Source organism: Nocardia colli (genome assembly GCF_008704205.1).
GTDB lineage: Bacteria > Actinomycetota > Actinomycetes > Mycobacteriales > Mycobacteriaceae > Nocardia > Nocardia colli.
In genome coordinates this window covers 1-55,472 of record NZ_VXLC01000010.1, presented here as the reverse complement: position 1 = coordinate 55,472, position 55,472 = coordinate 1, and the positions used below count along the sequence as shown (strand labels likewise).

61 protein-coding genes (1 of these 61 running past the window's edge) are annotated in these 55,472 nt (G+C 68.7%); 24 read left to right on the top strand and 37 right to left on the bottom strand.

Features of this window, described 5'->3' with window-relative positions; genetic code table 11:
* Positions 1-304, top strand: partial view of an iron-dependent extradiol dioxygenase HsaC gene (hsaC, locus tag F3087_RS21170; RefSeq protein WP_150403760.1) — the 3' portion only. It extends 602 nt beyond the left edge of the window; only the last 304 of its 906 coding nucleotides appear in the window; its start codon lies off the left edge, out of view; it ends in the stop codon at positions 302-304.
* A gap of 20 nt (positions 305-324) precedes the next feature.
* Entirely contained in the window at positions 325-891 is a 567-nt protein-coding gene (hsaB, locus tag F3087_RS21165) for a 3-hydroxy-9,10-secoandrosta-1,3,5(10)-triene-9,17-dione monooxygenase reductase subunit (protein WP_150403759.1), read from the top strand.
* Between the two features lie 100 nt (positions 892-991).
* On the opposite strand, the gene dmpG is transcribed toward hsaB, so the two are convergent.
* Genes dmpG through F3087_RS21145 form a run of 4 tightly spaced genes read right to left on the bottom strand, consistent with a single transcriptional unit; the run spans position 992 to position 5,386 of the window.
* Positions 992-2,032 (bottom strand): 4-hydroxy-2-oxovalerate aldolase, encoded by a 1,041-nt coding sequence (gene dmpG / locus F3087_RS21160; protein WP_150403758.1) that lies wholly within the window; start codon positions 2,030-2,032, stop codon positions 992-994.
* Between the two features lie 11 nt (positions 2,033-2,043).
* A complete protein-coding gene (locus F3087_RS21155) occupies positions 2,044-2,955 on the bottom strand; it encodes an acetaldehyde dehydrogenase (acetylating) (RefSeq protein ID WP_150403757.1) in 912 nt (303 codons plus the stop codon).
* Positions 2,956-2,965: 10 nt separating this feature from the next.
* Entirely contained in the window at positions 2,966-3,751 is a 786-nt protein-coding gene (locus tag F3087_RS21150) for a 2-keto-4-pentenoate hydratase (RefSeq protein ID WP_150403756.1), read from the bottom strand.
* Entirely contained in the window at positions 3,752-5,386 is a 1,635-nt protein-coding gene (locus tag F3087_RS21145) for an FAD-binding protein (RefSeq protein ID WP_150403755.1), read from the bottom strand.
* A gap of 104 nt (positions 5,387-5,490) precedes the next feature.
* On the opposite strand from F3087_RS21145, the gene kstD reads away from it, so the two are divergent.
* Both kstD and F3087_RS21135 read left to right on the top strand, forming a co-directional pair.
* Complete coding sequence (gene kstD, locus F3087_RS21140; protein ID WP_150403754.1) at positions 5,491-7,209, top strand: 3-oxosteroid 1-dehydrogenase; 1,719 nt, start codon at positions 5,491-5,493, stop codon at positions 7,207-7,209.
* Positions 7,209-8,075, top strand: a complete 867-nt coding sequence (locus F3087_RS21135; protein WP_150403753.1) for a MaoC/PaaZ C-terminal domain-containing protein — start codon at positions 7,209-7,211, stop codon at positions 8,073-8,075. Before kstD ends, F3087_RS21135 begins: the two co-directional genes overlap by 1 nt.
* Positions 8,076-8,110: 35 nt before the next feature.
* On the opposite strand, the gene F3087_RS21130 is transcribed toward F3087_RS21135, so the two are convergent.
* The 10 genes from F3087_RS21130 to F3087_RS21085 all read right to left on the bottom strand — a co-directional run bounded on the left by F3087_RS21130 (position 8,111) and on the right by F3087_RS21085 (position 15,349).
* Complete coding sequence (locus F3087_RS21130) at positions 8,111-8,593, bottom strand: hypothetical protein (RefSeq protein WP_150403752.1); 483 nt, start codon at positions 8,591-8,593, stop codon at positions 8,111-8,113.
* Positions 8,590-9,864, bottom strand: a complete 1,275-nt coding sequence (locus F3087_RS21125; RefSeq protein WP_150403751.1) for a DUF58 domain-containing protein — start codon at positions 9,862-9,864, stop codon at positions 8,590-8,592. The genes F3087_RS21130 and F3087_RS21125 overlap by 4 nt, the downstream gene beginning before the upstream one ends.
* Positions 9,861-10,823 (bottom strand): AAA family ATPase, encoded by a 963-nt coding sequence (locus F3087_RS21120; protein ID WP_150403750.1) that lies wholly within the window; start codon positions 10,821-10,823, stop codon positions 9,861-9,863. Before F3087_RS21120 ends, F3087_RS21125 begins: the two co-directional genes overlap by 4 nt.
* Before the next feature lie 29 nt (positions 10,824-10,852).
* Positions 10,853-11,350, bottom strand: coding sequence for a hypothetical protein (locus F3087_RS21115; protein WP_150403749.1), 498 nt, complete (start codon positions 11,348-11,350; stop codon positions 10,853-10,855).
* Complete coding sequence (locus F3087_RS47155; protein WP_191094082.1) at positions 11,347-12,267, bottom strand: DUF4129 domain-containing protein; 921 nt, start codon at positions 12,265-12,267, stop codon at positions 11,347-11,349. The genes F3087_RS21115 and F3087_RS47155 overlap by 4 nt, the downstream gene beginning before the upstream one ends.
* A 173-nt stretch (positions 12,268-12,440) precedes the next feature.
* Positions 12,441-13,430, bottom strand: coding sequence for a cell division protein ZapE (gene zapE, locus F3087_RS21105; protein WP_150403747.1), 990 nt, complete (start codon positions 13,428-13,430; stop codon positions 12,441-12,443).
* A gap of 88 nt (positions 13,431-13,518) precedes the next feature.
* Positions 13,519-13,950 (bottom strand): type II toxin-antitoxin system VapC family toxin, encoded by a 432-nt coding sequence (locus F3087_RS21100; RefSeq protein ID WP_150403746.1) that lies wholly within the window; start codon positions 13,948-13,950, stop codon positions 13,519-13,521.
* On the bottom strand, positions 13,950-14,207 hold the full coding sequence (locus F3087_RS21095; RefSeq protein ID WP_150403745.1) for a type II toxin-antitoxin system Phd/YefM family antitoxin: 258 nt from the start codon (positions 14,205-14,207) through the stop codon (positions 13,950-13,952). Before F3087_RS21095 ends, F3087_RS21100 begins: the two co-directional genes overlap by 1 nt.
* Before the next feature lie 53 nt (positions 14,208-14,260).
* Complete coding sequence (locus F3087_RS21090) at positions 14,261-14,725, bottom strand: NUDIX hydrolase (protein ID WP_150403744.1); 465 nt, start codon at positions 14,723-14,725, stop codon at positions 14,261-14,263.
* A gap of 48 nt (positions 14,726-14,773) precedes the next feature.
* Positions 14,774-15,349, bottom strand: a complete 576-nt coding sequence (locus tag F3087_RS21085; RefSeq protein ID WP_150403743.1) for a TetR/AcrR family transcriptional regulator — start codon at positions 15,347-15,349, stop codon at positions 14,774-14,776.
* 92 nt (positions 15,350-15,441) lie between these two features.
* On the opposite strand from F3087_RS21085, the gene F3087_RS21080 reads away from it, so the two are divergent.
* Positions 15,442-16,581, top strand: a complete 1,140-nt coding sequence (locus tag F3087_RS21080; protein ID WP_223885245.1) for an agmatine deiminase family protein — start codon at positions 15,442-15,444, stop codon at positions 16,579-16,581.
* A gap of 9 nt (positions 16,582-16,590) precedes the next feature.
* On the opposite strand, the gene F3087_RS21075 is transcribed toward F3087_RS21080, so the two are convergent.
* The 6 genes from F3087_RS21075 to F3087_RS21050 are packed head-to-tail and all read right to left on the bottom strand — an operon-like array spanning position 16,591 to position 23,532.
* Entirely contained in the window at positions 16,591-17,766 is a 1,176-nt protein-coding gene (locus F3087_RS21075) for a lipid-transfer protein (protein ID WP_150403741.1), read from the bottom strand.
* On the bottom strand, positions 17,759-18,178 hold the full coding sequence (locus F3087_RS21070; protein ID WP_150403740.1) for a MaoC family dehydratase: 420 nt from the start codon (positions 18,176-18,178) through the stop codon (positions 17,759-17,761). The genes F3087_RS21075 and F3087_RS21070 overlap by 8 nt, the downstream gene beginning before the upstream one ends.
* Positions 18,175-19,110 (bottom strand): bifunctional MaoC family dehydratase N-terminal/OB-fold nucleic acid binding domain-containing protein, encoded by a 936-nt coding sequence (locus F3087_RS21065; protein WP_150403739.1) that lies wholly within the window; start codon positions 19,108-19,110, stop codon positions 18,175-18,177. Before F3087_RS21065 ends, F3087_RS21070 begins: the two co-directional genes overlap by 4 nt.
* Positions 19,111-19,144: 34 nt before the next feature.
* Positions 19,145-20,305, bottom strand: coding sequence for an acyl-CoA dehydrogenase family protein (locus F3087_RS21060; protein WP_150403738.1), 1,161 nt, complete (start codon positions 20,303-20,305; stop codon positions 19,145-19,147).
* Entirely contained in the window at positions 20,290-21,354 is a 1,065-nt protein-coding gene (locus F3087_RS21055; protein ID WP_150403737.1) for an acyl-CoA dehydrogenase family protein, read from the bottom strand. Before F3087_RS21055 ends, F3087_RS21060 begins: the two co-directional genes overlap by 16 nt.
* A 24-nt stretch (positions 21,355-21,378) precedes the next feature.
* Positions 21,379-23,532, bottom strand: a complete 2,154-nt coding sequence (locus F3087_RS21050; protein WP_150403736.1) for an acyl-CoA dehydrogenase — start codon at positions 23,530-23,532, stop codon at positions 21,379-21,381.
* 140 nt (positions 23,533-23,672) lie between these two features.
* Between F3087_RS21050 and kstR the strand changes: the two genes are divergently transcribed.
* From kstR to F3087_RS21015, 7 genes are all read left to right on the top strand, one after another.
* Positions 23,673-24,320 carry a cholesterol catabolism transcriptional regulator KstR gene (gene kstR, locus F3087_RS21045; RefSeq protein WP_150403735.1) on the top strand — a complete coding sequence of 216 codons (648 nt, stop codon included), beginning with the start codon at positions 23,673-23,675 and terminating at the stop codon, positions 24,318-24,320.
* 376 nt (positions 24,321-24,696) lie between these two features.
* Entirely contained in the window at positions 24,697-27,267 is a 2,571-nt protein-coding gene (otsB, locus tag F3087_RS21040) for a trehalose-phosphatase (protein ID WP_150403734.1), read from the top strand.
* Between the two features lie 186 nt (positions 27,268-27,453).
* Positions 27,454-28,338 (top strand): metal ABC transporter solute-binding protein, Zn/Mn family, encoded by an 885-nt coding sequence (locus F3087_RS21035; protein WP_150403733.1) that lies wholly within the window; start codon positions 27,454-27,456, stop codon positions 28,336-28,338.
* An 18-nt stretch (positions 28,339-28,356) separates the two neighbouring features.
* Complete coding sequence (locus F3087_RS21030) at positions 28,357-29,265, top strand: metal ABC transporter ATP-binding protein (protein WP_150403732.1); 909 nt, start codon at positions 28,357-28,359, stop codon at positions 29,263-29,265.
* A 29-nt stretch (positions 29,266-29,294) separates the two neighbouring features.
* Positions 29,295-30,131 (top strand): metal ABC transporter permease, encoded by an 837-nt coding sequence (locus F3087_RS21025; protein WP_150403995.1) that lies wholly within the window; start codon positions 29,295-29,297, stop codon positions 30,129-30,131.
* A 163-nt stretch (positions 30,132-30,294) separates the two neighbouring features.
* Positions 30,295-31,467, top strand: coding sequence for an acyl-CoA dehydrogenase family protein (locus tag F3087_RS21020; RefSeq protein WP_150403731.1), 1,173 nt, complete (start codon positions 30,295-30,297; stop codon positions 31,465-31,467).
* A gap of 54 nt (positions 31,468-31,521) precedes the next feature.
* Positions 31,522-32,331 carry an enoyl-CoA hydratase/isomerase family protein gene (locus tag F3087_RS21015; protein WP_150403730.1) on the top strand — a complete coding sequence of 270 codons (810 nt, stop codon included), beginning with the start codon at positions 31,522-31,524 and terminating at the stop codon, positions 32,329-32,331.
* Here the strand turns inward: F3087_RS21015 and F3087_RS21010 are convergent.
* The 6 genes from F3087_RS21010 to carD all read right to left on the bottom strand — a co-directional run bounded on the left by F3087_RS21010 (position 32,328) and on the right by carD (position 36,861).
* Positions 32,328-32,606: a DUF4190 domain-containing protein gene (locus tag F3087_RS21010; protein WP_150403729.1), complete on the bottom strand. Its 279-nt coding sequence runs from the start codon at positions 32,604-32,606 to the stop codon at positions 32,328-32,330. The two genes, F3087_RS21015 and F3087_RS21010, sit on opposite strands and share 4 nt — an antisense overlap.
* A 72-nt stretch (positions 32,607-32,678) precedes the next feature.
* Positions 32,679-33,659 (bottom strand): 23S rRNA (guanosine(2251)-2'-O)-methyltransferase RlmB, encoded by a 981-nt coding sequence (gene rlmB, locus F3087_RS21005; RefSeq protein WP_150403728.1) that lies wholly within the window; start codon positions 33,657-33,659, stop codon positions 32,679-32,681.
* On the bottom strand, positions 33,659-35,089 hold the full coding sequence (gene cysS / locus F3087_RS21000; RefSeq protein ID WP_150403727.1) for a cysteine--tRNA ligase: 1,431 nt from the start codon (positions 35,087-35,089) through the stop codon (positions 33,659-33,661). Before cysS ends, rlmB begins: the two co-directional genes overlap by 1 nt.
* Before the next feature lie 64 nt (positions 35,090-35,153).
* Positions 35,154-35,621: a 2-C-methyl-D-erythritol 2,4-cyclodiphosphate synthase gene (gene ispF / locus F3087_RS20995; RefSeq protein ID WP_150403994.1), complete on the bottom strand. Its 468-nt coding sequence runs from the start codon at positions 35,619-35,621 to the stop codon at positions 35,154-35,156.
* A 23-nt stretch (positions 35,622-35,644) separates the two neighbouring features.
* Complete coding sequence (gene ispD / locus F3087_RS20990) at positions 35,645-36,370, bottom strand: 2-C-methyl-D-erythritol 4-phosphate cytidylyltransferase (RefSeq protein WP_150403726.1); 726 nt, start codon at positions 36,368-36,370, stop codon at positions 35,645-35,647.
* A 2-nt stretch (positions 36,371-36,372) separates the two neighbouring features.
* A complete protein-coding gene (carD, locus tag F3087_RS20985; protein ID WP_011206964.1) occupies positions 36,373-36,861 on the bottom strand; it encodes an RNA polymerase-binding transcription factor CarD in 489 nt (162 codons plus the stop codon).
* 344 nt (positions 36,862-37,205) lie between these two features.
* Between carD and F3087_RS20980 the strand changes: the two genes are divergently transcribed.
* Together F3087_RS20980 and radA are read left to right on the top strand one after the other, a co-directional pair.
* On the top strand, positions 37,206-37,934 hold the full coding sequence (locus F3087_RS20980; RefSeq protein WP_223885243.1) for a hypothetical protein: 729 nt from the start codon (positions 37,206-37,208) through the stop codon (positions 37,932-37,934).
* A gap of 129 nt (positions 37,935-38,063) precedes the next feature.
* Positions 38,064-39,476 (top strand): DNA repair protein RadA, encoded by a 1,413-nt coding sequence (radA, locus tag F3087_RS20975; RefSeq protein WP_150403725.1) that lies wholly within the window; start codon positions 38,064-38,066, stop codon positions 39,474-39,476.
* 25 nt (positions 39,477-39,501) lie between these two features.
* Here radA and F3087_RS20970 read toward each other — a convergent pair whose 3' ends face one another.
* Both F3087_RS20970 and F3087_RS20965 read right to left on the bottom strand, forming a co-directional pair.
* Entirely contained in the window at positions 39,502-40,191 is a 690-nt protein-coding gene (locus tag F3087_RS20970) for a hypothetical protein (protein ID WP_150403724.1), read from the bottom strand.
* A 122-nt stretch (positions 40,192-40,313) separates the two neighbouring features.
* A complete protein-coding gene (locus F3087_RS20965; RefSeq protein ID WP_150403723.1) occupies positions 40,314-40,937 on the bottom strand; it encodes a carbonic anhydrase in 624 nt (207 codons plus the stop codon).
* 90 nt (positions 40,938-41,027) lie between these two features.
* Between F3087_RS20965 and F3087_RS20960 the strand changes: the two genes are divergently transcribed.
* On the top strand, positions 41,028-41,924 hold the full coding sequence (locus tag F3087_RS20960) for an HhH-GPD family protein (protein ID WP_150403722.1): 897 nt from the start codon (positions 41,028-41,030) through the stop codon (positions 41,922-41,924).
* Between the two features lie 82 nt (positions 41,925-42,006).
* Here F3087_RS20960 and F3087_RS20955 read toward each other — a convergent pair whose 3' ends face one another.
* The gene (locus F3087_RS20955) at positions 42,007-42,765 is read right to left on the bottom strand and encodes an alpha/beta fold hydrolase (RefSeq protein ID WP_150403721.1); all 759 of its coding nucleotides are present in this window, start codon (positions 42,763-42,765) and stop codon (positions 42,007-42,009) included.
* Between the two features lie 93 nt (positions 42,766-42,858).
* On the opposite strand from F3087_RS20955, the gene mhuD reads away from it, so the two are divergent.
* The 4 genes from mhuD (at position 42,859) to F3087_RS20935 (ending at position 44,929) form a co-directional block, all read left to right on the top strand.
* Positions 42,859-43,173 carry a mycobilin-forming heme oxygenase MhuD gene (mhuD, locus tag F3087_RS20950; protein WP_150403720.1) on the top strand — a complete coding sequence of 105 codons (315 nt, stop codon included), beginning with the start codon at positions 42,859-42,861 and terminating at the stop codon, positions 43,171-43,173.
* Positions 43,174-43,434: 261 nt separating this feature from the next.
* Entirely contained in the window at positions 43,435-43,629 is a 195-nt protein-coding gene (locus tag F3087_RS20945; RefSeq protein ID WP_150403719.1) for a CbtB domain-containing protein, read from the top strand.
* Between the two features lie 32 nt (positions 43,630-43,661).
* The gene (locus F3087_RS20940) at positions 43,662-44,438 is read left to right on the top strand and encodes a CbtA family protein (protein ID WP_396897573.1); all 777 of its coding nucleotides are present in this window, start codon (positions 43,662-43,664) and stop codon (positions 44,436-44,438) included.
* A 35-nt stretch (positions 44,439-44,473) separates the two neighbouring features.
* Positions 44,474-44,929, top strand: coding sequence for a hypothetical protein (locus F3087_RS20935; RefSeq protein WP_150403717.1), 456 nt, complete (start codon positions 44,474-44,476; stop codon positions 44,927-44,929).
* Between the two features lie 60 nt (positions 44,930-44,989).
* Here the strand turns inward: F3087_RS20935 and F3087_RS20930 are convergent, their stop codons facing one another.
* The 3 genes from F3087_RS20930 to F3087_RS20920 all read right to left on the bottom strand — a co-directional run bounded on the left by F3087_RS20930 (position 44,990) and on the right by F3087_RS20920 (position 46,557).
* A complete protein-coding gene (locus F3087_RS20930; RefSeq protein ID WP_150403716.1) occupies positions 44,990-45,430 on the bottom strand; it encodes an OsmC family peroxiredoxin in 441 nt (146 codons plus the stop codon).
* A gap of 157 nt (positions 45,431-45,587) precedes the next feature.
* Complete coding sequence (locus F3087_RS20925; protein ID WP_150403715.1) at positions 45,588-45,908, bottom strand: DMT family transporter; 321 nt, start codon at positions 45,906-45,908, stop codon at positions 45,588-45,590.
* A 1-nt stretch (position 45,909) separates the two neighbouring features.
* Positions 45,910-46,557, bottom strand: a complete 648-nt coding sequence (locus F3087_RS20920; RefSeq protein ID WP_150403714.1) for an FMN-dependent NADH-azoreductase — start codon at positions 46,555-46,557, stop codon at positions 45,910-45,912.
* 111 nt (positions 46,558-46,668) lie between these two features.
* On the opposite strand from F3087_RS20920, the gene F3087_RS20915 reads away from it, so the two are divergent.
* Positions 46,669-47,271: a TetR/AcrR family transcriptional regulator gene (locus F3087_RS20915; RefSeq protein ID WP_150403713.1), complete on the top strand. Its 603-nt coding sequence runs from the start codon at positions 46,669-46,671 to the stop codon at positions 47,269-47,271.
* A 44-nt stretch (positions 47,272-47,315) separates the two neighbouring features.
* On the opposite strand, the gene F3087_RS20910 is transcribed toward F3087_RS20915, so the two are convergent.
* Together F3087_RS20910 and F3087_RS20905 are read right to left on the bottom strand one after the other, a co-directional pair.
* Entirely contained in the window at positions 47,316-48,167 is an 852-nt protein-coding gene (locus tag F3087_RS20910; RefSeq protein ID WP_150403712.1) for an ABC transporter permease, read from the bottom strand.
* On the bottom strand, positions 48,164-49,066 hold the full coding sequence (locus F3087_RS20905; RefSeq protein WP_150403711.1) for an ABC transporter ATP-binding protein: 903 nt from the start codon (positions 49,064-49,066) through the stop codon (positions 48,164-48,166). The genes F3087_RS20910 and F3087_RS20905 overlap by 4 nt, the downstream gene beginning before the upstream one ends.
* A gap of 291 nt (positions 49,067-49,357) precedes the next feature.
* Here F3087_RS20905 and F3087_RS20900 point away from each other — a divergent pair, with 291 nt between their 5' ends.
* The gene (locus F3087_RS20900) at positions 49,358-50,806 is read left to right on the top strand and encodes a sensor histidine kinase (RefSeq protein ID WP_223885242.1); all 1,449 of its coding nucleotides are present in this window, start codon (positions 49,358-49,360) and stop codon (positions 50,804-50,806) included.
* Between the two features lie 8 nt (positions 50,807-50,814).
* On the top strand, positions 50,815-51,480 hold the full coding sequence (locus tag F3087_RS20895) for a response regulator transcription factor (protein ID WP_150403710.1): 666 nt from the start codon (positions 50,815-50,817) through the stop codon (positions 51,478-51,480).
* On the opposite strand, the gene F3087_RS20890 is transcribed toward F3087_RS20895, so the two are convergent.
* Positions 51,481-52,128, bottom strand: a complete 648-nt coding sequence (locus F3087_RS20890) for a vWA domain-containing protein (RefSeq protein ID WP_191094081.1) — start codon at positions 52,126-52,128, stop codon at positions 51,481-51,483.
* A gap of 123 nt (positions 52,129-52,251) precedes the next feature.
* On the opposite strand from F3087_RS20890, the gene F3087_RS20885 reads away from it, so the two are divergent.
* Both F3087_RS20885 and F3087_RS20880 read left to right on the top strand, forming a co-directional pair.
* A complete protein-coding gene (locus F3087_RS20885; RefSeq protein WP_150403709.1) occupies positions 52,252-52,518 on the top strand; it encodes an SHOCT domain-containing protein in 267 nt (88 codons plus the stop codon).
* Entirely contained in the window at positions 52,515-53,321 is an 807-nt protein-coding gene (locus tag F3087_RS20880) for an LLM class flavin-dependent oxidoreductase (protein WP_223885241.1), read from the top strand. The genes F3087_RS20885 and F3087_RS20880 overlap by 4 nt, the downstream gene beginning before the upstream one ends.
* 51 nt (positions 53,322-53,372) lie before the next feature.
* On the opposite strand, the gene F3087_RS20875 is transcribed toward F3087_RS20880, so the two are convergent.
* Both F3087_RS20875 and F3087_RS20870 read right to left on the bottom strand, forming a co-directional pair.
* Positions 53,373-54,305, bottom strand: a complete 933-nt coding sequence (locus tag F3087_RS20875) for a nucleotidyl transferase AbiEii/AbiGii toxin family protein (RefSeq protein WP_150403708.1) — start codon at positions 54,303-54,305, stop codon at positions 53,373-53,375.
* Positions 54,299-55,204 carry a type IV toxin-antitoxin system AbiEi family antitoxin domain-containing protein gene (locus F3087_RS20870; RefSeq protein WP_150403707.1) on the bottom strand — a complete coding sequence of 302 codons (906 nt, stop codon included), beginning with the start codon at positions 55,202-55,204 and terminating at the stop codon, positions 54,299-54,301. Before F3087_RS20870 ends, F3087_RS20875 begins: the two co-directional genes overlap by 7 nt.
* Positions 55,205-55,472: the final 268 nt, after the last annotated feature.

Sequence of the window (55,472 nt, the reverse complement as noted above, 5' to 3'; positions counted from 1 at the left end):
GCTGGCGTTCCTGCCCATGCCGACGCCCAGCGGCATCGTGCACCTGATGCTCGAGGTGGCGGACGCCGACGACGTCGGGCTGTGCCTGGACCGCGCGCTGCGCAAGAAGGTCAAGATGTCGGCGACCCTCGGCCGGCACGTCAACGACAAGATGCTCTCGTTCTACATGAAGACGCCGGGCGGTTTCGATGTCGAATTCGGCTGCGAGGGACTCGAAGTCGACGACAATGATTGGATTGCCCGCGAATCCACGGCCGTGAGCCTGTGGGGCCACGACTTCACCGTCGGGCAGCGCCAGCAGTGACAGAGAGGGCGAGCGAGACGATGACCCATCCTGAAATCGACGCACGGGCCTTCCGCAATGTGCTCGGCCAGTTCTGCACCGGTATCACCGTGATCACCACCTTCGATGACGCCGGCGCACCGATCGGTTTCGCCTGCCAGTCGTTCGCCGCCCTCTCCCTGGACCCACCGTTGGTCCTGTTCTGCCCCACCACCACGTCGCGCTCCTGGGCGGCCATCGAGCAAGCCGGCCGCTTCTGCGTCAACGTGCTGGCCGAGGAACAACGAGAACTGTGCGCCCGCTTCGGTTCCCGCGAACCCGACAAGTTCGCCGGCGCCCCCTGGCACACCTCCCCCCGCACCCTCCCCGTCCTCGACGACGCCCTGGCCACCATCGAATGCACGGTGGAAAGCGTCGTCCCGGGCGGCGACCACCACATAGTCATCGGCCGAGTCCAAGCCCTCACCGAGTCGACCGCTTCCGGCCGCCCCCTCCTCTTCTACCGCGGCCAATACACCGCCATAGAACCCGAGAAGACCACCCCCGCCCCCTGGCGCGCCGACCTCGACCACTTCCTCACCACCACCACCCTCGACACCTGGTTGTAGTCGAACGCGAAATGGCCGAGAAACCTTGGTTTCTCGGCCATTTCGCGTTCGGTCGCCCAGGCGCTGATGTCGCGGTGGGTACCGCGACATCAGCTCGAGGTCAGGCGGTGGGGACGGATTCTTTTTCGCGCTGGAGTTCCAGGGCGATATCGATGAGTTGGTCTTCCTGGCCGCCGACGAGTTTGCGCTGGCCGGCGCGGACGAGCATTTCGGCGGCGGAGACGCCGTAGCGTTCGGCTTGGCGTTCGGCGTGCTTGAGGAAGCTGGAGTAGACGCCTGCGTAGCCCATCATGAGGGAGGAGCGGTCGAGCAGGCATTCCTGAGGCATGGCGGGGCGGACCACGTCTTCGGCGGCGTCGGCGATGGCGTAGAAGTCGATGCCGGTCTTGATGTCGAGCTTGTCGCAGACGCCGACCAGGGCCTCGACGGGGGTGTTGCCCGCGCCCGCGCCGAAACGGCGGGCGCTGCCGTCGATTTGGGTGGCGCCGGCCCGGATGGCGTAGATCGAATTGGCGACGGCGAGGTCGAGGTTCTCGTGGCCGTGGAAGCCGACCTGGGCATCGCTGCCGAGTTCGGCGACCAGAGCGGCGACGCGGTCGGTGACCTGGTCGAGCACCAAGGCGCCGGCCGAGTCGACGACGTAGACGCACTGGCAGCCGGCGTCGGCCATGATGCGGGCCTGCTTGGCCAGCACCTCGGGCGGCTGGGAATGCGACATCATCAGGAAGCCGACGGTTTCCAGGCCGAGTTCGCGGGCCAGGCCGAAGTGCTGGATGGAGACGTCGGCCTCGGTGCAGTGGGTGGCGATGCGGCAGATGGAGGCGCCGTTGTCCTGGGAGATCTTGATGTCCTCCTTGACGCCGACGCCGGGCAGCATCAGGACCGCGATCTTGGCCTGGGTCGCGGTCTCCGCGGCGATCTTGATCAGTTCCTGCTCCGGGGTCTTGGAGAACCCGTAGTTGAACGAGGAACCGCCGAGACCGTCGCCGTGGGTGACCTCGACGACCGGCACCCGGGCGCCGTCGAGGGCGGCGACGATGTCGCGGACCTCGGTGGCGGTGAACTGGTGGCGCTTGTGATGGGATCCGTCGCGCAGCGAGGTGTCGGTGACGCGGATATCGAGTTCTGCTGAGTAAGCCATGTTTTCGCTCCTTACACCCGAGCCGAGACGATTTGGCCGGCGATGACCTCGCCGACCTGTGTCGCAGCGGCGGTCATGATGTCCAAGTTGCCCGCGTACGGCGGCAGGAAGTCGCCCGCGCCCTCGACCTCGACGAAGACCGAAACCTTCGCCATGCCACCGGAAATCACCGACGGCGGGTCGTACTGCGGGTCGTTGAGCAGGCGGTAGCCGGGCACGTACTGCTGGATGTCGGCGACCATCCGGTGGATGGAGTCGGTGATCGCGTCGGTGTCGGCGTCCTCGGGAATCGCGCAGAAGATGGTGTCGCGCATGATCATCGGCGGCTCGGCCGGATTGAGGATGATGATCGCCTTGCCCCGCTGTGCGCCGCCGATGGTTTCGACGCCGCGGCTGGTGGTCTTGGTGAACTCATCGATGTTGGCGCGGGTGCCCGGACCGGCCGAGACAGACGACACCGAGGCGACGATTTCCGCGTAAACCACTGGTACGACGCGGGATACGGCGGCGACGATCGGGATGGTGGCCTGGCCACCGCAGGTGATCATGTTGACGTTCGGCGCGTCCAGGTTCGCGCCGAGGTTCACCGGCGGCACCACGGCCGGGCCGACCGCGGCCGGGGTGAGGTCCACCGCCCGGATACCGGCTTCGGCGTATCGCGGCGCGGCGGCGCGATGCACATACGCCGAGGTGGCCTCGAAAATCAGGTCGGGCAGCTCGGACTGGCCGAGCAGCCAGTCCACCCCTTCGGCGGAGGTCTCCAACCCCAGCCCGCGGGCCCGCTTCAAACCCTCACTGTCGGGATCGATCCCGATCATCCACCGCGGCTCGATCGCCTCCGAACGCAGCAGTTTGTAGAGCAGATCGGTACTGATGTTGCCGGACCCGACGATCGCGGCGGTGACGGTCCCGTTGTCGGACACCACAAGCCTCCTAAATGAATTGCAAACGGACAGAACCGAGTCCAGCGAACTCGGCATGGAATGCGTCGCCCGGGCGCGCGTCGATGGCGCGGGTGCACGAGCCGGGCAGCACGATGTCGCCCGCCTTCAGCCGCACCCCGAAGCTCGCGACCTTGCGCGCGAGCCAGGCCACCGCGATCACCGGGTCACCGAGCACGGCGTCGCTGCGCCCCTCGGCCACCACCTCGCCGTTGCGGGTGAGCACCGCGTCGATCTTCTTGATGTCGATGTCCTCGGGCGCCACCCGCTCCGGGCCGAGCACGTACCCGGCCGAGGACGCGTTGTCGGAGATGGTGTCGGTCAGGCCGATCTTCCAGTCCTTGATCCGCGAGTCGATCAGCTCGATCGCGGGCGCGAAAGCTACGGTCGCGGCGAGCACATCGGCCTCGGTGCAGTCCGCGCCGGGCAGGTCGGCGCCGAGCACGAAGCCGACCTCCACCTCGACCCTGGGGAACAGGTAACGCCCGGCCTCGACCGGAACGTCCTCGTAGACTTCCATTTCCGCGAGCAGATGACCGTAGTCGGGTTCGTCCACACCCATCATCTGCTGCATTGCCTTAGATGACAGGCCGACCTTGTGCCCGACGATCCGGGCGCCGCTGTCGAGCCGGCGCCGGATGTTGATCAGCTGGATCTCGTAGGCATCGACCACATCGATGTCCGGATGCCGGGCGACCAGCGGATCGATCGCCACCCGGTCGCGTTCGGCGAGCTCGAGCTCGTCGGCCAATGCGGTTCGTACCGTGTCGGACAGCACCTAGTTTCCTTCCATTCGATCGAGTGTCCCGAGCTGTTCGGAAAGCACCTGTTCCCCCGCCGCGGACCGCCCGGCCCGGCGACCGGAGAAGATGCAGTCCGACAGCGAAAGCCCGCTGACGTAGGACTCCGAGCAGATGCCGACGGCGGTCCGGCCTGCCGCGAAGAGTCCCGGAATATCGTTTCCGGCAGTCGATTTCACCGCGCCGGTGTGTTCGTCCACGACGACGCCGCCGAGGGTGAGCATCGGGCACGGGTTGGCCAGGCTGGGCTTGATGCCGACGTCCAGCAGCCAGAACGGCCCGGTACGAAGCGGTTTGGTGAATTCGGCGGGCTTGCCGACCGGGTCCGGGGCGCCGTCCTCGATCGCCGCATTGTGCGCGTCCACCGTGGCCAGCAGCCCGGTCACGTCGATGCCGGCCTTCGCCGCAACCGCTTCGAGCGTCGCGCCACGCTTCGCGGTGCGCCGCATCGTCTCGAACTGCCCGCGCTGGAACCACGCGCCCTGCTTGCCGATCTGGCCGATCGCGGTCCGCATCAGCTCGTCGTCGGCGAGCAGCCAGCCCTTGCCGTCGTGTTCGGTGATGAGCGCGTGGCCGACCGCCGCGCCGTACCTGGTCTCGTCGATCACCCGGCGGCCCGCGGCGTCGACCAGGATCGCGCCGGTGAAGGCACTGGGCGGCAACAGGAATCGCCACGCGGAGACATTGCTCATCCGGTCGGTGGCGGCGCCGGCCCGCTGCGCGAGCTGGATGCCGCTGCCGTCGTCACCGGTGGTGCCGAGCGCGAGCCCGCCGCGATAGGCCGGTGCGTGCTCGCGCACCATCGCGCGATTGGCGATGAACCCGCCGGCGCTGAGCACCACACCGCGACGAGCCAGCACGCGAATCATCTTGCCGTACTGGCGATCCAACCGGTCCAGGCGTTTCTCCAGCGCGGCGCGCAGCGGCGGGTAGTAGATGCCGGGCTTGGCCGCGACCTTCGCCATCCGGGTGTACCGATCCCGGACGCGACCGGGTGCGTCCCGCAGCGACCGGCACTCGACGCCGATCACCGCGCCCGTGTCGTCGACGATCAGTTGGGTTGCCTGCGTGAGAGTTTCGACCCGGACGCCGAGCCGGGAAGCGGCCGCGGTGAGCGGCCCCGTGAGCTGCTTGCCGGAGGTACCCTTGCCCTTGACCCGATGCCCACGCTGCGCGGCGGGGATGTCCCGGAACGCGCCGGAAATCTCGCTGCCGGAGTAGTAGAGGTAGTAGCTGTCGTTCGGATACGACGTCTTGTACGGGCACAGCGACGCCTCGAACGGAACGCCATGGCCCTTCAGCCACTCGATCATCGCCGGGCTGCCGTCCACGAACCGGCGCAGCGTCGCCGGCGACACCGCGTCGCCGACCTCGCGCTCCAGGTACGCGAGCATCGCCTCGGGCGTATCCGCGACACCGGCGTCCCGCTGCACCGACGTCCCGCCGCCCGCGTAGATGATCCCGCCGGACAGCGCCGATGCACCGCCGCCGGCGAATCGCTCCAGCGCGAGCACCTGCGCACCGTCGGCCGCCGCCTCCAGCGCCGCGGCGGCGCCGGCCGCGCCGAAACCCACGACGACCACGTCGGCAACCAGGTCCCAATCGAACCCCATGTACTTCACTCCGGTCTGAAACTGAAACGAGTTTCTCAGCAAACGGAAAGCCGAGTAAGTCTTCTGCCACACAACATAGACCAACGGCCGCCTCATTCTATAACGTGTTCTACATGATTGATCGGGAATACGATGTGGTGGTGGTCGGCAGCGGCGCTGCGGGCATGACCGCCGCCCTCACCGCCGCCCACCACGGGCTCAGCGTGGTGCTCATCGAGAAGGCCGCGCACTACGGCGGGTCCACCGCACGCTCCGGCGGTGGCGTCTGGATCCCCGGCAACAAGGCGCTGCGCGCGTCCGGCCGACCGGACGACCGCGAGGTGGCCCGCACCTACCTGCACAGCATCATCGGCGACGTGGTGCCCAAGGAGCGGATCGACACCTACATCGACCGGGGTCCGGAGGCGTTCGACTTCGTGCTCGACCACACCCCGCTGAAGATGAAGTGGGTGCCGGGCTACTCCGACTACTACCCGGAGGCGCCGGGCGGGCTGGGCGCGGGACGGTCCTGCGAACCGGCCCCGTTCAACGCCAAGGTGCTCGGCGCGGAGCTGGCCAACCTGGAGCCGCCCTACGCCAAGGCGCCACTGAACGTGGTGGTCATGCAGGCCGACTTCGTCCGGCTCAACCTGATCCGCAGACATCCGAAGGGCATGGCCCGCGCGCTGCGGGTCGGCGCGCGCACCTACTGGGCCAAGTTCACCGGCAAGCACATCCTCGGCATGGGCCAGGCGATCATCGCCGCCATGCGCAAGGGACTGCTCGACGCGAACGTGCCACTGCTGCTGAACACCCCGCTGACCGGGCTCGTGGTGGAGAACGGCGTGGTCACCGGGGTCGAGGCCGAGCACGAGGGGCAGCCGGTCACCATCACCGCGCGCTACGGCGTGGTCCTGGGCAGCGGCGGTTTCGAGCACAGCGCCGAGCTGCGCACCAAGTACCAGCGCCAGCCGATCACCACCGAGTGGACCACCGGCGCGGCCGCGAATACCGGCGACGGCATCGTCGCGGGCATGGCGGCGGGCGGCGACGTCGGCTTCATGGAGGACGCCTGGTGGGGTCCGACCATCTTCAAGGGCGGGCGGCCGTGGTTCGCGCTGGCCGAGCGCAATCTGCCGGGCACCATCATGGTCAACGCCACCGGCAAGCGGTTCGGCAACGAGTCCGCGCCCTACGTCGAGGCCGTGCACACCATGTACGGCGGCGAGTACGGGCAGGGCGAGGGCCCGGGCGAGAACATCCCGGCCTGGCTGGTCTTCGATCAGCGCTACCGCAACCGCTACATCTTCGCCGGATTGCAGCCGGGCCAGCGCTTTCCGTCGCGCTGGCTGGAGAACGACAACATCGTCAAGGCGGACTCCCTCGAAGAGCTGGCCACCAAGATCGGTGTCCCGGCGGCCGATCTCGCCGCCACCGTCGCCCGGTTCAACACCTTCGCCGAGACCGGCAAGGACGCGGACTTCGGCCGCGGTGACAGCCACTACGACCGGTACTACGGCGATCCGACGGTGAAGCCGAACCCGTGCCTCGCGGCGCTGATCCAAGGTCCGTTCTATGCCGCGAAGATCGTGCCCGGCGATCTCGGCACCAAGGGCGGCCTGGTCGCCGACACCGCGGGCCGGGTGCTGCGCGAGGACGGCAGCCCGATCGAAGGCCTGTACGCCGCGGGCAACAGCTCGACCCCGGTGATGGGCCACACCTACGCCGGTCCCGGCGCGACCATCGGGCCTGCGCTCACCTTCGGCTATCTGGCGGTGCTCGATATCGTCGAGAAGAAGGCGGCGCAGCCGACCCGTCCGATGCCGTCCAGCAAGGAGTCCTGATGCCGATCGATCCGAAAGTCGCGCTCGGGGCCGAACTTCCGAGCCGGGAGTTCGCCTGGACGCCGTCCGACGTGCAGCTGTATCAGCTCGGACTCGGCGCGGGCACGCGCTGGACCGACCCGGCCGAACTGCGGTATCTCGACGATCGCGGACCGCAGGTGCTGCCGACGTTCGCGACCGTCGCGCCGACCCTGCACGAGACCGAGCCGCCGCGGGTCAGCTTCCCCGGCATCGACATCGACCTGGCGAAGGTGGTGCACGGCCATCAGGAGGTGGAGGTGCACCGCCCGATCCCGGCCGCGGGCAAAGCGACCAGCACCGGGCGGATCACCGAGCTCTGGGACAAGGGTTCCGCGGCGGTGGTCGTGCAGGAGCAGACGGTCACCGGTTCCGACGGTGCGCCGCTGTGGACCGCGCGTTCGTCGATCTTCGCTCGCGGCGAGGGTGGTTTCGGCGGTGAGCGCGGGCCGAGCACCAAGTCCGAACTGCCGGATCGCGCACCGGATTTCGACGTGACCACGGCGACGCTGCCGCAGCAAGCGCTGCTCTATCGGATGTGCGGTGATCGCAATCCGCTGCACTCGGATCCCGAATTCGCCCGCGCTGCGGGCTTTCCCGCGCCGATCCTGCACGGGTTGTGCACATACGGCATCGTCTGCAAGACGGCTACGGACACCGTGCTCGGGTCGGATGCGAGCCGGGTCACCGGTTTTCGCGCGCGGTTCGCGGGTGTGCTCTATCCGGGTGAGACGATCCGCACCCGGATCTGGCAGCAGGACGGCGAACTGACCATCGCCGCGACGGTGGTCGAGCGCGCGGACGCGCCGGTGCTCGGCGACGTGACCCTGCGGTTCCGGTCCGCCTGAGTCTCCTGCACACGTCCATCAGGCACCCGCACGCTTCAAGAGGCGTGCGGGTTCGTTTGCGGGGCGCCGGTCGGCTGTGGTGTACCCGTGTTCCGGGCGCGGCGGATCGCTGCGCCATGAACTATCAAGGCGTACAACACGATCACCAGGATGGGCGCGGCCAACGGGGCCCAGGCAAGCTGCACTGGAAGCAAGGCCGCGCCGACGCCGACGGCGGCGAAACCGACCGCGCCGGTCACCGACGGGACCGTGGTCGGCACCACGCCGTGCGGGGCGGTGACGGTGGCGGCGTTGAGCAGATAGGCGGTCGCGACCAATCCCATTGCGGCGGCGGCGAGTACGCCGGGGTTCGCGACCGCGAGCACGCCGACGGCGAGCAGGACGGCGGCGACCGCGACCGGACGGAACCACCAGCCGAGTGCGACCAGGACGAGCGCGGGGATGGCGGCCCACGGTTCCAGCAGCGCCACCGACGTCACCAGCAATACGCCCGACAGGACGGCGAGGAAGCGGGTCATCGGCGCACCCGCACGGTACGACGATGCTCGGGCAGCACGCGCATGATCTGATCCAGCCGGGTGTCCGCCGGCCAGGCCACGATATCTACGCCGACAGTGCCCATGTCGCGGTACATGGAGGCGCGTTCGAGCTGCCACATCTTGGCCAAGGTCGGATCGAGCGCGCCCCGAAACGGCGTGCCGCGCAGGACATCCACCACCACCACGACGTGCCCGCGCTTACGCAGATCGATCAGCGCGAGCGCGAACTGGGTGTCGAGCAGCGTGGAGAACGCGACCACGATCGCGCCGAGCGGCACGGCCGAGTGCGGTGCCAGCGTACCGGTGGTGGGGATATGCTCGTCGCCGACGCCGAGCACGGTATCCACGACCCGGTAGAACTGCCGGCGCCCGATATCGGGCCGCAGCCAGCGCGGCGCTTGGCCGAGACACACCACGGCGGTCCGGTCGCCGGCTTGCAGAGTCGACTGGACGACCTGCGCCGCACCACGCACCGAGAGCTCGAGGGAATCGGTCGCCGGACCCGGAGCCTGTTGCGAGGTATCCACCAGCACAACGACATCCGCGGAGCGATTGGTCAACCGCTCGGTGACATACAACCGGCCGCGCCGCGCACTCACCGGCCAGTTCACGATGCGCAGCTGGTCACCCGGCGCGTAGGCGCGGATATCGGCGTACTCCACACCGGGCCCATGCCTGCGCGTGAGATGCGTGCCGAGCCGTTCGGGAAGTTCTGTGCGCGGCAAGCGCATTCGCTGCGGATCGGTGATCGGATAGACGAACAGTTGCCCTGCGGGCAGCACGACGTTCGCCACCGCGAGACCCGCCGGACTCAGCGCGGACACCCGCACCGACACCGGATAACGCCCCCACCGATCCGCCGACAGCGCGAGTCGCAGACCGGCGGGCGCGGCTCCGGAATCGCTGGCCTCCTCGACCTCGATACCAAGCGCCGTAACCTTTTCCGGCTTCAACCGCAGCAGCGCGTGCCCCTGCTCGACGAACGCGGCGACGGTCAGCACCACCTCTTCGGATTCGAAGCAGCGCAGCGTCCCGCCGCCATCCACCTGGATCCTGGTCGAGGACTGCTGCCACGGCGCGGTGGCGAGCACGCCGAGCAGCGGCGCGGCGAACACGACCAGCTGCCACCGCCCGAGCACCACCGCGAGCACCAGCGCCGCGGCGGCGCAGATCGCCAGCATGAAGACCAACGGTGCCGGGCGCCACCGCAATTCGGCCTCGACCGCGGTGCTGGCGTCGCGATGCCTCATGTCACAGTGGCGCGCGGAACAGGCAGGCGGCGCAGCAGTTCGGTGATCACGTCCTCGCCGCGGATCCGGCGCACCCACATCTCCGGGCGCAGGGTGATCCGGTGCGCCATGGCCGGAATCGCCAGGGCCTTCACGTCTTCCGGGATGACGTAGTCGCGGCCGAGCAGTAAGGCACGGGCGCGTGCCATCTGCACCAGGTCCAGTTCCGCGCGCGGACTCGCGCCGACCTCCACCTGCGGGTGCGCCCGGGTGGCCGTGGCGAGCGCGACCACGTAGCTCACCACATCCGGATGCACCGTGACGTACTCGACCGATTGGCGCATCTCCAGTAGGCCGTTCGCGTCCACCACCTGGGTGACCTGCGGCGTCGTCGCGCCTCGCTCCAATCGGCGGCGGATCATCTGCTTCTCGTCCGATTCGGAGAGGTAGCCGAGCCGGAGCTGGATCGCGAACCGGTCCAGCTGGGCCTCCGGCAGCGGGTAGGTGCCCTCGTACTCGATCGGGTTGTCGGTGGCCAGCACGATGAACGGCTGGGGCAGCTGGAAGGTTTCGCCGTCGATGCTGACTTGCCCCTCGGCCATCGACTCCAGCAGCGCCGCTTGGGTTTTCGGCGGGGTCCGGTTGATCTCGTCCGCGAGCAGCACGTTGGTGAACACCGGGCCGCGGCGAAAGGTGAAGCGGCCGGAGGTCATGTCGTAGATGGTCGAGCCGAGCAGATCGGCGGGTAGCAGGTCGGGGGTGAACTGTACGCGGGTGAATTGCAGACCCAGCGCCGCGGCGAACGACCTGGCGATCAGCGTCTTGCCGAGACCAGGCAGGTCCTCGATCAGGACGTGACCGCCGGCCAGCACGGCGATCATGATCAACCGCATTTCTTCCTGCTTGCCCACGATGACCCGGGATAGCTCCCGGAGCACGGCATCGCTGCGCTGGACCGTGACATCCATCGGCATCGTCATGTGTGTACCCGCACTTGCCTCAACCCATTTCACATTCTCTGCAGGCGGCTCAGGATCTCGTCCAGCGCCGCCCGTCCCGGTGCCCTACTGGTTTGATCACGCAATGCCGAGTTCGCCGGGTCCACCCAGCGCCACAGTTCCGGCCCGAACAGGTGGATGCCGGCGGCCTCGGTCGCCCTGCGGTTCTTCGTCACCCGCTGCCCGCTGGACAGCTCGAACTCCTTGGCCAGCAACGGGCGCAGGTGCCGGTCCCAGTCGGCGCGGGTGCCGTCGGCGCGGTCGGCGAGCATCTGCGCCCTGGCGTGCCAGCGGCGCAGCATCTCCGCCGGTCCGTTCTCGATCTCGTCGATGTCTTGGTAGCCGCGCGGCTCCGACCGCTCGAGCAGCGTCCAGACCAGCCAGGCGAAGGCCACCAGCACGGGTACCGCGGCGAGGAACAACAGCACCCCGCGCGCTCGGTCCAGGGTGACGATCTCGATCAGCGCGATGACGATCGCGGCACTGATGACGATGGCCGTTCGATTCAAGCTGCCGCCTCTCCTTGCAAGTCCGCCAGGACGATTCGCAAAAGCTGCTCGGCCCGCATCCGCTGCCACTCGAGCATCGCATGTGGACTGAATCTGGCCTCCTCGAACAGGGAGACCAGTTCCCGCGCCGAGGCGTCGTGCAGCGCGCCGCGTTCGAAGGCGCGGGCCAGCACCTCCATCGGGGTGTCCGAGGCCAGCGGCGCGGCGGCGCGATCGAAGGCGAGGCCGCGTTCCATGGCGACGTAGCAGGCGATGATCGCGGCGCGCGGCTCCTGGCCGGGCACATTCATTGCGGCCAAGCCCATTTCGGCCGCTCGGGCCAGCGAGTCCACCGCGGTGGGGGCGACCGGGACCAGCGGCAGCGGGGCCGGCGCGGGCCGGCGCCGGGCGGCCACCGCGACCACGACGAGCCCGGCGATGGCCACGCCGACCAGTGCGGCGGCGGCGATCGCGGTGAGCAGCAGGGCGGTGCCGGTGAGTTCGGCGGGGGTACTGCCGGGATCCGGTGCGCTGGTGGCGAACTCGGCCGGTGGCTGCCCGGTGGTCGGGACCGAGGCCGGTGGTGGGGGCGCGCTTTCCGGCCCGCTGCCGACGAAGAACACCGCGGCGGCGGCCGCGAGGATGAGCGAGACCACCGCGAGGCCGGCCAGCACCAGCAGGCCGACGCGGCCGAGACGCCACTGCTGGCGGTCGGTGTCGCGGTCGGGCTCGGGCATGGCCAGCGGCAGGCGGTGCTGGCTGGCGATCACGCCGGCCAGCAGGATCACCATGGACACGGTGAGCAGCACCGGCATCAATGCCACCGACAAGGCGGAGGGTGCGGACGGATTATCGCGGGATTCGGTCACTCCTGGGATGTATCCGCGCAATGCGATCGCGGCAAGGGCCAGCAACGTGATCAGCACGATCACGCGCATTATCGGCGCTCGCGCCCGGGCCACTGATTACCACCAAATCTGAGTACTGCACAAAACAGCCACATAGTTACATGCCGAGCGGTCCGCTCGGGAGCGAATCGAATACTTCGGAATACATCCGCTAAAACCGTGCATGGTGCCGTTCAGAGCCGGGTCGTCAGCGGCTTGCACAACTATCCGACGGGAGCGGGCGTGAATTGTGACAGTTCACAAAGTCGGCTGGCGAGTCGCGCGATATCCGGGACGCCGCGGATGCCGTCGACCAAGTCCGCCAAAGGCACTCGCGCCCGCACGGTGAGTTCCCGATCCGCGTCGTAGAGCACGTCGACCACGTTGACGAAACGCATCGCCCAGTCGGGTGGTACTTCGCGCAGCGGCGGTATGCCGGTGATGGTCCACTGTGGAAAACGCTGGGACAGTTCGACATAGTCCGCGGCGGCGGTGGGAGTGCCGCAGAGCGCGGCGAATTCGATGGTGAGCGCGGTGGCGGTGGCGGATCGGGCGCGCAATCGGCGGGGGCCGATCTGGACCTGGACCGAGTCGGGATTCGTTTCGCCGCGCGGCTTCGCGGGTCGATCCGTGGGATCGACCAGATACCGACCGGCCGCGAAACCTGTTCGGCCGTCGGGTGATCGGTCCGCCCGCGTGCGATAGTCCACCGGCCCGTCGAGCGAAATCACGTCGAGGTTCGCGGTGATCCGCGCGATCGTCGGCAGGAAATGCTCGTGAAACAGCGGATTCGGCAGCAACTCGGCGGGCGCGTAATTCGACGTAACCACCAGCGTCACTTGACGCTTGAACAAAGCATCGAGCATTCGAGCGATGAGCATCGCGTCACCGATGTCGTGCACATGGAATTCGTCGAAGCACACCAGCCGCGCATCCCCGAGCAACGCGGCGACCGCCTTATCGATGGAGCCGGACGCGTGCGCCGCCGCATGCAACCGAACAAAGAACTGATGAAAGTGAAAGCGCCGCTTACGATCCGAAGCCACCCCCGCGAAGAACCGATCCATCACCATGGTCTTCCCGCGCCCCGGCCCGCCGTACAGATAGACCCCGCGATGCCGCCGCACCGGCCGCCCCCGCCGATCCACCAGCTCCCCCAGCCGAGCCACCGCCCGCACCTGATCCGCGTCCAGCTGAATCTCGCCAGTCCCCATGCCGACCTCCTCCCCTACATGCTGGTAGGCGACGAGAGGCGGGTGCCAGCAAAGGTGACCAGGCCGACAACGTGACGGCCAGCTCAGATCACTCCGCTTCGGACGACTTCCACGGATCGAGGATCGTCACTCCGGTTGGTTCGAAGTCGCGTACATTGCGGGTGGCCACGGTCATCCCGTGCACCAACGCGGTAGCAGCGATGAGTGCGTCGCGCACCGGCCGAGAGTTGGGCACATGCAACTTGGCGCTGCGTCGGGCCACCGCCACATCGACCGGCAAGACCCGCTCGGCAAACGACGGCAGCACTTGCGATTCCAGCCACTTTCGCAAGATGCGGCCCTGTGCGGGATCGCGTCGCTCGACCCGCAGTACCCCGATTTCCAACTCCTGGACCGTGATAGCCGAGACATACATGCCAGCCACCGGGTTGTCGGCCGCCCACGAGTAGACGTTCTTGTCGACCTTGCCGGACCCGGCTTTCCTGAGCTCGGAGACCACATGGGTGTCGAGTAGGAACATCAGTCGAAATCCGCACCCTGGGCATGGTCCCGCAGATCTGGCAGGTCCAGTTCGATGTCCTCGGCACCCTCAGGCAAGCCGAGCAAGTCGAGAATCGTCACGCCACCCCCCGTAAGTCGCTCGTAGTCCGCATAGCTCAACAGCACATGCACAGGACGCCCCCGATCCGTGATGATGACCGGCCCACTCGACGCGGCCCGCTTGGCGCGCCCGGTGTCTTGATTGAACTCACGACTTGTCATAGTGGTGGCCGTCATGCAACTCCTAAACACGCTATGTAGATACGTTACTACATTGCTGGGTGGGGGTGTCAATCTCCGGCGGGCGAAGGTGGTGCCGACGCGTACCAGCCGCGTTCGCTGTAGGTGGTGCCGGTGAAGTGGGCGCGGATGCCGGCGGCGGGGTAGGCGATCATGGCGTCGGGGAGGGCGTCGAGGGGGAACCAGCGCAGTTCGTGGCAGCGGTCGGGTTCGCGGTTGGTGGGGTTGCCGGTCCAGTGGCGGGCCTCGAAGAACAGGCCGAGGCGGGGGTCGCGGCCGGAGCCGACCACGTGGGCGGTGTGGATGTGGCGCAGGTCGGCCGGGTCGAGGCGGACGCCGGTTTCCTCGGCGGCCTCGCGGACCGCGGCGGCGGTGGCGGATTCGCCTGCCTCGAGCTTTCCGGCGGGGAGGTGCCAGAGGCCGTCGAATTCGTCGTCGCTGCGGCGCTTGCTGAGCAGCAGGCGGCCGTCGCGGATGAGCAGGACGTGGACGTCGACCAGGTGCCGAGCGGTCATAGGGTTCCTCCCGTGCGGCGATCTTGCCGGTTCCAATTTACGCGGGGCTCAAGACCGCACGCCCAATTCGAGAGCGATTGCGCCGCGCACCAATTCGCGGGCCCGGGCGAGTTCGAGGGTGCCGCTGAGCCAGCGCATGCTCACGCCTTCGACCAGCGCGGTGAGGCGTTCGGCGGCGTCGGCGGGGGCGACCTCGGCGGCGACGGTGCCCTGCTCCTGCGCGCTGCGGATCAGTCCGCTCAGGTAGTCGGTCCAATGCGCGGTGGCGTCGCGGAGCTGCTCGCGCAGTTCGGGCTGGAAGACGGCGGTGGCGCGGGATTCGCCCCACGCGGTGCTGTTCTCGATGACCAGCGGCGTGTCCTGAAGCTCGAGCAGCAGCAGTTCCCGGAGGTGGCCGAGCGGGTCGGCGGCGGCGTCGACGTCGGATTCGGTGTAGCGCTCGGCCCGGGTGCTGATGAAGTCCAGGGTCTGCGCGAGCAGGCCGGCCCGGTCCTTGAAGTGGTAGTAGATCAGCGAGGTGGAGACGCCGGCCGCTTCGGCCAGCTCCTCTACCCGTAGGCCACGGATACCGCGTTGGGCGACCACGCGGGCGGCCGACTCCAGGATCGAATCACGACGAGACATGCGGACAATGATACCGTGTATTCCTGACTGAAATTTCAGTCAGGATCTCTTACCAGGATCATCGACTATCGGAGCCCGTGATGGAGAACCACATGTCCCGCCGATCTGCCTTCAGCGTCCTCGCCGGCCTGCTCGCCGCAGGCGTCTCGGCATGCGGCTCGTCCGAGCCGTCCAACTCCGGCGACCACGGCAATACCGGCATGCCACAGGCGGCCGGGCCGGGTGGCCGCTTCGGCGCCGAGTGGGAGAGCCACGCGCGCACCTTCATGTCCTGGCCGGCCCAGGCGGCGATCTGGGGGCAGTACCTCGGTGACGTGCGCAAGGACATCGCCGGGCTGGCCCGGGAGATCGCCGAGTACGAATACGTCGTCATGCTGGCCAGGGAGGATCAGCGCGACGCGGCGCAACGGGCGTGCGGTAGCGGCGTCGAGGTGATTCCGCTTGCGGTGGACGACCTCTGGGCCCGCGACACCGTCCCGGTCTTCGTCGAGCAGGCGGGCCAGGTGGTCGGCGTCGACCTCGGCTTCAACGGCTGGGGCAACAAACAGCGCCACGACAACGACGGGCCGCTCGGTCAGAAACTGTTGTCCCGCTACCAGATTCCGCGCTATCGGGCCCCGTTCGTCGCCGAGGGCGGCGCGCTGGAGACCGACGGCGAGGGCACCCTGCTGGTCACCGAGAGCTCGATCGTCAACGACAACCGCAATCCGGGCAAGAGCCGCGACCAGCTCGAGGCGGAGTTGAAGCAGACCCTCGGCATCGAGAAGGTGATCTGGTGCGCGGGCGTGCGCGGCGAGGACATCACCGATGCCCACATCGACTGCCTGGTCCGCTATGTGGCGCCCGGAGTCGTGTTGCTGGACACCGCGTTTCCCGGATCGCCGGCCGACTCGTGGTCACGGTCGAGCGAGCAGGCCAGGCAGGTGCTCGCCGAGGCCACCGACGCGCGCGGACGCAAGCTCCAGGTGATCGACCTGCCGCAGCCGGATCCGAACGAGATCACCGGCGAGGGCGACGAATTCGTGTCCAGCTACGCGAACTTCTACATCGCCAACGACGCGGTGTTCGTGCCCGAGTTCGGCGACCGGCGGGCCGACGACCGGGCGCGGGGCATCCTGCGCGATCACCTGCCGGGCCGGGACGTGGTCCCGGTCCCGATCGATGAGATCGCCGCGGGCGGCGGCGGCATCCACTGCTCGACGCACGACCAGCCGGGCGCGCCGATTCACTAGAGCGCCCGCTCAGTTGGCGCTGAGCACCAACCCCGAGGTCGGTACGCCGGTACCCGCGGTGACCACGATGTTCGTCACATCGTCCACCGGGTTCACCGAGGTGCCGCGAATCTGGCGTACCGCCTCGGCGATGCCGTTCATGCCGTGGATGTAGGCCTCGCCGAGCTGACCGCCGTGCGTGTTCAGCGGCAGCCGGCCGCCGACCTCGATCGCACCGTCGGCGATGAAGTCCTTGGCCTCGCCGCGACCGCAGAACCCGAGTTCCTCCAGCTGCATGAGGACGAACGGGGTGAAGTGGTCGTAGAGGATGGCGGCCTGCATATCGTCCGGGCGCAAACCACTTTGGGCCCACAGCTGATCGCCGACCAGGCCCATCTCGGGCAGGCCGGACATCGCGTCGCGGTAGTAGCTGGTCATCACGTACTGGTCGGCGCCGGAACCCTGTGCGGCGGCGGTGATCACGGCCGGTCGCTGCGGGAGATCGCGGGCCCGTTCGACGCTGGTGACCACGATGGCGACGCCGCCGTCGGACTCCTGGCAGCAGTCGAGCAGGTGCAGCGGTTCGGCGATCCAGCGCGAATTCTGGTGGTCTTCCAGGGTGATCGGCTTGCCGTAGAAGAACGCGGCGGGGTTGACCGCGGCGTGTTTGCGGTCGGCCACCGCCACGGCGCCGAAATCCGTACTGGTAGCGCCGTATACGTGCATATAACGCCGAGCGACCATGGCGACCTGCGCGGCGGGCGTGCCCAGCCCCTGCGGGTAGGACCAGCCCGCGTCGATGCCCGACGAGGTCGGAGCCGAGGCGAGCGCGGTGGAGAACTGGCCGAACCGCGACACCGAGCGCTCGTTGAAGGCGCGGTAGGCGACCACCACATCGGCGACGCCGGTGGCCACCGCCATCGCTGCCTGCTGGATGGTGGCGCAGGCCGCGCCGCCGCCATAGCCGATGTGGCTGAAGAACTTCAGCTGCGGGATGCCGACCGCCCGGGCCACCGCGGCCTGGGTGTTGGTGTCCATGGTGAAGGTGGTCAGGCCGTCGACGTCGTCGGGTGTGAGGCCCGCGTCGGCCAGCGCCGCGGTGACCGCCTCTGCGGCCAAACGCAATTCGCTGCGGCCGGAGTCCTTGGAGAAATCGGTGGCGCCTATACCGACGATGGCCGCGCGGGCCGAAATGCCTTCACTCATGTGAACTCCGGTAAGCGATAACGGCTTTCGCCGTGATGTGGTCGCCGAGACTGTCCTTGCCGACGATGTCGAGGTGGATGTCGTCGCCGTCGATGGCGGTAACCGTGCCGCTCAAGGTGAGCGTGTCGCCGGCGTACAGCGGGACACCGAGGCGCAGCGAGATCGACTTCAGTATTGCGCGCGGCCCGGCCCAGTCGGTGACGAACCGCTGCACGATGCCCGTGTCGGTGAGGATGTTGACGAAGATGTCCTTGGAACCGCGGGCGACCGCCTTGTCCCTGTCGTGGTGCACATCCTGAAAGTCCCTGGTGGCCAACGCGGTACTGACCACGAAGGTCGGATCCGCATGGATCGACAGCTCGGGCAGCACGGTGCCGACCTCTACCGAAGACGGTGTGACGGTCGCGGTCATGCGATCACCTGCCAGACCGGCAGCGTCGCGTCGTCGTCGAGCTTCTCGAACTCCACCTGGACGGGCAGCCCTACCTGAACCTCGGCGGGATCGATCCCGCGCAGTTCCCCGAGCATGCGCACCCCTTCCTCCAATTCGACCAGCGCGACCACGAACGGCAGTTGCCGCCCGGGCACTTTCGGCGCGTGGTGCACGACGTAGCTGAATACGGTGCCGCGCCCGGAGGCGACGACGTAGTCGGTCTGCTCCGACTTGTCCTTCCACAGGGCCGGGATCGGCGGATGCCGCAGCGAGCCGTCGGGCAGTTGCTGAATGCGCAGCTCCCCCGCTTTCGTTCCGTCCCAGAAGAATTCGGTGTCCCAGGAGACCAGCGGCTTGACCCGCTCGCCCGCGGGCGCCTGCGGCGCGGCGGTGCCGGGCGCGAATTTCAGCAGCCGGAACAGCATTTCGGCGACCAGCTCGTCGCCGACGTGCCAGCTGGTCAGGAAGGTGACGAACCAGCCCTCGCCCAGCGCCGTCCGCTTCGGACCACGGATCTCGGACAACCGGCTGGTCGCCGAGACCTGCTCGCCGACATTGAGATACCGGTGATAGGTCTGCTGACAGTCGGTGGCGACGACCGAGGTGTATCCGGCCGCGTCCAGCAGTTCGGTGGCGTCGCCCATCGGATCGTCCGCGGGGCGAACGCCGTTGAGCCCGAACATGGTCCACACCTGTGCCATGGCGGGCGGGGCGACGATGCCCGGATGTCCGGCCGCTTTGGCGGCCGCTTCGTCGACGTAGATGGGGTTGGTGTCGCCGATCGCCTCGACCCAGTTGTTGATCATCGGCTGGTTCACCGGGTCACGCCCGAACCGGGGCGTGCAATCACCGGCCGCCTTGATCCGTTCCGCCTCGGCGACGATCGCTTCCGGACTGGTTGTTTCCGGCACGCGCGGCTCCTTCTCGACTAGCACTGTCTGGTGGCTATCTGGGTACTCGCGGCAGTTTCAGCCCGGCCGTCGCGACGAGCTCGCGCATCACCTCGTTGACGCCGCCGCCGAAGGTGACCACCAGGTTCTGTTTGGTCCGCCGGTCCAGCCAGGTGAGCAGCTCGGCGGTGGCCGGATCGGCCGGATCGCCGTAGTGGCCGACGATCTCCTCGGCGAGCCGGCCCGCTTCTTGCAGCGCCTCGGTGGAGAAGACCTTGGTGGCCGACGCGTCGGCGATCACGCTCGCCGGGTCGCCGTCGACGGTCGCGGCCACCTGCCAGTTCAGCAGCTCGTTCAGCCGGACCATGGCATGAATGCGGCCGAGCGAGCGGCGCACATCGGTCTCGCCGAGCACGCCGCGCGGCTGCGCCCAGTCGCGCACCCGGTCGTAGAGCTGCTCGATCTTGCCGGACGGACCGAGGCTGACCCGCTCGTGGTTGAGCTGGGTGGTGATCAGCCGCCAGCCCGCGTTCTCCTCGCCGACCAGCATGTCGGCCGGCACCCGGACGTCGTCGAAGTACGTCGCATTGGTGTGATGCGCGCCGTCGCAGGTGATGATCGGCGTCCAGGAGTAACCCGGGTCCTTGGTGTCCACGATCAGGATGGTGATGCCGCGATGCCGCGACTCGACCGATCCGGTGCGGCAGGCCAGCCAGATGTAGTCGGCCTCGTGCGCGCCGGTGGTGAAGATCTTCTGGCCGTTGACCACCCAGTCGCCGGAGTCGTCGCGCACCGCGGAGGTGCGCAGCGAGGCCAGGTCGGTGCCGGCCTCCGGTTCGGAGTAGCCGATGGCGAAATGGACGTCGCCGGAAAGGATTCCGGGCAGGAACTGCTTCTTCTGCGCGTCGGTGCCGAACTGCTGCAGGGTCGGGCCGACGGTGAGCAGCGTGACCAAGGGCAGCGGAACATCCGCGCGCACGGCCTCATTGAAGAAGATCTGCTGTTCGACGGGACCGAAACCCTGCCCGCCGTACTGCTTCGGCCAGCCGACGCCGAGCCAGCCGTCGCGGCCCATCCGGCGCACCACCTCGCGGTAGGCGTCGCCGTGCCGGTTCACCGCCATCGCGGCTTCCTCGTCCGGGGTGACGAGATCGGCGAAGTACGAACGCAATTCGCCGCGCAGCTGACGCTGCTCGGCGGTCAGGTCGATGAACATCTGGCCCCCAAACGATCTAGTCGGAACGATGCGCCGCCGAGCCAGCGAGCGATGTCCTTGGCTTGTGAGTAGTAGCGGTGCATCGGGTGGGTGATGTCCACGCCGAGCCCGCCGTGCAGGTGATGACACTTCTGCATGGCGGCAGGCAGATCGGCGGCCACGCTGTAGGCCAGGACGTCGAGATCGTCGTCGATCCGCGCCTGGTGTTGCTGACTGGAATCGTCTTGCGCCAGTGCCCAATTCGCCGATACCGCGGCCACGTGCAGGGTGCGCGAGACGACGTAGAGATCGGCGATCTGCTGGGCGACGGCCTGGAATTCGGCCAGCGGCCTGCCGAATTGGCGGCGGGTCCGCAGGTGCTCGGCGGTCAGCACGAGCGCGCCCTTGAGCAGTCCGTCCGCGACCGAGCCGATCGAGGCGAGCGCTAGTCGATGCAGGTCGGCCAGGCCGCCGGGTAGTAGTTGCTCGGCCGGGATGCGCACCCGATCGAGCCGGACGGTGCATTCGGGGGTGCCGCCGGACACCGGCGACGGCACCCGGATCAAACCCTTCGCGTCCGAATCGATCAGCGCGATCCCGGAATTGGTCGGGATCAACAGCCAGCGGGCCTCCTCCGCGTACGGCACGGCGATCTTGTGCCCGGTGACCAGCACCGAGTCGCCGTCGGCTACCGCCGCCGTCTCCGGCTTGACCGCGAACGGCGCGGCCGGTTCGCTGAGCGCCGCGGTGAGGATCGCGCCCTCGGCCACCTCGGGATACACCCGCTCGGCCAGGTTGTCCGGCAGCACCGCGAGCAGCGGCAGCAGGCCGAAGCCCAGCGTCGGCAGCGCGGGCACCGCGACCGCGTCGGTGGCCAGCTCGGTCAGCAGCACCGATATCTCGGACAGCCCCATTCCGTCGCCGCCGAACCGCTCCGGCAGCGCGACCGAGAGCAGCCCGGTCTCGGCCAGGCTCGGCCACAAGGCGAAATCACGGGCCGGTTCCCGTTCCAATAAACTCACGACGACCTCGGCCACCGCGTCCTGGCCCTCGTCCCTGGTGAAATCCATGCTTAATCTCCAGTCGACTCGTCGCTAGCTGTCCACGTCGCGAGGTAGCCCGAGAATCCGCTCACCGGCGACGGTCAGCAGGATTTGTTCGGTGCCGCCTGCAATCGATAAACAGCGTGTGAGCAGGAATTCTTTTACCACTTCCGAGTCCTGCGCACCGGCGGGACCTGCCGACTCGGCGGCGAATTCCGCGACCGCCTGGCGATGCCGGACGCCGACTAGTTTGCGCACGCTGCTCTGTGCGCCGGGATCGGCGCCGGCCAACATTTTTACGGCGGCGCGCTGTTCGAGCAGTAAACCTGCAATCGCGTCGGCGACAAATCCGCCGAGGCGGTCGTTCACCAACTCCGTACCGGGTCCGGTGGCGGGCGATTTCGCGATGAGTTCTTCCAGCACCGGCCCGATGCCGTTGCCGCCCATCGCCACCCGCTCGGTGGACAGCGTCGATCTGGCGATCTTCCAGCCGTTGCTCAGCGCACCGACCACGCCGTCGTCCGGGACGAAGACGTCGTCGAGGAACACCTCGCTGAACCGGGCCTCGCCGGTGATCTGCACCAGCGGGCGGACTTCCAGTCCGGCGCTGTGCATGTCGACGAGGAAGTAGCTGATGCCGCGGTGTTTCGGCGCGTCGGGATCGGTGCGGGCCAGGCAGATCGCCCAGTTCGCCTTGTCGCCCAGCGAGGTCCACACCTTCTGCCCGTTCAGCACCCAGCCGCCGTCCACCTTTTTCGCGGTGGTGCGCAACGCGGCCAGGTCGGATCCGGCGCCCGGTTCGCTGAACAGCTGGCACCAGACGACGTCGCCGCGCAGCGTCGGCCAGGCGAAGCGATCGATCTGCTCCTCGGTGCCGTGCTGCAATAGCGTGGGCACCGCCCAGCCGCCGATGGCCAGGTCGGGCGCGGTGAGGCCGGCCCGGCGCAGCTCTTCCGAAATCAGCAGACCGGTCATCGGATCCGCGCCGCGACCGTACGGCGCCGGCCAGTGCGGCATGGCCAGGCCGGCGTCGACCAGGGCCGAGCGCTGCTGATCGACGGGCAACGCGGCGATCCGCGAAACCTCGGCCGACAGCTCGTCGGCGCTGCTGCCGTCCACGGCCGCAACACCTTCGGCGGCGAAGACCCGGTCGGCGCCGGTGGTGCGGCGATGACCCGCGCGGGTCAGTTCGGTGAGCCGGGCCCGCCAGCGCGCCGACCCGCCGAGCAGCTGGCGCAGGGCCACCGCCCGGCGCAGGTACAGATGCGCGTCGTGCTCCCAGGTGAAGCCGATGCCGCCGAGCACCTGGATGCAGTCCTTGGCGGTGTCGACCGCGGCGTCGAGCGAGATGGCGGCGGCGATCGCGGCCGCGACGGGCAGCTCCGCGCCGCCCTCATCCACCGCGGCCGCGGCGTCGGCCGCCACGGCGCGGATCAATTCGGCCCGGCACAGCATCCAGGCGCAGATGTGCTTGACCGCCTGGAACGAGCCGATCTTGCGCCCGAATTGCTCACGGACCTTTGCGTATTCGACCGCGGTCTCCAGGCACCAGCCGGCCAGACCGGCCAGCTCGGCCGCGGCCAGCACCACGACCAGATCCTCGACCGCGTACGGCGACGCGAAGATCTGCTCGGGCGCTACCCGCACGTCGGTGCAGTGCACCCGGGCCAGCGGCGTGCTCAGGTCCAGCGGCGCGAGCGGTTCGACCCGAAGCCCGTCCGCGTCCGGCTCGAGCAGGATCCAGCGCTGCCCCTGCGGTGCGGAAACCGGCAGCAGCACAGCTGTTTCCGGCGCCGCGCCGAGGACCGAATCCCAGGAACCGGTCAGCGACAGCTCACCGTTCGCGGCCGCTACGCTGACCTGCGCGCCGACAATGAAGTCCAGCGCGACGCCACACGGTAATTGCTCGTCGAGCTGTCCCGCGGTGATCAGATTGGCCAGGGCCGTGGCCAGCACCGGCCCGCCGACCAGGTCGTGCGCGGCCTGCTCGACCAGCACGGCGAGATCGGCGACCGAGCCGCCCGCTCCGCCGGAGTCCTCGGCCACGGCGACCCGGAAGATGCCGAGATCGGCGAGGCCGGGCCAGTACGCGCGCCAGAAGGCGCTCGGATCGGTCCGCATTGTTGCAATTGGACGCACCGATCCGGCCCACCCACGCATCGACTCCTGGACGGCTTTATGCTCGTCAGTGGTGGCGATGGTCACACTCCGTACCGCCTTCCCGGCGTGACTCCCACACCTAGAACATGTTCTAATATCCTAGCTGTGCGGAAGTCAAGAGACGACCGCCGAGCCGATACTCGGGCCAGTTACACGAACGACGTCTCCGGAAAGGACTCTCACCGATGGCCAGTCCCTCCCGATCGCAGCCGGCCGATGGCAATGCGGCACCGGCTACCGCGACCGTTACGACGCTCAGTGAGGACGAGCTGAGTTCGGCCGCGCAGCGGGAACGGCGTAAGCGGATTCTCGACGCGACGCTGGCGCTGGCCTCCAAGGGCGGCTACGACGCGGTCCAGATGCGGGCCGTGGCCGAACGCGCCGATGTCGCAGTCGGGACGTTGTACCGGTATTTCCCCTCGAAAGTGCACCTGCTGGTGTCCGCGCTGTCGCGCGAATTCGAGCAGATCGAAGGCAAGCGCAAGCCGCTTGCCGGACAGTCGCCGCAGGAGCGCATGCACCTGCTGCTGCAGCAGATCACCCGGATGATGCAGCGCGATCCGCTGCTCACCGAGGCCATGACGCGCGCGTTCATGTTCGCCGACGCGTCCGCGGCGGCCGAGGTCGATCGGGTCGGCAAGGTGATGGATCGGGTGTTCGCCCGCGCCATGAACGACGGCGAACCGGACGAGCGCCAGCTCGCCATCGCCAGGGTGATCAGCGATGTGTGGCTGTCGAACCTGGTCGCGTGGCTGACCCGGCGCGCGTCGGCGACCGACGTGACCGAGCGCCTGGAGCTGACCGTCGACCTGTTGCTCGGCGACCGCACCTAGCATTCGGACAGCCAGCACATACCCGGCAAATGACGAGCGACCGCCGGGTTCGTGCGGAAGATCACATTCGGCACCGAAGGCGGGCCGGGCGCACAGAATTCGCGTCCGCGCCCGCCGCTCGGCGTAGTCGGGTAGCGCGAGTTTTGCGCGCCCCCTGCAGCACCCATCGCACATCGGCATGATCGCAGCGCACGCGAAGAAGTGACCAGTTGTGGCCGCTCGGACCCGAGTTCGGGCCCTCGCCGCGCACTCCGGCGCGAACGGGCGGAAAATTAGACACAGCGCACGCATAGCGGCGGGCGTCGGTGCGGCAAATCTAACCCAGTATTGTTCTGCCCGCCCATGAAAAAACTCCTCCGATCACTAGGTTGGATGCGTGAGCGCACAGGATCTGCCACTGGAACTTCGTCGTGCACTGTCGACAGTCGCGCGAGTGCCGAGACTGTTGGTTGCCTCGGACTATGACGGGACGCTTGCGCCCATCGTTTCCGACCCGGCGAAGGCCTTTCCACACCGGGAATCGGTGAGTGCGTTACGCGCACTCGCCGGACTCACCGGAACCACCGCCGCGGTCATTTCCGGCCGCGCGCTGCGAGACCTCGCCGCTTTGTCGCGACTTCCGGTCGAGGTACAACTGATCGGTAGTCACGGCTCGGAATTCGACGTCGGCTTCGTGCACGCCATCGACAACGACGCCAAACAACTGCTCCAAGAGGTGCAGTCCGCGCTGACCCAGGTCGCCGCGGAGAACCCCGGCGTCACCGTCGAGATCAAGCCGGCCAGCGTCGCGCTGCACGTGCGCAACGCCAGTCCGGAGATCGGCCACCGGGCGCTGACCCAGGTCCGGCAGGGGCCGGCGCTGTGGTTCGGCGTGCAGGTGACCGAGGGCAAGGCCGTCATCGAATTGGCCGTGGTGCAAACCGACAAGGGCACCGCACTCGACACCATCCGGCATCAGGCCGCCGCGTCGGCCGCGGTGTTCTTCGGTGACGACGTGACCGACGAGAAGGCCTTCCGCGTGCTGTCCGGCCCTGACCTCGGCATCAAGGTGGGCGAGGGCGACAGCCAGGCCAAGTACCGGGTCGACAGCACCGAGGCGGTGTCCTGCGCACTGGCCTTCCTGCTGGAGGAGCGGCGCACCTGGCTGGCCGGCGCGAGCGCGCCCCGGATCGAGCGGCTGACCATGCTGGCCAGCCCGCGCTCGGTGGCGCTGCTGACCCCGGACGCGACGGTCACCTGGTTCTGTCATCCGGAACCGGACTCGGCCGCGGTGTTCGCGCACCTGCTCGGCGGACCGCAGGCCGGGCACTTCACCATCGAGCCGGAACGGCCCGGCCTGCCGCTGTCGCAGCGCTACATCGACAGCACCATGACCGTCGAAACCCGTTGGGCCAAGCTGCAAGTGGTGGACTACCTGCCGCACGATGTGGCCGCCACGCGGACCGACCTGACCCGGGTGATCACCGGTGACGCCAAGGCCGTGGTGACCTTCGCGCCGCGCCCGGAATTCGGCCAGGTGCCGGTGAGCATCGAAGCCTCGGAGAACGGGCTGCGGGTGCTCGGCACCAACGATCCGATGGTGCTGCGCTCCCCCGGACTCACCTGGGAGATCATCAGCGACGGCACGCACGACTCCGCGCGCGCCGTGGTCGACCCGGCCAAGGGCCCGATCGTGCTGGAAATGCGTTGCGGCACCTCCGATCTCACGCCGGCCAAGACCGACGAGCTGGAGCGGCGCCGGATCGCCGAAGGCTACTGGTCGCAGTGGGCGGGCACGTTGCAGCTGCCGTCGCTGAAGCCGGACCTGATGAAGCGTTCCGCGCTGACCTTGCGCGGGCTGGTGCACGCGCCGTCCGGGTCCATCCTGGCCGCGGCCACCACGTCGCTGCCGGAAGACATCGGCGGCGTGCGCAACTGGGACTACCGGTACTGCTGGCTGCGCGACGCGTCGCTGACCGCGCAGGCCCTGGTGTCGCTCGGTTCGCTCGGCGAGGCCGAGCAGTTCCTCGGCTGGGTGCACCGCGTGCTGGAGACGCTGCCCGGACCCGAGCGCCTGCACCCGCTGTACACGCTGTACGGCGAGACGCTGCCGCCCGAGGCCGTGATCGATCAGCTGCCCGGCTACGCGGGTTCGCGCCCGGTCCGGGTCGGCAACGCGGCCAACATGCAGGTGCAGCTGGACGTGTTCGGCCCGATCGTCGACCTGATCGCGAGCCTGTCGCACGCGCGGGAGCTCCAGGGCATCACCGATCCGGCCGCGGCGCTGCCGGACGCGGACTGGGAACTGGTGCGCGCCATGGTTTCCGCGGTGCAGCGGCGCTGGCAGGAACCCGACCACGGCATCTGGGAGATCCGCGGCAACCCGCGCCATCACGTGTACTCGAAGGTGATGGGCTGGCTGACCGTGGACCGGGCGCTGACCCTGGCGCAGAAGTTCGCGCGCGAGGTCGACCCGGCCTGGACGGTGCTGCGCGACACCATCGCCGAGGAGGTGAAGTCGAAGGGCTGGAACGACGAGGTCCAGTCGTTCACCGCGGCCTACGACGGCACCGACCTGGACGCGGCGACGCTGCACATCGGATTGAGCGGGCTGATCGATCCGTCCGATCCGCGCTTCGCCGCGACCGTCGTCGCGACCGAGGCCGAACTGCGCAGCGGCTCGACGGTGTACCGCTACCACCACGACGACGGCCTGCCCGGCGGCGAGGGCGGCTTCCACCTCTGCGCGGCCTGGCTGGTCGAGGCGTACCTGCTGATCGGCAAGCGTTCGGACGCCGAGGCGCTGTTCGCTCAGCTGGTGGACGTGGCCGGACCGACCGGACTGCTCAGCGAGGAATACGACCCGGTGGCCGAACGCTCGCTCGGCAATCACCCGCAGGCCTACAGCCATCTCGGCCTGCTGCGGTGCGCCCAGCTGCTCGGTCAGCCGGCGGAGGTGCTCGTCTAACCGGTTCCATCGGAGTTCTCCGGGCCCGTCGACGGCCGCGCAACCGCGCGTCCCGGTCGGCGGGCCCGGACTCGTCTCGGCGGCGCGCAGTTGCTAAAGTGAAACAGAAACCATTTCCATTAAGCTGCGTAGTGTCACCCGCTCGAGTGCGTCACCAGCTGTTGAGCGTCACAGGAGTGCCCCCGCGTGAAGACAAGCATTGCCATACGGTTCGCCGGTGTCGCCGTGGGGGTTGTCGCCGCACTCTCGCTCACCGCCTGCGGCAGCGACACGAAGGATTCGGGTAAGCCGAGCGTCATCGCGTCCACCAACGTCTGGGGCGATATCGCCGCGACGATCGCCGGGCCGGACGCCACGGTCGAATCGATCATCAGCGACCCGTCCGCCGACCCGCACTCGCACGAGACCTCGGCGGTCGAGTCGGCCAAGCTGCGCGACGCGGACCTGGTCGTCTACAACGGCGGCGGCTACGACGAGTTCGCCGAGAAGGCGGTGGCGGGGCGGAACAAGCGCACCGTCGACGCGTTCGAATCCCGGCCGGACAAGGGTGATTCGAACGAGCACGTCTTCTACGACATGAAGACCGTCGCGACGGTCGCGGACCGGATCGCGAGCAGCCTGGGCGAGCTGGCCCCCGGCGCCGCGGCCGGTTTCACCGAGCGGGCCGCCACGTTCAAGAGCGGACTGGCCGGAATCACCTCGATCGCAGGCAAACTCGCCGCCGAGCACCCGAAGACGCCGGTGCTGCAGACCGAACCGCTGGCGCACTACCTGCTGCTCGCCGCGGGGGTCGAGGACAAGACGCCGCACGAGTTCCAAGAGGCGATCGAGCAGGAGACCGATCCCGCCCCCGCCGCCGTGGCCGCGACCCGGGAACTGTTGACCGGCAAGCAGGTTCGCGCGCTCGTCTACAACGTGCAGACCCAGGACAAGATCACCAAGGACCTGCGTTCGGTGGCCAAGTCGAACGGGCTGGCGGTGGTCGAGGTGACCGAAACCCTGCCCGCCGGAGTGGATTACCTGCAGTGGCAGACCAAGAACGCCCAGGTGCTCAGCGCGGCGTTGAGTTGAGTTGAGTTGAGCGAGACCATGACGACGCAGGGGGTCGCGTTGAACGAGCACACCGAACCGGTACGGCGGCAGGCGCTTTCGGCCGTCCGGCTGGACGGGGCCCGGTTGTCCTTCGGCGACCGGACGCTCTGGCAGGAATTGGATCTCGACGTCGCGCCGGGCGAATTCGTCGCGGTGCTGGGGCCCAACGGTTCCGGCAAGACCTCGCTGATGAAGGTGCTGCTCGGCCAGCTCGGGCTCAGCGCGGGCACCGCGCGGATCGCCGGTGCGCCCGCGCGGACCGGAAATCCCGATATCGGCTATGTGCCGCAACAGAAGACGATCGACGCCGGGGTGCAGTTGCGCGGCGTCGACCTCGTCGGCCTTGGCTACGACGGCCACCGCTGGGGCCTCGGGCTGCGGGCGCGGGCCGAACGCAAGCGCAAGGTCGCCGCGGCGATCGCCGATGTCGGCGCGGAGAAGTTCGCGAACGCGCCGCTGGAGACCATGTCCGGCGGCGAGCAGCAGCGGCTGCGGGTGGCGCAGGCGCTGGTCGGCGACCCCAAGGTGCTGCTCTGCGACGAACCGCTACTGAGCCTGGACCTGGCCAATCAGCGGCTGGTGGCGGAGCTGATCGACAAGCGCAGGCGCGGCCACGACACCGCGGTGCTGTTCGTGACGCACGAGATCAATCCGATTCTGCCGCTGGTGGATCGGGTGCTGTACCTGGTGGACGGCAAGTTCCGGATCGGCACGCCGGACGAGGTGATGACTTCGGACGTGCTGTCGGAGCTGTACCAGACCGAGGTCGATGTGCTGCGGGTGCGCGGGCGGCTGGTGGTGGTCGGGACCGGGGACACCATGGACGCGCTCGGCACGGCCGGCGCGCACTGCCACGGCGACAACCCGGCGGTCGTCGAACCGGAGGCGAGCGTGGTGCGCTCGTGATCGACAAGCTGTCCGGGGTGCTCGGCAAGATGTTCGACTTCGGCACCACCGCGAACCTGATGTCCTACGACTTCGTGCAGCAGGCGGTGCTGGCCGCCGCGCTGCTCGGGCTGCTGTCCGGGGTGATCGGGCCGCTGATCATCAGCAGGCAGATGTCGTTCGCGGTGCACGGCACCAGCGAGCTGTCGCTGACCGGCGCGGCCGCGGCGCTGCTCGCCGGGATCGGCGTGGGCGTCGGCGCGATCGCCGGGTCGGTGGTCGCGGCGGTGCTGTTCGGGTTGCTGGGAACGCGTGCCCGCGAACGTGATTCGGTGATCGCGGTGGTGCTGTCGTTCGGGCTCGGACTGTCCGTGCTGTTCCTGTGGCTGGGTCCGGATCGGGCCGGGTCGAAGTTCTCGCTGCTGACCGGGCAGGTGGTCAGCGTGGGCAACAGCGGGATCACGCTGCTCGCGGCCTGCACCGTCGGCGTGCTCGCGGTGCTCGCGATCGTCTACCGGCCGTTGCTGTTCGCCAGCTCGGACCCGGAAGTCGCGGTGGCGCGCGGGGTTCCGGTGCGGGCGCTGTCGATCGTGTTCGCCGTGCTGCTCGGCATCACCGCGGCGTTCGGGGTGCAGATCGTCGGCGCGTTGCTGGTGCTCGCGTTGCTGATCACGCCCGCCGCCGCGGCCGCGCAGCTGACCGCGAATCCGGTGCGGGCCACCGTGTTCGCCGTGATCTTCGCCGAGATCGCCGCGGTGGGCGGCATTCTGCTGTCGCTGGCGCCCGGCGTTCCGGTGTCGACGTTCGTCACGACGATCTCGTTCCTGATCTATCTCGCCTGCCGGGTGATCGGGAGCCGGCGCCGGCAGGTCGCCCGCGCCCGCTGAGGTCCGGGCGGAACATGGCCGCAGATCTCTACGCGCCTGCGCCGTCGGGTGCATAACGTTCGGAACGGCCCGTCGGGCGGCTTTGATGGCGGGTGCCTTCAGTCGCTCGGCCAGGGTTTCGTATGCTCGACGCAAGCACCCTCCGAACGATTGGTGACCAACGATGATCGACTTCTCGATGCCCGCCGAGCTCGCCGCCGAACGCGATCGAGTACGCCAGTTCGTCATCGACAAGATCGTTCCGTTCGAACGGGATCCGCGGCTCACCGCGCACGGGCCGACCGACGAGCTGCGCCAGGAGCTGGTCGAGCTGGCCAGGGCGGAGAAGCTGCTCACCGTGCAGGCGCCGGAGTCGCTCGGCGGGCGCGGGCTCTCGCACATCGAGCAGGCGGTGATCTACGAGGCGGCCGGCTGGTCCACCCTCGGCCCGATCGCGATGAACTGCGCGGCCCCGGACGAGGGCAACATGTTCCTGCTGTCCAAGGTGGCGAACCCGGAGCAGGTCGAGCGCCACCTCGCGCCGATGGTCGCCGGGCAGCACCGCTCGGTGTTCGCCATGACCGAGCCGGACGGCGCGGGCTCGGACCCGGCCCAGCTGGCCACCACCGCCACCTTCGACGGCGAGAACTTCACCGTCAACGGCCGCAAGTGGCTGATCACCGGGGCCAACGGCGCCAAGACCTGGATCATCATGGCCCGGCTCGCGGAGAACCCGCACCTGCCCGCCGGCCCCACGCTGTTCCTCACCGACGGCGATCAGCCGGGCATCGTCATCGAACGCACGATGAACACGATGGACCGCAACTATGTGGCCGGGCACGGCGTCGTCCGGTTCGACAACCTGACGCTGCCCCAATCGGCCCTGCTCGGCGACGCGGGCCAGGCGCTGCGCTACGCCCAGCTGCGGCTGGCCCCGGCCCGGCTCACGCACTGCATGCGCTGGCTCGGCGCGGCCGAGCGGGCGCAGAGCATCGCGGTCGCGCACGCGCGCACCCGGACCGCGTTCGGCAAGCCGATCGGCGAGCACGAGGGCGTGTCGTTCATGTTGGCGGACAACGAGATCGCACTGCACCAGTGCCGGCTGACCATCTGGCACGCCTGCTGGCTGATGGATCAGGGCGAGAAGGCGCGGCACGAGAGCTCGATCGCGAAGTCGTACGTCTCCGAGGAGCTGTTCAAGGTGGCCGACCGGTGCGTGCAGGTGCTCGGCGGCATCGGCATCAGCGACGAGACGGTGGTCGAGATGATCTTCCGCGACATCCGCGCGTTCCGGCTCTACGACGGTCCGACCGAAGTGCACAAGTACGCGATCGGGCGCAAAGTACTGCGTGGTTGAGCGAGGTTTTTCGGGCCCGGGTCAGGGCGGGGCCACCTCGACTAACATGCTGGCATGAGTTCGGAACTGCACGTCGATGTCTCCGCGGGCATCGCCGTGCTCACGCTCAATCGGCCCGCTCAGCAGAACGCCTTCACCCCGGCGATGGCCGCCGAATTGAGCGCCGCGTTGCAGCGCTGCGATGACGAGGACAATATCCGGGTCGTGGTGATCACGGGGACGCCGCCCGCGTTCTGCGCGGGCGCGGATCTGTCCAGCCGGGTCGGCGACGTCAGCGCGACCATCGAGCCGGCCCCGTGGCGGGTGCGCAAGCCGGTGATCGCCGCGGTGAACGGGCACGCGGTCGGCATCGGGCTGGCCCTCGCGTTGCAGTGCGACCTGCGCTACATGGCGCGGGACGCGGTCTACGGGCTGAACCAGGTCCGGCGCGGCGTGGTGGCCGACGGCTACTCGCACTGGACGCTGCCCCGCCTGGTCGGCATGGCCAACGCCGCGGACATCATGCTGACCGGTCGCACCTTCGACGGCGACGAGGCCAAGGCGATGGGCCTGGCCAACGGCAGCATGCCCGGCGGCGAGGTGCTGCCGATGGCCTTGGCGATCGCGCACGACATCGCCAACGGGTCGGCGCCGCTGCCGGTGGCCATGTCCAAGCGGCTGCTGTGGGAGGGGCTCGGGATGAGCCCGGCCATGGTCGGGCAGCTGGAGACCGACCTGAACGCGCACGTCAGCAAGAGCATCGACGGCGGCGAGGCGATGGCGGCGTTCAAGGAACGCAGGCAACCCAACTGGACCGGCAGCGTCAGCGAGGAATGGCCGGCCTGGGACGCCGAAGAGGAGCAGGAACGCCCCAGCCTCGATTAAGCGTTGCCGCCCAACAGGATCAGCAGATAGAGCACCCCGAAGATGATCATGAAGATGGTGCCGATGATGCCGAGGATGTACCCGACCACCACCTGAACCCGCCCGCCGTAGGCGCCGTGGGACTCCTCGATCTGGTCCAGGGCACGCTTGCCCATCGCCCACGCCACCGGACCGAGCACGCCGCAGCAGAGCACGCTCGCCACCCCGAGCCAGAGCACCGCCGTCGCGTTCGGATGCTCGATCGGATTGCCGATGGGCTGGTTCGGTATGACCACGACGCGAATTCTACGGTGCCGACGCGCCCCACCGCGTCTATTGCCGTGTGCCGGGGGGCGTTTCGCGATCGGTCAGTAGCGGCGCTGGCGCGCGATTTCGGCGAGCACGACGCCCGCGGCCACGGAGGCATTGAGCGATTCGACCGGGCCGGCCATCGGGATACTCAGGATCGAGTCGCAGTTCTCCCGGACCAGGCGCGAGAGGCCCTTGCCCTCCGAACCGACCACGATGACGGTGGGTTCGCGGCCGTCGAAGTCGTCGAGGGTGGTGTCGCCACCCGCGTCGAGGCCGACCACCTGGATGCCCTGCGCCGCCCAATCCTTCAGCGTGCGAGTCAGATTCGTCGCGCGGGCGACGGGCAGCCGGGCCGCGGCGCCGGCGCTGGTGCGCCAGGCGACGGCGCTGACGCTGGCGCTGCGCCGCTGCGGGATCAGCACGCCCTGGCCGCCGAACGCGGCGACCGAGCGGATGACCGCGCCGAGGTTGCGCGGGTCGGTGATGTTGTCGAGGGCGACCAGCAGCGCAGGCTCGGCCGTGCTGCGCAGCTCGGCGAGCAGGTCGTCCGGGTGCGCGTAGCGGTACGGCGGCACCTGCAGGGCGACGCCCTGGTGCATGCCGTTGGCGCTCAACCGGTCCAGGTCGCCGCGCGGCACCTCGAGAATGGAGATGCCCGCGTCCGCGGCCATCTTGACGCTCTCGGTCAGCCGCTCGTCGTTCTCGGCGCCGAGCGCGACGTACAGCGCCGTGGCGGGCACGCCCGCGCGCAGGCATTCGACCACCGGGTTGCGGCCGAGCACCATCTCCGGGCTGTCGTCGTCCTTGCGGCCGGCGGCGCGACCCGCGCTGCCGCGCGGTCCGCCGCCGCCCTTGGCCGCGGCCTTCGCCGCGGCGGCGGCGCGCTTGGCCGCCGGATGCTTGGTGCGCGCCTCGGCGGGCGGGGTCGCGCCGCGACCCTCGAGCCCGCGCCTGCGCTTACCGCCGGAGCCGACGACGGCGCCCTTCTTGGTCCCGCCCTTGCGGATCGCACCACGACGCTGCGAATTGCCTGCCATTACTTGGCCTTTCCAGGTTGTAGCGCGTCCGGCGCCGTGAGCGGCGCAGCGCCAAGGGCCCATTCGGGACCGTTTTGCGTGTCGGTGACCTCGATTCCGGCTGCCTGCAATCGATCGCGGGCGGCATCGGCGCTCGCCCAATCCTTGTCTGCTCGCGCCTGTTGACGGCGGTCGAGCTCGGCGCGCACCAGCACGTCGAGCGCGCCCAGTGCCGCCGACGAGTCGCGTGGGGTGAACCAGTGCGGATCCAGCGGGTCGACACCAAGAATACCGAGCATGGCGCGGACCTGTCCGGCCAGGTCCCGCGCGCTGTCGATCGCGCCCGATTCCAGGGCCTTGTTGCCCTCGTGCACGGCACGGTGGATCTCGGCCAGCGCCTTCGGCACGGCGAGGTCGTCATCGATGGCCGCGGCGAACGCATCGGTCCACTTGCCCACCGGGATGTCGCCCGCGCGATCGGCGGTGCGGTGGATGAACGCCTCGATGCGCTGATAGGACTGGGCCGCGTCGTTGAGCGCCTTGTCCGAGTACTCCAGCATCGAGCGGTAGTGCGCGCTGCCGAGGTAGAACCGCAGCTCCACGGCGCGCACATGGGTGAGCACGTTCGGCACGGAGAGCACGTTGCCCAGCGACTTGGACATCTTCTCCCCGCCCATGGTCACCCAGCCGTTGTGCAGCCAGTACTGGGCGAAGCCGTCGCCGGCCGCCTTCGACTGGGCGATCTCGTTCTCGTGGTGCGGGAACACCAGATCCATACCGCCGCAATGGATATCGAATTCGGGGCCGAGGTAGAACTCGGCCATCGCGGAGCATTCCAGGTGCCAGCCGGGCCGGCCCGGACCCCACGGCGACGGCCAGGTGGGCTCGCCGGGCTTGGCGGCCTTCCACAGGGTGAAGTCGCGCGGGTCGCGCTTGCCCTCGCCCGCGCTCTCGCCCTGGTGCACGTCGTCGAGGCGGTGACCGGACAGGCTGCCGTAATCGGGGTAGCTCACCACGTCGAAGTAGACGTTGCCTTCGGAGGCGTAGGCGTGCCCGCGCTCGATCAGCCGCTGCATCATGTCGACCATCTGGGTGATGTGGCCGGTGGCGCGGGGCTCGACGGACGGCGGCAGCACGCCGAGGGTCTCGTAGGCGTTGTCGAAAGCGCGCTCGTAGGTGGCGGCCCACTCCCACCACGGCCGGCCCGCCTCGGCGGCCTTGTTGAGGATCTTGTCCTCGATGTCGGTGACGTTGCGGATGAACCACACGTCGTAGTCGTGCGCGAGCAGCCAGCGGCGCAGCACGTCGAAGGCGACGCCGCTGCGCACGTGGCCGATGTGTGGCGCGCCCTGCACGGTGGCACCACACAGGTACACCGAGGCACGGCCGGGAACCAAGGGCGCGAAGTCGCGCATGGTTCGCGTGTCGGTGTCAAAAAGGCGCAGCGTCACGGCGTTCGATCCTAGCTGGTAGATAGACCTGTACCCGGACCGGCTCGGGTCCGTCGGAGCGGGGTCAGCGACAGGATTGCAGCAGGGCGGTTGCCATGGCGGCAATGCCCTCGCCGCGGCCGGTCAGTCCGAGGCCGTCGGTGGTGGTGCCGGAAACCGAGACCGGGGCGCCGAGCAGCTCGCCGAGCAGTTGCTGGGCCTCGGCCCGGCGCGGGCCGATCTTGGGTCGATTGCCGATCACCTGGACCGCCGCGTTGACGATCTCGAAGCCGGCCTCGTCGAGCAGCCTGCGCACTTCCTTCAGCATGGCGGCGCCGGAGACGCCCGCCCATTCCGGGCGGCCGGTGCCGAAGACCGCGCCGACGTCGCCGAGTCCGGCGGCGGACAGGAGTGCGTCGCAGAGCGCGTGGGCGGCGACGTCGCCGTCGGAGTGGCCGGCGCAGCCGTCGTCACCGTCGAAGAGCAGCCCGGCCATCCAGCAGGGGCGGCCGGGTTCGATGGGGTGCACGTCGCTGCCGATGCCGACGCGCATATTCGCCACCGCGCTGCGCTCGGTCATTGAGCCACCGCCCGGCGCAGGTCCGCGCCGTCGAGCACCGCGTGGGCGAGCAACAGGTCGAGCGGAGTGGTGATCTTGAAAGCCATTGGGTCGCCAGGGATGGTGTGCACCTGCGCGCCGAGCAGTTCGACGAGCCCGGCGTCGTCGGTGGCCTGGACGCCGTCGGCGAGGTAGGCCGAGCGGAGCAGTCCGGCCGCGAAGCCCTGCGGGGTCTGGATGGCGCGGAGCTGGGCGCGATCCGGCGTGCCGGTGACCGCGCCGGCCGCGTCGACGGATTTGATCGTGTCGGCGACCGGAAGCGCGGGGACCACGGCGAGATGTCCGGCGCGCAACTCGGCGGCGACCCGGGCGATGAGCGCGGGCGGGGTGAGCGCCCGTGCGGCATCGTGCACGAGGTAGTAGGCGGCCTCGGGTGCGGCGGCGAGACCTGCCCGCACCGAGTCGATGCGTTCGGCGCCGCCGACGACCACGTGTACCGAATCCGAGGGCGGCAGCAGGGCAACGGCGCTCTCGACGAATTCGGCGGGAACCATAACGATGATCCGGTCGACCGCGCCGGAGGCGATCAAACCTTCGACGGCGAGCCGGACCATAGGGCTGCCGCCGACCGGGACGAACGCCTTGGGTGTGGCTTCACCCAGGCGGACGCCGCGACCGGCGGCAGGCACCAGAGCAACGACGGTTCCGTCGGTGAGACGAGCACCGTTGTCGAGTTTGTTCACGGTCAGGAAGCCGCGGCGAGGACCTCGTCCAGCAGCGTCTCGGCCTTGCCGTCATCGGTCCCCTCGGCGAGCGCGAGCTCACCGACGAGGATCTGCCGGGCCTTGGCGAGCATCCGCTTCTCACCGGCGGACAAGCCACGATCCTGCTCACGACGCCACAGGTCGCGGACGACTTCGGCCACCTTGTTCACGTCGCCGGAGGCGAGCTTCTCCAGGTTGGCCTTGTAACGGCGGGACCAGTTGGTCGGCTCCTCCGTGTGCGGCGCGCGCAATACCTGGAAGACTCGATCGAGACCTTCCTGGCCGACGACATCACGTACGCCGACGTATTCAGCATTCTCAGCGGGAACCCGAACAGTCAGATCGCCTTGGGCGACCTTCAGGACCAGATACTCTTTTTGCTCACCCTTGATGGTGCGAGTCTCGATAGCTTCGATCAGCGCCGCTCCGTGGTGGGGGTAAACGACGGTGTCTCCGACCTTAAAAATCATGTGTCCCGTGCCCCTTTCGATGTTCACAGTTTAACATGCGACTCGGTAACGGCGCGATCAACTGTGCAGGTCAGGGCCACAACGAGGTAGCGGTGGGGCTTGACAGAACGGGGTCGGTGTGCATTACGTTGTGCCAGAACGGGTTACCTCCCCGCACTGCCCCCGTCCCGGCCCCCCGACCTGAGCTGGCAGTGCGTTCGCGATCCGCCGATGCTCGACCGATCTGTTACCAACCGACCCGCGCGTCGCGAGCCCCGGCTCCCGGTCCGTAGCGGGAACTACTACGCTGCCTAGTTATTACTCTCCTTACGGAGATGAGCCCGGTCGACATGGAGGGACAACCCGTGACTGCCCTGAAAGCTGTGACCGCCCTGAAGAAGGCGCGACGTCGCATGGTGCCGGTTGCCGCACTCGCCGCCGGCGCGGCTATCGCGCTGACCGGCTGTAGCTCGGGCCAGATCTCGCAGACCGCGGACCAGGTGGCCGCGATCAACGGCAACCACGCCGACATCGGCAAGGTCGCGCTGCGCAACGTGCACATCGTCTTCCCCGCCCAGGGCACCGAATACAACAACACCAAGGGCGGCAAGGCGATCATCGCGCTGTCCATCATCAACAACAGCCCGTCCGTGCCGGACGAGCTGACCAGCCTGACCACCGACCTCGGCACCGTGAAGATCACCCCGGCGGCCGGCAAGTCGACGGTCGAGCTGTCCCCCCAGCAAACCGTGGTCGCGGCCACCAAGCCGGTCAAGGCCGCGACACCCGCGGGCGACGCGCACGCCGCGCCGACCAGTTCGGCCGCCCCGACCTCGGCCAAGCCGGACGCGCACGGCGCCGACCACGCCGACGTCGCCGAGGCCACCGTCGATCCCGAGGCGCGCCCGATCCTGATCGAGATCACCGGCCTGACCAAGGACATCACCCCGGGCCTGACCTACAACGTGGCGTTCAACTTCAAGCAGAACGGCACCGTCCAGGTCCAGGTGCCGGTCGACGCGGGCGCTGCCACCGCCCGGCAGGAGTCGGACAAGTCCGGCGCGACCGAGGCCGAGCACAAGGGCGGACACTGAGCGTCTAGCCCCCTTACGGAGATGGCTGCCACACCTGCTGGATGTGGCAGCCGTTCGTTTTCCCGGCCACGCGCCGTCTGCGGGCCTGGACGGGCGGGTTTTGTCGGACGCGGTACGTAAGGTGCGCGTGTGGCCAAGACCAAGTCGATCTTCCGGTGCTCCGCCTGCACGCACGAGGTCGCCAAGTGGGTGGGCAAGTGCCCGGACTGCGGGGCGTGGGGCACGGTCGACGAGGTAGCCGTCGCGCCGACGGGTGCGGGCGCGCCCGCCCGGCGCGCGATGCTCCCGAGCACCGCCGCCGCGCCGATCTCCACCATCGACTCGCAGATCACCAGGGCCAAGCCGACCGGGGTCAGCGAGCTCGACCGGGTGCTCGGCGGCGGCGTGGTCCCCGGCTCGGTGGTGCTGCTCTCCGGCGAGCCGGGCGTCGGCAAGTCGACCCTGCTGCTCGAGGTCGCGCACCGCTGGGCCAGGCAGAACGACGCGAAGGCGCTCTACGTCACCGCGGAGGAATCGGCGGGACAGGTGCGCCTGCGCGCCGACCGCACCGGCGCGGTGCACGAACGGGTCTATCTCGCCGCGGAATCCGATCTCTCCGTCCTGCTCGGGCACGTCGAGCAGGTGCAGCCGACGCTGCTGGTGGTCGACTCGGTGCAGACCATGCTGGCGCCGGAGGTGGACGGCGTGATCGGCGGCGTCACCCAGGTACGCGCGGTGACCTCCGCGCTGACCTCGCTGGCCAAGGCGAGCGGCATCGCGGTGCTGCTGGTCGGGCACGTGACCAAGGACGGCAATGTCGCGGGCCCGCGCACCCTGGAACACCTGGTCGACGTGGTGTTGCAGTTCGAGGGCGACAAGAACTCCTCGCTGCGCATGGTGCGCGGCCTGAAGAACCGCTTCGGCAGCGCGGACGAGGTCGGCTGCTTCGAGCTGCACGAGGACGGCATCGCCTGCGTCGACGACCCGTCCGGGCTGTTCCTGCACCACCGCACCGATTCGGTGTCGGGCACCGCGGTGACGGTCGCGATGGACGGCAAGCGGCCGCTGGTGGCCGAGGTGCAGGGGCTGACGGTGGAGACCGAGATCCCGAATCCGCGCCGCGCGGTCAGCGGGCTCGACTACAACCGGGTGGCGATGGTGCTGGCCGTACTACAGAGCCGCGGCAAGGTGTTCCTCGGCAAGTCCGACGTCTACGCGGCGACGGTGGGCGGCATGCGGCTGCTGGAGCCCGCGGCCGACCTGGCCATCACGCTCGCCATCGCCAGCGCCAATTCCGAGGTGGCGATTCCGGCGGGCTGGGTGATCCTCGGCGAGGTCGGGCTGGCCGGCGAGGTACGCAAGGTGACCGGGCTGGAACGCAGGCTGGCCGAGGCCGAGCGGCTCGGCTTCACCACCGCGCTGGTGCCGCCCGGCTACACCCCGCTCAAACGCGGCGGCATGAAGATCCACGAGGTGGCCGACGTGCGCTCGGCCATCCGCATCACCGGCACGCGCAAGCGGCGCGCGCCGAAGGAAGAGAAGGAAGTGGCACCCGATTTCTGATCGGCCCGGCCGAATCCGGGAGGGCTCAGGCAGGCGTCAGGTTGAACGGCTCCGGCGAGCTGTGCAGCGAACCGAATTGCGCGATCACCTGATACGCCCCCGCGGGCACCGGCACCCGCTCACCGACGCAGCCCTGCTGCGAGGTGGTGCCCGACCAGCGCACCGTGAACAGCGCCTGCTCACCGGGTTTCAGGTTCCGCTGGTTCGACTCGTCGACCGGCGAGCAATCCGAACTCGTCCAGAATCGGCGCTGACCGTCCAGCGACAGCACCGACGCCTGGATCTGCGCCAGGTTCATGTCCCGCTGGCAGACCGAGCTGGAGATGTTGGTGATGACGAAGCGGAAGTTCGGCTGCTCGCCGACCTTGTAGGTCGGCTGGTCCACGCTGATCTTGATCGCCAGCGACTGATCCGCGCACTGCCCCGGTCCCACCGCGGGCTCGTTCGAGGCGGTCGAGGCGACGCTCGGCGACGCCGCGGCGCTGGATTCGGCCGGGCCCGCCGCCTTGGTGGTCGAGGCGTCGGCGGGCTTGCTCGGCGTCACGGACGACGAACCGGCCGCGACGGGCTTCGAGTCACCGGGCGAGTCACCGCCGCGCGAGACCGTCAGCACGAGCCAGATGACCAGCGCCAGCGCGACGACCAGGGCACCGATCGCCAATGCGCGTCGACGCCAATAGATCTCCGGTGGCAGCGGTCCATTCGGTTCCAGCACGCCTCAACGGTAAGGGCACGACCGGGCGCGACGACTCATACGCCCGGCGTGTCGGTCCGGATTACGCGATCGTGGCGATCCAATTCCGGCCCGCACGCTGGGCTGACACCGACCCGGACGGCTCAGGCGAGCTCGCCGATGTTGCCGACGACACGCTGCAACTTCACCTGTCCGTCGGCGAGTTTGTATGTGACACAGGCGATCGCCAATTCGCCGGCCGCGACACGCTGCGAGATGATCATCGATCGCTGCATGAGCAACCGGCTCGTCTCGACCACGTGCCTGGCCTCCATCTCGTCGACGGTGGACAGGCCCTCGCGGCGGCCGATCAGAATGGACGGCGTGACCCGCTCGACGACGCTGCGGATGAATCCGCCCGGTACTTCGCCGCCGTCCAGCGCATCGATGGTGGCCTTCACCGCGCCGCAGCTGTCGTGCCCGAGCACCACGATCAGCGGCACATTCAGCACCTCCACCCCGTACTCGATCGAGCCGAGCACCGAGCTGTCCACGACGTGGCCCGCGGTGCGCACCACGAACATGTCGCCGAGCCCCCGGTCGAAGATCAACTCGGCGGCGACCCTGGAGTCACCGCAGCCGAAGAGGATCGCGGACGGATGCTGGCCGCTGACGAGCTTGGCTCGGTCGGAGGCGCCCTGGCTAGGATGCTGCAGCGCACCGGAGACGAAGCGGTCGTTGCCTTCGCGCAGAGACTTCCAGGCAGTGACCGGATTTGAATCAGGCATACCGACCATTGTGCACAAGGCTTGTGTTACCAGCCAGTTCGTTTGGTTACGGGTCGGCAAATACCGGCCGGCGGCAATAGGACAGGAACCGTGAGGAAAGCACCGAACAGCATCGATGCCGACGTGTTGCTCGACTGGTACGCGGAGACCGCACGCGACCTGCCGTGGCGACGCCGCGAGGTCACCGCGTGGCAGATCCTGATGAGCGAGATCATGTTGCAGCAGACCCCGGTGGTCCGGGTCGAGCCGATCTGGCGGGAGTGGGTGGCGCGCTGGCCGGTGCCCTCGGCCATGGCGGCCTCCTCGCAGGCCGAGGTGTTGCGCGCGTGGGGCAAGCTCGGTTACCCGCGGCGGGCGCTGCGGTTGCACGAATGCGCGCGGGTGCTGGCCGCGGAGCACGGCGACGAGGTGCCCGCCGATGTGGACGTGCTGCTCGGCCTGCCAGGAATCGGGGCGTACACGGCGCGGGCGGTCGCGTGTTTCGCCTACGGGCAACGAGTTCCGGTGGTGGACACCAACGTTCGTCGGGTTGTCGCCCGGGCCGTACACGGGCGGGCAGAGGCCGGGAATCCGTCATCGCGGGATCTGCCGGAGACCGAAGCGCTGCTGCCGCAACAGATCGATCGTGCGGCGGTGTTCTCGGCCGCGCTGATGGAACTGGGCGCGACGGTGTGCACGGCGCGCACTCCGGACTGTTCACGGTGCCCGCTGCCGACCTGCGCATGGGTCGCGGCGGGGCGTCCGGTCTCCGAAATCGTCCGTCGCACACAGAAGTACGAGGGCACCGACCGCCAAGCGCGGGGCAGGCTGCTCGACGTGCTCCGTGGCGCGACGGGACCGGTCGAGCAGGTGCGGCTCGATCTCGCCTGGCCCCGTGATCCGGGCCAGCGCGCCCGCGCGCTCGACTCGCTGCTGGTGGACGGCTTGATCGAGCAGACCGTGGACGGCCTGTTCGCGCTCGCCGGCGAGGGCGGCAACGCCCCCTGACCGGTCGCGGCCGAACGCCCCAGCGCCACACGCTTTCTGATTTCCCGCACCGAGAATTGCGTGCGATTTTCGGTGCGGGAAATCAAGAAGCGTGCGTCTCGGCGAGGATGCGGCGGAGGAAGCGTTCGACGGCGGCGCGGTACCGCTCGGGCTGATCGTCGTGCACGAGATGGGCCGCGCCCGGGACCAGTACATGCTCGGCGTCGGGATGCGTCTCGGCCATCTGCCGCATCTGGCCGGGCGGGGTGATCGTGTGCTCGCCCTCGAGCAGCAGCGCGGGCACCCGGATGGCGTGCCACTGCGGCCAGAAGTCGCGACTCCCCCATTCCTCGGAGATGTCGCGGAACGTGGCGACCGAGCCGTGCAGCCGATACCCGTCCGGCCCGTGTTCGAACGAGTTCAGGAAGTACCGCCCGGCGACCGGCCCGAAGAACTTCAGCACCGCGTTCGCGTCCGGAAACGGCTGCGGCCACGCCTCGATCATCGCCGCCCAGTCGGTCGCCGTCCGGCCGGTGAAATCCGGGGCGATGTCCTCGATCACCAGCGCCCGCACCCGATCGGGGTGCGTCGCGGCGAACACCCAGCCGTGCAGCGCGCCCATCGAATGCCCGATCACCACCATCGGTTCGGTGATGCCCGCGGTCGCGGCGGCCAGATCGGCGACGAACGCCTCGGTGGTCAGCTCGTCCGGCGCCGGCCTGCCGTGCCCGGCCGCGTCGAAGGTGTAGACGTGCCCGTAGTCGCGCAGCCAGTCCAGCTGGTCGTGCCAGGTCCGGGCGCTGCCCATCAGCCCGTGCAACAGCAGGATCGGCACGCCCGCTCCGCCTTCGTCATGCAACACCCCGCCGATTCTGCCGGGCCGGGCCGACAGGTGCGCACAACCCCCGATACGGCCCATACCGGGCACTCGCTCGCGGGTCGTATTGTCGAGCGCATGGCTGTTGTGAAGATCAACGCGATCGAGGTTCCCGAGGGCGCGGGCCCCGAGCTGGAGAAGCGGTTCGCCCACCGGGCGCACGCGGTGGAGGGCTCACCGGGTTTCCTCGGTTTCCAGCTGCTCCGGCCGGTCGCCGGGGACAACCGGTACTTCGTTGTCACCCAGTGGGATTCGGAAGAGTCGTTCACCGCGTGGCGGGACGGCCCGGCCCGCGAGGCGCACGCCGGCGAGCGGCAGAAGCCGGTGTCCACCGGTGCGTCGCTGCTGGAATTCGAGGTCGTGCTGGACGTGGCGGCCAAGCCCGCGGGCTGACGTGAGCACCCGCGCCGGGCGGGCCAACCGGCCCGGCGACTCGCCCGACGCCGGGGCGCGACCGTGCCGGTCGTGTTGACGTCGGGTGCCTCCAGGTGTCACAGTTCGAATGACAAAACGCGAGGGTGATGCGGTAATTCGGTGAAAATCCGGAGCGGTCGCGCCACTGTGTTCCATGCACCGAGTCCCTGGGTGCCGGAAAGCCAGACACCGGCATCTTCGCACCCCATTCGACGGGACGCGCATCCCTAGGAGGACCGCATGGCTATCGCGCATTCGCCGAGCCGGGCAAACGAAACTCTGGCCACTGTGCTCGTCACAGTCGGTGTCGTTCTACTCGCACTGCTCACGCTGTACCTGGTCGGCTTCGACCAGGGCGTCATCTCGCGCAGCGGGATGTACATGCACGAGCTGATGCATGACGGACGCCACCTGCTGGGGCTTCCGTGCCACTGAGCTCACCCGATGCACTTCCCCTGACCGGTTCCTTGAAGGCCTTGCTGCTGCGTGGCCTGCTGGCCGGTCTCATCGCGGGTCTGCTGGCCGCGTCGGTCGGCTTCTTCGTCGGTGAACCGAAGATCAATGCCGCCATCGCCATCGAGGAAGCCAATTCCGCGGCGGCGGAGCACGCGCCCGGCGCGGAAGCGGAGGCGAGCGGCGGCCATTCGCACGGCGACGAGGAAGAGCCCCTGGTGAGCCGCACCGGGCAGAAGGCGGGACAGTTCCTCGCACTCGGCCTGGCCGGTCTCGCGCTCGGCGCGATCTTCGCCTCGGTCGCGAACTTCGCCCGGCGCTACAGCACGCTGTCCGGGCCGAAGCTCGCGCTCGCGCTCGGGCTCGGCGGCTGGGCCGCGATCGTGGCGGTGCCGTTCTTCAAATATCCGGCGAACCCGCCCGCGGTGGGTGATCCGGAGACGATCAATCAGCGCACCCTGCTCTGGGTGGCCGCGGTACTGCTCGGCCTGGCGGCCGTCGGCATCGGCGTGTACGTCTACAAGCTGCTGCGCGGCCAGCTGAGCACCGTGCGACTGATCGGCGGGGTGGCCGCGTTCGTTCTGGTCACCATCGCCGGCTACGTGCTGCTGCCCGGCGTCAACGAGGTGAAGGCGGACTTCCCGGCGGCGCTGCTGTGGCAGTTCCGGGCGGCCTCGCTCGGTGAGACCGCGACGCTGTGGGCCTGCCTGGCCCTCGGCTTCGCCGCGCTCAGCGAATTCGCCACGCGCAGTGATACTCCGGTACGAGAGTCGATCGCTACCGCGGGCTGATCCGCATCCGCGAAACGAGGGGCAGTGTCGGTGTCATGACCGGCACTGCCCTTGCGCAACCACCGCGCCCTGTCCTCGTCGCGTTCGCCGGCCTGGTGGTCGCGCTTCTGGCCGGGGTGGCCGAGGCCATCGAACAGTCCGCGCTGCTGCTGGAGCGCGACGAGGTCGACGTGGCCGGCCTGGCCACCGGACTCACTGTGCGCCTGGGGATCTACCTGGTCGTGCTCCTCGTCGCGATCCGGATGACGCACGGCGCCCGCTGGGCCCGGCTCCTGCTGACCTTCGGCATCGGCGTGATCGGCCTGCTGTCGCTGATCATCGAACCGCTGGCGGCGCTGCTGTCCGCGGACCGGTTCGGCGACCTGTTCGCGCACCTCAGCATCGAATCCGTGGTGATCGGCCTGTTCCGCACGATCCACGTGGTCGCGGTGCTGATCGCGATCCCCGCGATGTATCACCCGGCCGCCCGCCGATTTTTCCGCCGGGCCTGAACATTTCGCACCAGTACATGGCTCCCCGCACACCCGAGGGATGTGCGGGGAACCAAGCAACTATGCGAGGGCCGCGTCCAGCAGGATGTGGTCGACGCCGGACAGGGCCTTGCTGACCGGGCAGCCGGCCTTGGCCGCCTCGGCCGCCGCGGCGAACGCGTCGGCGTCGATGCCGGAGACCTTGCCGCGCACGGTCAGCTTGATGCCGCTGATCCGGAAGCCGCCGGCCGGGTCCGGGCCGAGGGTCACGTCGGCGCTGACGTCGAGGCTCTCCGGGGTGCCGCCCGCATTGCCGATCTGCGCGGACAGCGCCATCGCGTAGCAGGACGAGTGCGCCGCCGCGATGAGCTCCTCCGGGCTGGTGGTGCCGTCGGCGTCATCGGCCGAACGCTTCGGGAACGACACGTCGTACTTGCCGACGCCGGAGCTGGCCAGCTCGACCTGTCCCGACCCCTCCTGCAGAGTGCCGGTCCAAGCAGTACGCGCGGTACGTGTAGGCATCACGGTCCTTTCGCTGATTATTGGATGCAGCCCGAGCTTAGCCAGCCGACCCCCGCACGTCTCGAGGTCAGACTAGAGCGCCGTATTGGCAAGGCCGGCGGCGTGGCGGATGGGCTCGCCACCCGACCGCTCGCACGAAAAGCGTTGCCGCATCGGGTCACTCGGGATTGGTGACCCGGGCCAGCACGATGCCACCGATGATCAACGACAGCGCGAACACCCGGCCCGCGCTGAGCGGATCCTTGTTGAACACGATGCCGAGGCCGATCGCGCCCACCGCGCCGATGCCGGTGAAGATGGCGTACGCGGTGCCGACCGGCAGCGTCTGCATGGCCCTGGACAGCAGGTACACCGCGGTGACGCCGAGCACGAAGCAGAGCACGGTCGGCCACAGGCGGGTGAAGTTCTCCGTCGGTTTGATGCTCTGCGACCAGACGATCTCGACCAGCCCGGCGATGCCGAGGACAACCCAGTTCATCTCAGTACTCCTTTGCCAGACTGCGTGCGGACTCGATGGCGAGCGCGTACGACTCGTCGTGCTTGTCGCGCAGGTGGGCCAGCGCGGGATCCTGCCGGGCATTGGCCAGCTCGGCGTTGACGAAAACCGTGTCGTACACGGCGAAATGGCCCGCGAAGAAGTCGCGCAGGTAGCGCTCCTGATAGTCGTACGCGGCCTTCGGCGCACCCGGCGAGTACGCGCCGCCGCGGGCGGTCGCGACGACGAAACGGCGGTGGCCCAACGACATTCGCGGGAAGGTCACCTGATCCAGCCAGGCCTTGAGCGCGGCCGGAATCGAGTAGTTGTACATCGGGGTGCCGATCAGGATGACGTCCGCGGCCAGCACCTCGGCCAGCAGCGGCTCGACGATCGCCCACGCCGCGGCCTGCTCCGGCGTGCGCACCAGCTCACCCAATCGGTCAAGATCCGTGGTGGCCTGCGCGAGCACCGCGTCGCACAGCTCGGTCCACGCCTCGTCGATGAACGGCACCGGATCGGCCGCGAGGTCCCGGTAGCGGTAGCTGCCGTCCGGGTTGTGCACCCGCCACGCGTCGGCGAAGACGGCACTCACCTCGCGGCTGATCGAACGGGTACGGGCGCTCGCGTCCAGGTGCAGCAACGTTGTCATGACGAACCTCTCGAATGAACTGGACATAGCGTCCATTTACTGACGGGATCGACTGTATCGACAACTGGACACGTTGTCCACTTACCGTTGAACTCGGGTACAGTCAGCGGCATGACCAGGCACATGGATCTGCTCAGCGGGCAGACGGCGGCCCCGCCGGAACGCGCGGACGCGGCGCGCAACCGGGCCAAGGTGCTCGCCGCGGCGGCCGAGCTGTTCGCCAGCCGCGACCCGCGCACGGTGACGATGGACGACATCGCTAAGGCGGCCGGTGTCGGCCGCGGCACGCTGTATCGCCGCTACCCGGATACAAATTCGATCGCCGTCGCCCTGCTCGACGAACACGAACGGGCATTGCAGGCGCAGTTGATCGGTGGTGAACCGCCACTCGGGCCGGGAGCGCCACCCGCGGAACGGCTGGCCGCGTTCTACGCCGCGATGGTCGAATTGCTGGACGCGCACGCCGATTTGGTGCTCGGCGCGGAAATCGGCGGGGCGCGGTTCGCGACGGGGTCGTACGGGTTCTGGTTCGCTCATGTGCGAGCGCTGTTGCTGGCGGGCGACATTCGGGAACCGGACGCGTTGGTCGATCCATTGCTCGCGCCGCTGGGCGCCGAAATCTACCAGCAGCAGCGCAGCCGCGGACTGACCTCGGCACAGATCGCCGATGCCCTGCGCGACCTCGCCCACTCTATCCTCGGCAAGACGCGCTGAAAGCCGTCGGCGTTTGTCCGCCAACGGCTTTCAGCACCAGCCGCTCACACCAGATCGCGCCGGCGCATCAGCCACAAGGTGCCCGCCACGAAGAGCGCGATGTAGCTCCCGAGCATGATCAGCGACTCGGTGCGGGACAGAATGTCGAGCACACCGGGCGTTCCCGCGCCGACCGTCCGCATCGCCCCCGCCATGGAACCGGCCGCGGTACCGGGCAGGTGGTCGGTGATCACCGCGATCGGCGAGAAGATGGACGCCACGCCGCGCAGCAGGTTCTCCACCACCAGCACCCACACCAGGCCGAGACCGACGGCCAGCGCCGGACCGCGGGCGATGGTGCCGATCAGCGCGCCCGCCAACGTCCACATGCCGAGAATCGCGATCCCCGTGAGGATTCCGAGCGCCGACTGCTGCAGAGACGGCAGCGCCAACGTCTGCGACTGGGTCGCGCCGATCAGCGACGCCACCCCGATGTCCACGACGAACGCGGTGAGTACCAGCCCGGCCACCACGACCACCAGGCTCACCAGTACCCCGCCGACCGCGCTGATCCGCGACGGCCCCTGGGTGAACACGGTTTTCCAAGTGCCCCAGCCATATCCGCTGCCGGTGGTCAGCGCGCCGAGCACCAGCATCAGCGCGCCGCCGAACATCGCCATGCCCTGGGTGAACACCTCCGGCACCGCCGCGGGCAGCATCTGGTGCAGCAGCGCGTCTTTCGGCAGGCCGTTCGACATTCGGCCCGACTCGCCCGAGGTGTAGGCGAGATAGTTGAACAGATAGGAGAAGGTGAGGTTCAACAGGATCCAGGTGCCGAGGATGATCCAGAACGCCGGCCACTTCCGCAGCCGCAGCGCCTCCGCCTTCGTGCTCGCCCACAGGTCGTTGATGGTCATTTCGCCACTTCCAGCTGAGTCATTTCGAAAAACACTTCTTCCAGGGACTTTTCGTCGATTCGCAGTTCCAGCAGATCGGCGCCGGCCGCGACCACCGCCCGGGCCACCGCGGGCGCGGTGCCGTTGCCCGCCTCGATCCGGATGCCGCTCGAGGTCAGCATCGCGGCCCGCTCGCCGACCACCTCGCGCACCGCGGGGAACGCGATCTCCATCGGTTCGGCCCGCAGCAGAAGCGATGAGGCGCCGCGCAATTCGGCCACCGTCGACTCCACCAGCAGCTTGCCCTGCGAGATCACGCCGACCCGATCGCAGATCTCCTGCACCTCGCTGAGCATGTGGCTGGACAGCAGCACCGTGTGCCCGTCGGCGGCGAGAGTGGTGATCAGTTCCCGCATTTCGGCCATGCCCTGCGGGTCGAGACCGTTGGTCGGCTCGTCCAGGATCAGCAGGTCCGGCCCGCCGAGCAGGGCGGCGCCGACGCCGAGCCGCTGCTTCATCCCGAGTGAATAGGTGCGGAACTTGTCGTCGGCCCGGCCGGCCAGGCCGACACGGACCAGTGCCGCTTCGACCTCGGCGGTGCCGATGCCACGGTATTTCGCGAGTACTCGCAGGTTGTCGCGGCCGGACAGGTACGGATAGAAGCCCGGACCCTCGATGAGCACGCCGATCCGGCGGACCACCGCGGGATCGCCCGGCGCGTGCCCGGCCACCGTCGCGGTGCCGTCGCTGGGCCGGATGAGCCCGACCAGCATGCGCAGCGTGGTCGTCTTGCCCGCGCCGTTCGGACCGAGGAACCCGTAGATCTCACCGGCCGCGACGCTCATGCTCACAGCGTCGACGGCGGTGTGCGCGCCGTAGCGTTTGGTCAACCCTCGGGTGACCACGATCGAATCTGTCATGCACCGAGAATCCGCTGCCGACCAGGTCCGCCACATCCGTCGCGCGGCGACGTTCGGTGTACGTACCGCGGACGACGACTGACGTCCGCGCGGTCGTTATGGTCGAAACAGGCGCGGCACGACAGCGGTCGTGAAGGCGTCGAAGACGCTACTGTCTGTGAACACAACAACTGATTTCGCATGTACATGGGTAACTCGCCGGGCACGAGCTAACTCGCGCACAAGGGAACCGCCGGCCGCCGACGTCACTGACTCGGCACTTGTGTCTGGCCTGAATACGCGGAGAGGCGGATGAGCATTTCGAGTCGAGGCTCGCTCGGATGGGACTGGGGTGTGGCGCTGGTGGTCGCCGCGCTGCAGATCGTCGGCGGCACATTCGCGAATCAGAGGATGGGTGACAATTCGCTCGACGTCCTCGGCTACCTGCTACTACTCGCCGGGCCGGTGGCGTTGATCTGGCGGCGGGCCCGGCCGGTGCCGGTGCTGCTCGTCGCGCTCACCGCGTGCATGGCCTACCTGGCGCTCGGTTACGGCTACGGGCCGATCTTCTTCTCCTTGGTGATCGCCTTCCTGACCGCCGCGAGCTCCGGATCCCGCTGGTGGACTTACCCGCTCGTGCCGATCGGCTATCTCGTGCTGGTCTGGCCGGTGCCCGCGCTGTTCGGCCGCGGCGCCAACGTGTGGCAGATCTTCGCGCTGATGGCCTGGCTCACCGTGCTGCTGTGCGTGGTGGAGGGCATTCGGCAGCGCAAGGCCGTGTTGCAGGCGCGCAGGCAACGCGCCGAGGCCGCGCGCCGCGACGAGGAGGCGCAGCGGGAACGGCGGGCCAGCGAGGAGCGCCTGGCCATCGCCCGCGAGCTGCACGACGTACTGGCGCACAGCCTTTCGCTGATCAACGTGCAGTCCTCGGTGGCGCTGGAGCTATTCGACAAAAAGCCCGAGCAGGCCGCCTCCGCGCTGGACGCGATCAAGACCGCCAGCCGGGACGCGCTCGCCGAGGTGCACACGCTGCTGCACTCGATCCGCACCGGCGGCACTGTCGCGGGCGAATCCGCCGGTGCCGAAGACGAATTCAGCGATGTCGAGCAGACCGCGCCCAGCCGGCGTCGCCCGCGCGGCTGGAGTGGACGCAATTCCGCTGGCGCCGAACGTGTTTCGGACGACGATTCGAACCGGGCCGGCGGTGAATCCGCCGAACCCGAGACGCGACCGGCGGCGCCGCGCAATCCCGCACCGAGCATCGGCGACCTGGACACCCTGCTCCAGCGCGCCCGCGCGGCCGGCTTGTCGGTGAGCACCAAGATCATCGGTGCGCCGCAGCAGCTGCCGAGCGTGATCGACGTGGCGGCCGCGCGCATCATCCAGGAGTCGCTGACCAATGTGGTGCGGCACGCGCCGGGCGCGGAAGCCACGGTGAGCGTGCGCTACGCGGCGCAATCGGTCGACATCACCGTCGACAACGCCCGCCCGACCGCACCGGTGACCAGGACCGGCACCGGCGGCGGCAACGGAATCATCGGCATGCGCGAACGCACCCACGCGCTCGGCGGCGCACTCACCGCGGGCCCGCGCCCGAGCGGCGGATTCCGGGTCGCGGCGCGACTGCCGTTGCGGCCGATGGAACCGAGCGAGCGCAGGCCCGCGCCGAGCCGCACCGAGGACACCGTCCGCCCCGACAACGTACGGCAGATCCGGCCCGGCGACAAGGCGCAGCAGTCCAGCGCGCCCGGGGCGCAGTAGGAGGCGTCGTGACCGACATCCGGGTCCTGGTGGCCGACGATCAGGCGCTGGTGCGCGGCGGCTTCGTGGCGCTGCTGGAAGCCCAGGACGGCATCGAGGTGGTCGGCGAGGCGGACAACGGCGAACAGGCCGTGCGGATGACCCGCAGCCTCACCCCCGACGTGGTGCTGATGGACATCCGGATGCCGATCCTCGACGGCCTCGCCGCGACCAGGATGATCGCCGAGGACGCCGAGCTGGCCGAGGTGAAGGTGGTCGTGCTGACCACCTTCGAACTCGACGAGTACGTCTTCGAGGCGATGCGCTCCGGCGCGACGGGGTTCCTGGTCAAGCACACCGAACCGGCCGACCTGGTGCGCGCGGTCCGCGTGGTCGCGGCCGGTGACGCGCTGCTCTCCCCCGGCGTCACCCGCCGCCTGATCGCCGAATTCTCCGCGCACGCCAAGACCCCGCCGCCCGCAACGCTTTCCGAGCTCACCGACCGCGAGCGCGAGGTGCTGGTGCTGGTCGCCGAGGGGCTCACCAATGCCGAGATCGGCGAGCGGCTGTTCATGAGCCCCGCCACCGCCCGCACGCACGTCAGCCGGATCCTGATGAAACTCGGCGCCCGCGACCGCACCCAATTGGTCGTCATGGCCTACGAATCCGGCGTGGTGCGCCCGGGCTGGCAGTAGCTACGCGCCGCCCGGATTCGCCTGTTCGCGCTCCGCGTCGGTGAATCCGCGGCGCAGCGCGTCGGGCCGGGCGGTCTGCAGCCGGGCCGAGCTGGCCGACGCCGCCCGGAACACTCCCGAAACACCCTGCGGCGCAGCGGCATAGGTGATCGAGTTGTTCGGGTCGAAGCCCATCTGGGCGCCGATCGCGACCGCGTCCATGTTCGCGCCGAGGAACAGGAAGTTCCAGTTGTAGACGTCCTGCTGCTGGGTGATCAGCGATTTCACCGCGGTGTGCGACCACTCCCGGCTGGAGTTCTCGTGGCCGTCGGTGAGCACCACGACGATGACCGTGCCCGGGCGTTCGGCTTCCGGCCGCTTCGCCAGTTCCGCACCGACGTCGGTGACCAGCCGGCCCACCGCGTCGTAGAGCGCGGTCATGCCGCGCGGATGCAGGTCCAGCGGCGGCACCTGGGCGAGCGGGCGGTTGGCGTAGACGCACTCGTATTCGGTGTCGAAGCGCGCCAGCGTCACCTCGATCGTCTTGGGCACGTTGCGCTGCTCGTCGATGAAGGCGCTGAAGCCGCCCTCGGTGTCGGATTTGATCGACTGCATCGACCCGGAACGGTCGAGCAGTACGGCTATCAAGGTCAGGTCTGGATTGGTCATGAGCTACCCCCGGTCGGTTCGATGAACCCCATCCAACGTACCCCCGTATACGCGCCGCGGCGTACGGCAAGCAGCGCCGCGCGACCGATGTCCGGGGGTGGGTCGGCGGCGCAGGCTTTCGGCATGAACATTTCCACGCACCCCGAGGCGATCGCCTTCCTCGCCGACCATTACGACGGCGGCTGGCATCCCTGGCCGTTCTTCTGGATCTTCCCGCTGCTGTTCTGGATCACCTTCCTCACCTTGGCGTTCTTCGCGCGGCGCCGGTTCATCGGCCGGGACAGCGGCGTCGGCGCCCTGCGCACCGCCTTCGCCCGCGGCGAGATCACCGAGGACCAGTACCGCAGCCGGCTCGCCGTGCTGCGCGAGCCGCGGCGGCCGGTCAAATGAGCATGAAATTCGGCATTGTCGTCACCCCGCGTTCCGGGGCCGAATGGGCAAGCGCGGCAAAGGATGCCGAGCAGCGGGGCTATCGGACGATCCTGCTGCCGGACACGTTGAACACGCCGTCGCCGTTCCCGGCGCTGGCCGCGGCGGCCGCGGTCACCAGCACGGTTCGGTTGCGGCCCAACGTGCTTGCCGTCCCGCTGCGCACCGCCGCCGCCACGGTCCGGGAAACCGCTGCGCTGCAATTGCTTTCGGACGGGCGGTTCGAGCTCGGCATCGGTTCGGGCCGGCCGGAGGCGAGTTCCGAGGCCGAACGCCTCGGCATGCCCTGGGGTTCCGCGGCCGAACGCCGGGCGCAGCTGGCCGGCACCATCGCAGCGGTGCGCGCCCAGGTCGATCCGCCCCCGCCGGTCGTCGTCGCGGCCAGCGGCCCGCGAATGCTCGCCGCCGCAGCGGAATTCGCCGATCGCATCCTGCTCGCCGCCGGGCCGCGAGTAACCGAGGCAGAGCTGGCCGACATGGTCCGCGTCGTCCGGGACCACACCGATCGCGACATCCCGTTCAGCCACCAGCTGATCGGCATCGGCGACCGGCTCCCGTACTGGACCAGCACCCGCCTCGGCCTCACCATCGACGAGTTGCGGACCGCAGGCGCGGCAGGCGTCCTCGACGCCGACCCATCCGCCGCCGCAGAGGTGCTCGAAAACCGCAGGGAAAAATACGGAATCGACGAGGTGATCATCCCCGGCGAACTATCCGAAGCCTTCGCCCCCGTACTCGCCCGCTTCGCGACCGCCGATCACTGACCGGCGCTCCGGTGCCGGCGCGGGGTCGGCACCGGAGAGCTGGCAGTGAAGTCAATAAGTCTCGTTGGATGCGGTGGTATCCCACCGCCCGGCGCGAGGGTTCCAGGTGCCGGTAGACAAGGTTCCGTCTAGAAGCGGATCGGCAAACCCTGCGAGCGCGACCAGCGCGGCGTCGAGGCCGTGCAGGTCTGGCGGCAACGAGGTACCGGCGGCTTCTCGCGGGTAGCCCGCATCCCATCCGGATCCAGGCCTGGTGACGACACCGGGCAAGGTCAGGTGATCACGGCGTTGCTGCTGAATCCGAAGTGCCCGTATGGTTTCGGCCGCATCGATGGGGAACCTGTCGATGATGAGCAGCAGGTCGACCAGATCGTGCCAGCGAGTCGACGGCGTGGCATTAGGTCCGTGGACTTCATACATCGCGGCGATCTTGTCCGCAATCTGATCGGCCAGGGAAAGGCAGCGAAACGGCGGAAGGTCGGCGAAGTTGTCGAGCTCGAGCAGCGTTGCCGGTTCGACCTGGTCGACATCGGACGCCAGGGTAGGCCTGATCGAGAGATCGATGGGGAAATGGTGGAGTTCAGTAGCGCCGTAATAGACCGTGGTCACCAATTGTGCGCTGTGCGCAGTGGCGGGGTCGTTCTTTCCTCGGCGCACCTCGAAGGTCAACGGATCGAGATCGCTGGGCGTGGCGCAGAGCTGCTGAAGTTCGGTCACGGCTTGATCTGCGTCGACGTCGATCCGCAGGATGTCGATGTCGCGGCTATAGCGAGCGCCGTCGGCAATGCGTACCAGCAAGCCGCTGCCGCCTTTGAGTACCCAGGGGCTGCCGACGTCGGCGAAGACGCGCCCGAGAAATCTGAGTAGGTAGAACTCGCGGTGGAGCTGGGTGGCTGGTCGACCGGTGGCGCGCGCAACCTGTTTGACCTTGGCGTTGAGCGACATCCGGAAGGCGGACGCCGATCGGCGGGGTTGGTTCAGCATGGTGCCTCGCCGTTCGAGGTAGCACCTTCGGCCGGGCGGTCCTCGGTCTCATACACGGCTGCTGGCTCAGCGGCGAGGTTCGGTGTCGGGCTGAAGTTGCGGGCGACCATATCGCGGATCTCCGCGAGAAGATCTGCCCACTCAGGAGTGGAGGTCAGAGCGCTGATCGCGGCCGCATTGATGCCGTCGAGTTGGGTCGACGGCATCGAGGGCATTGCGGCATGGATGGTCGCCATATCGATGGCGGAGGCAGGAATGCCGGCCTCGACGATGAAATCGCGGACCAGTCCGGCACCATCGCCGGGGCGCTGGCCGTAGCGGTGGGCGTATGGGCGCAGAGCGTCGGCGACCTGGCGGGAGGTGGTATCCCCACTGAGGATCGCGTCTCGGACCACGGTGGCGAGGTGACCGCCGTCGGTGTGGGCAGCGGCGAGATCCACGACGGTGCGCAGTGGGCGGGTGACGGGCAAGCCCTGGACACGGTGCCAGTCGGAACGCTCGAGGGTGCCGACGCGGAAGGAGAGTTCAGGAGTGCGACTGCTGTTGCGCCGCCGAGGAACAGTGAATGTGTGGACGTCGGCGTCGAGGTCGCCCAGGTCCTGCAGGGCCGCGGCCGAGCGATGACTGACCACACCGACCGGCACCGGGTCATTCAGCCGGTCTGCGGCGCCTCGTTTGGGTTCCAGCGCAAGCCATTCCGCGCGAAGCGCTTCGAGCGGGGATTCAGGAGCGCCCGCGAGGCGGTACACACCGTGACGCAGCCGGACCAGCACCCCCCGGTCGGCGTAGCGCTTGAGCCGCATGGGGGTGACACCCCTGGCGACGGCTTGGCCGGTGGTGAGCAGGCCCCACTGGCCCTCCGCCAGGTCGGCGAGGTCGAGTAGCTGCTCGTCAGACATGCACCAATAATATCATCTCTCGGAGCAATAATATCAGTGTTAATGATATTTTTTACGATTGCCTGGTTACCTTATGTGCATCTGCTCGAGAACGAAAAGGCCCGCCTCCCATTGAGAGGCGGGCCTTTTCGGGTAGTGCTTTTACTCGCCGGAGGCTTCCGCCGCGGTGCCTTCTGCGGCGCCGGTCAGGACGACCTCGGGCTTTTCGTCGCCCTTGTCGTCGGCCTTGGTGAGTTTTGTCTTGCCGGTGAAGGTGAACTTGGCGTCT

Coding starts and splice junctions, on each gene's coding strand:
- hsaB (WP_150403759.1), top strand. CDS start 325: ATGACCCATCCTGAAATCGACGCACGGGCCTTCCGCAATGTGCTCGGC.
- dmpG (WP_150403758.1), bottom strand. CDS start 2,032: ATGGCTTACTCAGCAGAACTCGATATCCGCGTCACCGACACCTCGCTG.
- F3087_RS21145 (WP_150403755.1), bottom strand. CDS start 5,386: ATGGGGTTCGATTGGGACCTGGTTGCCGACGTGGTCGTCGTGGGTTTC.
- F3087_RS21135 (WP_150403753.1), top strand. CDS start 7,209: ATGCCGATCGATCCGAAAGTCGCGCTCGGGGCCGAACTTCCGAGCCGG.
- F3087_RS21130 (WP_150403752.1), bottom strand. CDS start 8,593: ATGACCCGCTTCCTCGCCGTCCTGTCGGGCGTATTGCTGGTGACGTCG.
- F3087_RS21125 (WP_150403751.1), bottom strand. CDS start 9,864: ATGAGGCATCGCGACGCCAGCACCGCGGTCGAGGCCGAATTGCGGTGG.
- F3087_RS21120 (WP_150403750.1), bottom strand. CDS start 10,823: ATGACGATGCCGATGGATGTCACGGTCCAGCGCAGCGATGCCGTGCTC.
- F3087_RS47155 (WP_191094082.1), bottom strand. CDS start 12,267: ATGCGCGTGATCGTGCTGATCACGTTGCTGGCCCTTGCCGCGATCGCA.
- zapE (WP_150403747.1), bottom strand. CDS start 13,430: ATGGGGACTGGCGAGATTCAGCTGGACGCGGATCAGGTGCGGGCGGTG.
- F3087_RS21100 (WP_150403746.1), bottom strand. CDS start 13,950: ATGTTCCTACTCGACACCCATGTGGTCTCCGAGCTCAGGAAAGCCGGG.
- F3087_RS21095 (WP_150403745.1), bottom strand. CDS start 14,207: ATGACGGCCACCACTATGACAAGTCGTGAGTTCAATCAAGACACCGGG.
- F3087_RS21090 (WP_150403744.1), bottom strand. CDS start 14,725: ATGACCGCTCGGCACCTGGTCGACGTCCACGTCCTGCTCATCCGCGAC.
- F3087_RS21085 (WP_150403743.1), bottom strand. CDS start 15,349: ATGTCTCGTCGTGATTCGATCCTGGAGTCGGCCGCCCGCGTGGTCGCC.
- F3087_RS21080 (WP_223885245.1), top strand. CDS start 15,442: ATGTCCCGCCGATCTGCCTTCAGCGTCCTCGCCGGCCTGCTCGCCGCA.
- F3087_RS21075 (WP_150403741.1), bottom strand. CDS start 17,766: ATGAGTGAAGGCATTTCGGCCCGCGCGGCCATCGTCGGTATAGGCGCC.
- F3087_RS21070 (WP_150403740.1), bottom strand. CDS start 18,178: ATGACCGCGACCGTCACACCGTCTTCGGTAGAGGTCGGCACCGTGCTG.
- F3087_RS21060 (WP_150403738.1), bottom strand. CDS start 20,305: ATGTTCATCGACCTGACCGCCGAGCAGCGTCAGCTGCGCGGCGAATTG.
- F3087_RS21055 (WP_150403737.1), bottom strand. CDS start 21,354: ATGGATTTCACCAGGGACGAGGGCCAGGACGCGGTGGCCGAGGTCGTC.
- kstR (WP_150403735.1), top strand. CDS start 23,673: ATGGCCAGTCCCTCCCGATCGCAGCCGGCCGATGGCAATGCGGCACCG.
- F3087_RS21030 (WP_150403732.1), top strand. CDS start 28,357: ATGACGACGCAGGGGGTCGCGTTGAACGAGCACACCGAACCGGTACGG.
- F3087_RS21025 (WP_150403995.1), top strand. CDS start 29,295: ATGTTCGACTTCGGCACCACCGCGAACCTGATGTCCTACGACTTCGTG.
- F3087_RS21020 (WP_150403731.1), top strand. CDS start 30,295: ATGATCGACTTCTCGATGCCCGCCGAGCTCGCCGCCGAACGCGATCGA.
- F3087_RS21015 (WP_150403730.1), top strand. CDS start 31,522: ATGAGTTCGGAACTGCACGTCGATGTCTCCGCGGGCATCGCCGTGCTC.
- rlmB (WP_150403728.1), bottom strand. CDS start 33,659: ATGGCAGGCAATTCGCAGCGTCGTGGTGCGATCCGCAAGGGCGGGACC.
- ispF (WP_150403994.1), bottom strand. CDS start 35,621: ATGCGCGTCGGCATCGGCAGCGACGTGCACCCCATCGAACCCGGCCGC.
- carD (WP_011206964.1), bottom strand. CDS start 36,861: ATGATTTTTAAGGTCGGAGACACCGTCGTTTACCCCCACCACGGAGCG.
- F3087_RS20965 (WP_150403723.1), bottom strand. CDS start 40,937: ATGCCTGATTCAAATCCGGTCACTGCCTGGAAGTCTCTGCGCGAAGGC.
- mhuD (WP_150403720.1), top strand. CDS start 42,859: ATGGCTGTTGTGAAGATCAACGCGATCGAGGTTCCCGAGGGCGCGGGC.
- F3087_RS20945 (WP_150403719.1), top strand. CDS start 43,435: ATGGCTATCGCGCATTCGCCGAGCCGGGCAAACGAAACTCTGGCCACT.
- F3087_RS20935 (WP_150403717.1), top strand. CDS start 44,474: ATGACCGGCACTGCCCTTGCGCAACCACCGCGCCCTGTCCTCGTCGCG.
- F3087_RS20930 (WP_150403716.1), bottom strand. CDS start 45,430: ATGCCTACACGTACCGCGCGTACTGCTTGGACCGGCACTCTGCAGGAG.
- F3087_RS20925 (WP_150403715.1), bottom strand. CDS start 45,908: ATGAACTGGGTTGTCCTCGGCATCGCCGGGCTGGTCGAGATCGTCTGG.
- F3087_RS20920 (WP_150403714.1), bottom strand. CDS start 46,557: ATGACAACGTTGCTGCACCTGGACGCGAGCGCCCGTACCCGTTCGATC.
- F3087_RS20915 (WP_150403713.1), top strand. CDS start 46,669: ATGACCAGGCACATGGATCTGCTCAGCGGGCAGACGGCGGCCCCGCCG.
- F3087_RS20910 (WP_150403712.1), bottom strand. CDS start 48,167: ATGACCATCAACGACCTGTGGGCGAGCACGAAGGCGGAGGCGCTGCGG.
- F3087_RS20905 (WP_150403711.1), bottom strand. CDS start 49,066: ATGACAGATTCGATCGTGGTCACCCGAGGGTTGACCAAACGCTACGGC.
- F3087_RS20900 (WP_223885242.1), top strand. CDS start 49,358: ATGAGCATTTCGAGTCGAGGCTCGCTCGGATGGGACTGGGGTGTGGCG.
- F3087_RS20890 (WP_191094081.1), bottom strand. CDS start 52,128: ATGACCAATCCAGACCTGACCTTGATAGCCGTACTGCTCGACCGTTCC.
- F3087_RS20885 (WP_150403709.1), top strand. CDS start 52,252: ATGAACATTTCCACGCACCCCGAGGCGATCGCCTTCCTCGCCGACCAT.
- F3087_RS20880 (WP_223885241.1), top strand. CDS start 52,515: ATGAGCATGAAATTCGGCATTGTCGTCACCCCGCGTTCCGGGGCCGAA.
- F3087_RS20875 (WP_150403708.1), bottom strand. CDS start 54,305: ATGCTGAACCAACCCCGCCGATCGGCGTCCGCCTTCCGGATGTCGCTC.
- F3087_RS20870 (WP_150403707.1), bottom strand. CDS start 55,204: ATGTCTGACGAGCAGCTACTCGACCTCGCCGACCTGGCGGAGGGCCAG.